The following is a 55,455-nucleotide window of genomic DNA, read 5'->3' as shown; positions in this document are numbered from 1 at the left end:
GCGGCAGCGAGATCACCCGCGGCAGCCATTCGCAGAGGAAGGCCAGCCCGGACATGGATACGCTGCCGGTGGCGCGATAGACGATCAGCGGCACCGCGAACATCAGCATCTGGTCGCCCAGGGTGGAGGCGGCGCGCGAGGCCAGGAACAACGCGATGCGGGCGCGGTTCATGGCAGCGCCGCGGCGGGCTGGGGCGCGGTGGTGGCGTGCGGCGCCACCCGCAGCCGGGCCTCGATGGCGTCGGCCAGCATGTCCAGCCGGGCGCGCAGGGTGGCGTAGTCGTCGGCGCGCAGCACGATATGGCCGACGAAGGCCGCGTTGTCGCGCGCCGTGGCGCTGACGGCGTCGCCCGGCCGCTTGCCGTAGCCGGCCTGCTCCAGCGGGATGCCCAGCGCGTGCGCCAGCATGGGGATGTCCGGCGCGGCCAGCAATACGCCGTCAGCGGGGGCGCGCAGCATGCGGATGCCGGCGTGGCCGGCCTGGCGTGGCGGCGCGGCGCGGTGTGCGCCGTCCAGCGCCCAGCTCACCCATTCCTCCCACGGCTCGAAGCCGGGGAAGGCCAGCCGGGCCAGGTCCCAGATATGCATGCCGGCCGGCCGCATATTGGTCTCGACCGCCCAGGTGGTGCCGTCGCGGTGGAAGATCTCGTTGTGGTAGACGCCGTGGTCCTCGGACACCAGCGCGCGCATGTGGCGGCCGGCGGCGTCGATGCGCGCGGCGTCCGCCTCGCTCAGCGGCGCGGGCACGATCTGCTGGAACTCGGCGCGGAATTCGTCCTGCGTGGTGTGCTTCTCGGTGATCCAGCTTTGCCCGGCGACGTAATCCCAACTGTATTCGCGCGCGTGCTCGATCAGCGTCTCGACGATGACGCCGCCGTGGCGGTACGGCGCCAGCGCCTGCCATACCGCGCCGCAGGCGCCGCTGTGCTGCACTGCCTGGCAGCCGCGGCTGTTGCCTTCGCTGGCCGGTTTGACGAACGCCTTGCCGCCGAGTGCGGCCACGGCGGCCTGCAAGGCGTCCAGGCTGTCCACCTGGGTGCTGGACACCGGCCGGTAGCCGGCGGGCCGTTCCGGATGGCTGTGGTCCAGCGCGCGGAACACGCGCTTGTCCAGCCCCGCGCGAGCGGCGTCGGCGGCGGGGCCGGGCAGGCCGTGCTCGCCGGCCAGCGCGGCGCCGAGCAGGATGCCGCGATCGGAGAACGGCAGGATGCCCAGCGGGCGCAGCCCGCGTTGCGTCAGTTCGATGCGCACCACGGCGCGCGCGCTGTCCAGCGCGGCGGCGTCCAGCGATACCGCCAGCACCCCGTCGGCGGCGTCGTAGTCCTGCGGTTGGGGGTGCTCAGTCAGCAGCAGCAGGTGCAGGCCGCGGCGGTGGGCGATGGCGCGCAGCTTGGCGATGTCGTAGATGCGGACATTGTTGTAGCCGACGACGATCAGGCAGTGTTTCATGGGGGTCCTTGGTGTCCGGGGCGAGCGCAGGAAGCCTTTGAACAGGCGCTCAGGCGGTCTGGCTGACCCGGGTTTCCTCGAAGATGCGCAGCAGCGCGTGGCGTACCGCGTCCGCGCTGCCTTGCACCACGCCGGACAGCGGCGAGGCGCCGGGGGTGTAGCTGATGCCGTGCGCGTCGCGCGGGCGGGTGTTGCGCTGGTAGGAGCGCAGCGTGCCCTGCCAGCGCGCGGCGTCGAAATCCACCTGCAACGGCCCGTGGTAGCGATGGCCGGGATAGACGAACCAGCCGAAGTAATGGTCGTGCTCGCGCGGTTGCAGCGCCGGCGCGTTGCCGTGCAACTGGTAGTGCAGGTCGGCCTGGTAGAGGTTGATGCCGGTCTTCAGCTCGAAGGTTTCGGCCACGCCGGCGCCGCCGACGCGGGCGGCGGTCTCCAGGAACCAGTCGTGGCCGTCGGCATCGCGGATGCCTTCGAAATGGAAGCTGCCGTCGCGCTGTCCCAGCGCGGCCAGCGTGCGTTGGGCCAGCGCCAGCGCGGCGCTGTCGGTCGGGCATTGGGCGGAACCCAGCGGTGCGCCGTGGGCGTAGTTGAGGCAGTCGCCGACGTAGACGCTGGTCACGGCGCTGACGATGTCGCCGTCGGCCAGGAAGCCATCGACGTGGAAGATGGCGCCGGGCACGAACGCCTCGACGAACAGCTCGTCGCCGCTCTCGACCAGCCGGGCCAGGATCTCGTCGCGCGTGCCGGCGACGATGCCGGTGCTGGAAGCCTCCAGCCGGGGCTTGGCCAGGTAGCGGCGCGCATCGGGCGGCAGGGCGCGGAACGCGGCGGCGTCCCAGTGTTCGGGCTGGCGGATGCCGGTGGCGCGGCAGCATTCGCGCATCAGCCATTTGTCGCGCAGGGGCAGGATGGCGTCGGGGCGCTCGCCGGGAATGTCGAAGCGTTCGCGCAGGCGGGCGGCGGCCAGCAGGTCGTATTCCGAGCGGGCGATCAGCCGGTCGGTGCGCGCCCACAGCGGCGCCAGCGTGGTCGCCAGCGCGTCGGCGTCGAAGCGCTCGGCCTCCAGCAGGTGGAAGTCGGCGTCGCCGGGCAGTTCTGCGGCGGCGGTGGCGTCCAGGCACAGATAGGTGACGTGGTGCGCCGCGTGGTCGATCGCGAGGTCGTAGCGCACCTTGGCGTAGGGAATGCGGTGCAGGATGACGATGTTCATGCGTGATACTCGATGGCGAAGTGGTCCTGGCTGGCGACCACGAAGTGCGCGCGCTCGGCGCTGGACAGCGCGGTGATGTCCCACAGCGCCTGGCCGACGAAGATCTCCCGCTCCACCTGCGGCAGCCGTTCGCCCTCGGCGACGAACAACTTGTCGCGCAGCGCGGGCTGGCCGGTGTCGCGGCGGCTCAGCCGGCGCACGGTGCGGCCGCCTTCGCCGAAGAACACGCGGAAGAAGGTGTGGCGCCGCTCGTTGGGCGCCGGGGTGGCGATGCGGCCGGTGAGGAGGTCGATCCAGCGCGCCAGCAGATCGACGCCGCAATGCAGTTGCGTGCTGTCGACGATGTAGGCGCCGCCGATGCGCGGGTTGATCTCGATGATTTCCCAGCCGTCCTCGGGGTGGTGGCGCGCCTCGATGTGGTAGACGCCGCTGTCGATGCCGAAGGCGCCCAGGCAGCGGGCGACGAATTCTGGGCCGCTCGCCAGCGCCTCGGGCGGCAGCGACAGTGGCGGGCAGGTGCAGGCGTTCTCCAGCGTGGTGCGGCCGTGCGATTGCAGATCCACCTTTTCGTGCACGGCGTGCACGGTGATGCAGCCGCGTTCCACGCTGACCTCGAAACTGCATTCGGGGCCGCGGATCAGGTCCTCGACGATAAAGGCCGGCTCGCCGCCGAAGATGCCGCAGTAGGCCGCGTCGTCGCAGGCGCGGCGCCACAGCGCGGCCAGTTCGTCGTAGTGCGCCAGGCGGTCGGCGCGGAAGGTGCCGAAGCTGGCGAGGCCGGTGCGCGGCTTGATGAAGTGGCGCGAGCGGTCGGCCAGCGCGGCGAAGCGCTCGGCGGTGAGCACCTGCGCGGTCTTGCGGGTCAGGCCGTGGCGGCGCAGCGTATCGCGCATCGTCAGTTTGTCGCGCAGCGACTCGATGGCTTCCGGCGCCACATCGCAGGCGCCCAGGCGGCGGTTGGCGCGCGCCATCAGGTCGCGATAGCCGTCCCATACCGAGATGCAGCCGACCAGCCGGAACCGGCCGGACAACGCATCCAGGTGCGCCGACACCTGCGCCCAGTCCAGCGCGTGGCCGTCGGCGAAGGCGGCATGCGTCACCTGCGCGCCCCAGTCGGGCACCAGACCGCGCGCGGAGGTGGACGACAGCACGCAGACCGCATAGCCGCGGCGGGCCAGCTCGGCGGCGAGCGGCGGCACCATGGACAGGCCCTGGTGCGACAGAATCAAGAATCCCTGTTTCATCGTGTTCACCCTCGATGCCCGCCGGGCGACGGCGGGCTGCTTGCTCACAACAGGCGCGCGGCCCCACCGCGGCCGGCGGGGCATGGCTTGGCGGATGCTCAGGCGGCCTGTGCTTCGTCGGCGCCGTGCAGGCGGTACATGTCTTCGAAGAACATCTTCAGCAGATCCTGGATCTCGGCCAGGTAGCGCTTCACGTCGGCGAGATCCTGCTCGTTGTCGATCAGCAGGCTGAGGATGTCCCACATGTCCTGGGTGTGGTCTTCGACCAGGTCGGTGTTCAGGTGGGCAGCCTGACCGCGGATGTGGTCCTTGCCCAGCGATTCGCCCATCGCCTTGATCTGCTTGGGGGTGATCTTCTGGGTGGTGTACTCGACCAGGTAGCTGTAGCAGATCACGCCCAGCGGCTTTTCGTGTTCGGCGACGAAGTACAGGTAGCCGGCGAGCAGGCGGGTGTAGAAGCTGGGCTCGGTGGCGTAGATCTCCTCGCGCGCCACGCCGATGCGCTCGGCATCCTGCATGAACAGCATGTCGTGCAGCATTTCCTCGTCCTGGTAGGCGGCGTACAGCTTGGCCGCCTCGGCGTGCAGCTTGGTGATGCGGTGCAACGCGTTGGCCTGGGCGCTGCGCATCAGACGGATGCGCCAGCAGTGCTCGATCAGCGACTGGCGGTAGTAAGGCATGTGCACCTGCTTGCCCTCGAAGTGGCGGGCGTACGGTACGGTGCGGTTCCATTCGTCGATCTTGCCGTCGAGAAACGTGTCGATCTCGCGCTTGGCGTGGGCGCTGGCTTCCTTGTCCAGGAAGGGCTTGCTGCGGATCAGCGAACGGTCGGTGATGCGATTGCGGTGTTCCATGAAGGCTCCTAGTTGATTTCAAACAGCACGGCGTCGCCGAAGGCTCTGCATTGGCAGGCGAGGCGCAGCGCGGGGTCGGTTTCTCCGGTCAGTTCGAACAGGCGGTGTTCCCGGTCGGTCCTGGCGGACAGGTTTTCGGCGCCACTGACGATGCGCACCGCACAGGTGCCGCAATTGCCGGATTTGCAGCCGAACATGATGTGGTCTTCCATTTCGATCAGCGCCACGCTGTCGCTGAATTCGACCTCGGTGCCGGTGTTGACGAACCTGAGGATGGGCATGGGCTGGGGTCTCCAAACGTGCGAATGCCCGGCGGGATGCGGCGTCGGCGCGAAGGGGGACGGCCCGCAACAGGCGAGCGCAAGGGTAGGGGGCTGGGCGTCTGGCGGGCAGATAAATGGCTCAGCAAAATTGCCTGACTTTACCGGTACGATTACCAGTAAAGTTGGAGGCAGAATTTGCACGTATCCGAGATAGCTTTCGAGACCGGCATCCCCAAGGTTCAACAGATCGCCGACCGGCTGGCCAAGGCCATCGCCGACGGCACCTTGCCCCCGGGCACCAAGCTGCCGTCGCTGCGCGAGTTGACGCAGACGCTGGGGGTAAGCAAGTTCACCGTGATCGACGCGCTGGACCGCCTGCGCGGCCGCAACCTGATCGTGTCGCGCCAGGGGCGCGGCTATTTCGTCGCCGCGCGCGGGCCCAGCGGCCCGGCCGGCGCGCTCAACGACCTGCTGCCGCAGGACTTTCTCAGCGTGCTGCGGCGCATGCTGATCTCGCCGGGCGACGAGTTGCGTCCCGGCTGCGGCTTCCTGCCCGAGTCGTGGCTCGATTCGGACGCGCTGCGGCAGGCGATGCGGCAGACGGTGCGCGCGCCACTGCTGCGGCTGGCCGAATACGGCGTCGCCAGCGGCTACCTGCCGCTGCGCCAGGCGTTGCAGGAGAAGCTGGCCTGCCAGGGGCTGGTGGTGCCGGCCGAGCAGATCGTCACCACCGCCAACACCATGCAGGCGGTGGACATGCTGCTGCGGCTGCTGCTCAGCCCGGGCGACACCGTATTGCTGGACGACCCCTGTTATTTCAATTTCCACAGCAATCTCACGCTGCACGGAGCGCGGGTGGTGACCGTGGCGCGCGGGCCGGAGGGACCGGATCTGGCCGCGTTGGAGCAGATGCTCCACACGCACCGGCCCTGCGTGTACCTGACCTCGGGGCTGCTGCACAACCCGACCGGGCGCTCGTTCCTGCCGGCGCAGGCGTTCCGTCTGCTGCAACTGGCGCGGCAATACGGCTGCCACGTGATCGAGGACGATCTCTACGGCGACCTGCACGACAAGCCGCCGCCACGCCTGGCGGCGCTGGCCGGGGTGGAACAGGTGAGCTACGTCTCGGGGTTCTCCAAGATACTCACCGCCAACGCGCGGGTGAGCTATGTCGCGGCGTCGCCGCGCCTGGCCGCCGCGCTGACCCACCTGAAGCTGATGAGCGGCGGCGTGACCTGCGAGCTGTTGGAACAGATCGTCTACCGCATGCTGGTGGACGGCAGCTACGGTCGGCACTGCAAACGCATCGTGCACCGTCTGCTGGAGTCGGGCGGGCGCGTGGCGCAATGGCTGCTGGCGGCCGGCTGTACCCTGCCGTTCGCTGGCGAAGGCGGTATGTTCCACTGGGCGCGCCTGCCCGACGGCATCGACAGCGAAGCGCTGGCGCGCGCGGGCCTGCGACACGGCCTGGTGCTGGCGCCCGGCAGCCTGCTCAGCCGCGCGCCCGATGCGCGTCGCTTCATGCGCTTCAACGTGGCCTACAGCGACGACGACACGGTGCGGCAGCACCTGCTGCGCGCGCTGGACGACATGGCGTAGCGGGATTCGGCAATCGAGCGGGGTTACGCAGGACCGAGGGTTGTTTTGTCGCCGCCGACCGGCGGATTCATGATGATGGCATCATGTCGGACGAGCTAAACCAACATTGACAGGGGTGGATGCCAACGGGAAACCGGGGCGCCATCCGAGTTCGATCCGGGCGCGCGGCGCAAAGGCAGACTACCCATGAGCAAAACCATCACCTTCGACCAGGCCTTCGACCGGCTGATCGGCCATGAAGGCGGCTATGTGAACAACCCCAAGGACCCGGGCGGCGAAACCAACTGGGGCGTGACCAAGCGGGTGGCCGTGGAGAACGGCTATACCGGCCCGATGAAGGCGCTGAGCCGCGAACAGGCCAAGCGCATCTACAAGACGGCCTACTGGGACAAGGCCAAGTGCGAACGACTGCCGGGCGCCATCGCCTTCCAATTGTTCGACGCCGCGGTCAACCATGGCATCTCGAATGGCACGCGCTTTCTGCAACGCGCGGTGGGCGTGGCCGACGACGGCATCATCGGCAGTAAGACCATGGACGCGATCCGCGCGCTGAGCCCTTCGGACGTGGTGCTGCGCTTCAACACCGAACGGCTGACGTTCTACACCCAGCTATCCACCTTCCAGACCTTCGGCAAGGGCTGGGTCAACCGGGTTGCCGCCAACCTGAAATACGGCGCCGACGACGCCTGAGTGGGTCGAGCCGCGGGAAGGGCGGGGTGCGTGTCCGGCGGCTGGATTGCGCCCGTTTGGGGGCGATTCGCATAGCACGGGCGGAAGCCCGTGGCTGTGCCCGCGCCCGGCGCACCTGCATTGCAAGCCCAAGGCATTCCGGTGATGTGTTTTTCTGATCGGGCGCAAACCATTGGCGTTCAGTTCGCGAACGCACTGCGCATGCAGACTTTTCCAATATTCACGTTTTTCGCCGGCCGGAACACTGGCCTGGCGAGTTGACGGCCCCCTCGCATCCACTCGATCGCGTTGGCGCGATCGCGGTGTTTTTGTCTTCGCGGGCCTGGAAAGGAATGCACATGGTCTGGTTAATCGGTCCCAAACTGCGGCTGGCGATCGGCATGGCCACCACGGCCCTGGCGGCCGGCCTGCTCAGCGCCGCGCCCATCCTGTTTCCCGCCAGCGGCGGTCGGGGCGTGATCTGGGAGTCTTTCGTCTTCGCCGTCCTGGTGGTGGTGGCTTTCGCCGCGCTGTGCTCGGTGCTGTTCGACCTGGCCGTGCCGGTGTATGCCAAGGTGCCGGTGCGCGACGACGATCTGCCATACAGCCATCGCGACCCCGACAGGCCGTAACCGGCCTGGCGCTACGCCACGATGCAACCCCCGCGGCCTGACGGTTGTGGGGGTTTTTGTGTTGGAGGCGCCTTGGAAGGAGGCGGGGAGCCAGAACGCAGACCGGACAAGTCGAGCCGCCTCCTGGCAATCGCCGGAGGCGGAGCAAGCCATGAAAAAGCCCCGGAAACCTGGGTTTCTCGGGGCTTGTGAGACAGGATGGGACATCCTGTGACTGCTTGTCTGGTGGAGCCGGCGGGAGTCGAACCCGCGTCCGAAAGTCCTCCACGAAGAGTTCTACATGCTTAGCCTGGTCAACTGGGTTTTAACCTGGTGCACGCCGACCGGCAGGCTTGCAACAGGCGAGTGACCTTGGATTTAACCCCCAGCCAAGTCACCCGGCCGGGAGCGATCTGATGTGAAATGACGCTGCTGCGGGTTTTACCCCGCCCGACCCATCAGAAGATCGGTGCAGCGTCCGGCTGGTTAAGCAGCCAGAGCGTAAGTTTCGTCGTTTGCGACTATTACGATTCAGCGTTTTACGGGGTGACTGAGATCCCGGCATGCCCTCATCCGCTTTGCAACCCCCGTCGAAACCATGGCGGCCCCAGATGAAGCTTCATTGTACCCCCGAATGGCCTCGCGTGGCGACAGCAGGCCGGGATCAGTTCAGGCCGTAGCGGGCGCGCAGGCGCTTCAGCGTGCCGTTGGCTTCCAGGCGGCGGATCGCCGCGTCGACGGTGCGCAGGTCGGCTTCGCTCACGCTGGCCTTGCTCAGCATCAGGTGCACCGGCGCCTGGTTGGGAACGAAGCCCAACTGCTTCACCGGCGTGCGCACCACGCGCTGCGCCTCGTAGACGATGGCGCCGACGTCGCCGAGGATCAGGTCGGCCCGGTTGGCCTTGAGCATGCGGATGCCCTGGTCGAAGGTCTCGAAGTGCTGGACCAGGCCGCTGGCCTTCATGTCGGCCAGATAGCGCCCGTAGTCGTCGCCGTACCAGCCGCTATTGGGCGCGAGCAGGCCGATGCGCCGGGACAGCACGTCGCTGAAGGAGCGGATGCCGGCGAAGCGGGCCGCGTCGTCGGCGCGGGCGAACAGGCCGATGGTCTCGGGGCGATAGGCGACGGTGAACCAGCTGTAGCGCTGGCGTTCCGGCGTGGGCGACGCGGCGAACAGCACGTCGAGCTGGCCTTCCTTGTGCATCAGGTGCCGTCGTTGGCGCGGGATGTCCTGGTGAAAGACCAGGGTGCAGCCGGCCTCGCGGAAGATCGCCTGCAGCAGCTCGATGTCGAGTCCGGCTGGCCTGCCCTGGGCATCGATCTGCGAGTAGGGTGGCCAATCCTCGACGGCGACGCTCATCGGTTTGCTGCAGGCGGACCAGGCGAGGGTGGGCAGGGCGCAGGCGAGGAGGAATGCGGCAATTGTTTTCATGATGAGGCCACTTGTTTTATGCCAAGGGTATCTTGAACTTTTCCCAATTTGTCGTCGATGGTGGCGAGTGTCGTGTTGCGGGGGCGTACCAGCAACAGAGTTGCAGATGGAGGGGAAGTTCTCGTCGTGTCCCGGAAGCGATGGTTCTTGGTGGTGGTGGTGTCGTGGGCGGACGGTGGCTGGCGGGCGCTCGTATCCGCCAAGCGCTTGTGTCTTCAGGCGAGCCTTCCGGCCTGGGGGCCGGGTGTCAGTCCTGCTGGGCGTCGGCCCACCGCACCACCCAGTCGGGCAGCGGTGGCGATGGCGTGGTGTGCCCGGCCAGCGCCAGCAGTTCCGCCGAGGATACCGAGCCGCCGCTGCGTCGCAGGAAGCGCACCCGGATGACGGCCGAGGCGGCGGTTTCGCCGTTGGCGACGAAGCGTTGCGCCAGGAACGCCGATTTGTCGTCCCAGCCGATCACCTCGGTGTGGATGTCGAACGGCTGGAACAAGGTCAGCGCGCGGCGAAAGCGCATGCTGGCCAGCGTCACCACCGGAAACCAGCCGGCGGCCTTGACGCGTTGGGCCAGCCCGCTGCGCAGCATCAGGTCGGTGCGCGCCAGATCCAGCAGAGTGAAATAGCGGCCGTTGTTCACGTGGCGGTACAGGTCCAGGTCGTTGGGCCAGACGCGCAGGCGGGTGACGCATGGGCCGAGCAGCGAGCAGGGTGGGCGGCGGCGGGCGGTGAGCAATAGCCAGATCAGGCGCAAGTACAGGTTCAAGGCAATCGCCAGCGTCGGGGGATGAGGATTATCGTTATCCTGTTTGCTTGCCGATGCGTCAAATTCTCATTTTGGAGGCCCCATGTTCCGAACGATTCTGCTGCGCCGGGAAGACGGCTGTTTCGACGCGCGCGTGACCGAGCTGGACGAGGTGGCGTTGCCCGAAGGCGACGTGCTGCTGGGGGTGCATTACTCCACGCTCAACTACAAGGACGCGCTGGCCATCGCCGACCGTGGCCCGGTGGTGCGCGCCTGGCCGATGGTGCCGGGGGTGGACGGCGCCGGCGAGGTGCTCGAATCGAACCATCCCGAGTTTCGCCCCGGCGACCTGGTGGTGCTCAACGGCTGGGGCGTCGGCGAACTGCACTGGGGCTGCCTGGCGCAGAAGGCGCGGCTGAAGGGCGACTGGCTGGTGAAGCTGCCGCAGGGCTTCACCACCCGACAGGCGATGGCGGTGGGCACCGCCGGCTATACCGCGATGCTGTGCGTGCAGGCGCTGGAACAACACGGCGTGACGCCGGTGGACGGCCCCGTGCTGGTCACCGGCGCCACCGGCGGCGTCGGCTCGGTCGCGGTCATGCTGCTGGCGGGCCTGGGCTACGAAGTGGTGGCGCTTACCGGCAAGGCCGATGCCGGCGCCTACCTGCAGATCCTGGGCGCGCGCGAGGTACTGGAGCGCGCCGAATTCGGCGTACCCGGCAAGCCGTTGCAGAAGGAGCGCTGGGCGGCGGTGATCGACACCGCCGGCAGCCATACGCTGGCCAATGCCTGCGCCCAGGTGCGTTACGGCGGAGCGGTGGCGGCGTGCGGTCTGGCACAGGGCATGGATTTTCCGGCCACGGTGGCGCCATTCATCCTGCGCGGCGTGACGTTGTACGGTATCGACAGCGTCTACGCGCCGCTGGCGCGCCGCCGTCAGGCGTGGCAACGGCTGGGGCGGGATCTGGATGTGGCCGGGTTGGAGCAGATCGTGACCGAGATCGGCCTGGCTCAGGCGCTGGCGGCGGCGCAGGACATCATGGCCGGGCGCCACCGCGGGCGTTTCGTGGTCGATGTGAACCGCTAGCGCGATTCGGTTTTCCCCACGAACTGGGGCGTGAGCCGGTCGCGCCCGGACCGGATTACTTGGGCAGGTGCAGCAGCAGGTCCAGCGGGTGGTCGATGCCGACGTCGGCGCCCCAGGAGAGCGGCAGGTCGGTGCTGGCGATGTAGCCCCAGTTGGCCAGCACGGTCTTCATGCCGACCGCGCGGCCGGCGGCGATGTCGCGCTCGGCGTCCCCCACGTACCAGCAGCGCTCCGGCGCCACGCCCAGGGTTTCGGCGGCGTAACGCATCGGGCGCGGGTCGGGCTTGGCGACGCCGACGGTATCGGCCGATACCACCACGCCGGGCGCGGTGGGCCAGGTCAGGCGCAGCACCAGTGGATCGGTGAAGCGCATCGGCTTGTTGGTGACGATGCCCCATGGCAGGCCGCGCTGGGCCAATGCCTCGATCAGCGGGGCGATGCCGTCGAACAGCCGGGTCTCGTCGCACAGGTGGGTTTCGTAGTGGGCGAGGAAGCGCTCGCGCAACCGCTCGAAGTCCGGGTGCTCCGGCGTGATGCCGTAACCCAGCCCGAGCAGGCCGCGCACGCCGTGACTGGCCAGCGGGCGGATGGCGGCGTAAGGCTGCGGCGGCAGGCCCTCTTCCAGCAACATGCGGTTGAGCGCGCCGCCCAGGTCGGCGGCGGTATCGGCCAGCGTGCCGTCCAGATCGAAGAGAACTGCTTGAACCATGACTGCTTGATCCCGTGGAAAACGAAGGCGGCGGCCGCGCGGCGGCCTTGGGGCGGTCAATCCGGCTTGCGGCAGGCCACCAGGTAGTTCACGTCGGTATCGCCGCCCAGGGTGTAGGCGCGGCTCACCGGGTTGTAGTGCAGGCCGCTCAGGCCCTGGGTGTCGAGCCCGGCGGTGCGCGTCATGCGCGACAGTTCGGACGGCTTGAGGAAGCGCGCGTAGTCGTGGGTGCCGCGCGGCAGCATGCCCAGCACGTATTCGGCGCCCAGCACCGCCAGCAGGTAGCTCTTGGCGTTGCGGTTCAGGGTGGAGAAGAACACCCAGCCGCCGGGCCGGGCCAGCCGGGCGCAGGCGGCGACCACGCTGGCGGGCGAGGGCACGTGTTCCAGCATCTCCAGGCAGGTGACCACGTCGAAGCTTTCAGGTGCTTCCTCGGCCAGCGCCTCGACGGCCACGTGGCGGTACTGCACGTTGCCCTGACCGGTTTCGATCAGATGCAGCCTGGCGATCTTCAGCGACTTCTCGGCCAGGTCGATGCCGGTGACCTGGGCGCCGCGCTGCGCCATGCCTTCGGAGAGGATGCCGCCGCCGCAGCCCACGTCCAGCGCCTGGACGCCGGTCAGCGGTGCGTATTGTTCGATGAAATCCAGCCGTAGCGGGTTGATGTCGTGCAGCGGCTTGAATTCGCTTTCCTTGTCCCACCATTTGTGGGCGAGCGCGGAAAACTTGGCGATTTCCGCCGCGTCGGCGTTGAGCACGGGTTCGGTCATATCAATGGGCTCTCAGGCGGAGATGCGGCTTTGCCAGCGGCGGGCGCGCGCTTGCGCGTCGGCCAGATCCAGGCTCAGGTGGCGGTGTGCGGCGTAGACATTGCGGCCGGCGATCCACACATGGCTGACCTGGTTGCGGTCGGCCGCGTAGACGAGATGCGAGACGGGATCGTAGCACGGCTGCGTGCCGGCGGCGGACAGGTCGACCGCGATCACGTCGGCCTGCTTGCCGGGCCGCAGGCTGCCGATGCGGTCGTCCCAGCCCAGGGCGCGCGCGCCGTTGAGCGTGGCCATTTCCAGCGCCTGCCAGGCCGGCAGCGCCTCCGGGTTGCCGCTGGCGCCCTTGGCCAGCAGCGCGGCCAGCCGCAGTTCTGCGAAAAGGTCGAGCTTGTTGTTGCTGGCGGCGCCGTCGGTGCCGATGCCGACATTGATGCCGGCGGCCAGTTGATCGGCGATGCGGGCGAAGCCGGATGATAACTTCAGGTTGGAGGCCGGATTGTGCGACACGTGCACGCCGTGGCGCGCCAGCAGAGCGATCTCCTCGTCGGTGGTGTGCACCATGTGCGCCGCGATCAGGTGATTGCCCAGCAGGCCCAGGCCGGCCAGCCGCGCCAATGGGCGTACGCCGTGCTGCTTGAGGCTGCCGGCGATTTCGTCCTGGGTTTCGTGGATATGGCAATGGATGCCGATCTGCAATTCGTCCGCCAGCGTGATCACGCGGCGGAAGGTGTCGTCGCTCACGGTATATGGCGCGTGCGGCGCTAGGGTGAAGCCGACCAGGTTCTCGCCGCGGAATTCGTCGATGCATTCCAGCGCGCGGCGGATATAGCCATCGGCATTGGCGGCGTAGGCATTGGGGAATTCCAGGATCGAGCAGCCGACCATCATGCGGAATTCGCTGGACAACGCCGCACGCGCCACCGCGCCGTGATGGAAATACATGTCGTTGGCGCAGGTGGTGCCGCCGGCGATCATTTCGGCGATGGCCAGCAGCGTGCCGTCGAAGACGAATTCGTCCGAGACGTGCTTGCCTTCGGCGGGCCAGATGTGGTCGTTCAGCCAGGTCATCAGCGCCAGGTCGTCGCCGTAGCCGCGCAGCAGCGTCATCGCCGAATGCGCGTGCAGGTTGATCAGGCCGGGCAGCAGGGCGTGCTCGGGCAGGCGGGTGACTTCGGCTTCGGGATAACGGGCGAGGGCGGCGGGGGCGGGGAGCAGATCGACGATGCGTTCGCCGTCGATGACCAGGGCGTGGTCGGTCAGGACGCCGCGGGGTTCGATGGCGATCAGCCAACGAGGCAGGAGAAGATGCATGGGCTGGCCCGCAATGGGAAAGCCACGATTATACAAAAACAAAAAGCCGACCTTTCGGTCGGCTTTTTGGATTCGCGATGCCTGGAATTACTTGGCAGCGGAAGCGGCGGAAGCAGCCGGGGCCGAAGCCGGGGCGGAAGCAACCGGAGCCGAAGCGGCCGGAGCGGAGGCTTCAACCGGAGCCGAAGCTTCAACCGGAGCGGAAGCAGCCGGAGCTTCTTCCTTCTTGCCGCAAGCGGACAGGGCAACGGCCAGCAGGGCAGCGACGAGCAGAGATTGTTTCATTTTGAAAATACCTTTTTGAGCTGATGGGTAGTAAACCAATTCGGCCGACGATTCGCTCTGCTGCCTTGCGGCTTATTAGCTGTCATCGACAACACGGGGCGAATTCTAGCGACAATTGCGAAGCAAACCAAAGGTTGGAAGGCTACGCCGTGTAACGGTCTGCAACCTGTGCCCAGACTGGTGTTGACGGTGATCGGCGATACGGTGCGTTACATGGCATGTGATTGATGAAGCACGCTTTTTCCGTGCGTATTCCTTTGGGTTTCCGGTGGCCCTTTTCAGGCCAGGTCAATTGCGCCGATGGCAAATTTGCCCAAATGGCGGATAGGGTCGGTCCCCGATGCCGCCGCCGGGCACTTGGCCGTAACATTCCCGGCATTCATACAGGGAGTCGACATGGAAAAAGTAGTGCGCCTCGGTCTGATCGGCTGCGGAGTCGCCGCGCGCGAACTGCACTGGCCGGCGCTGTGCCAGGTGGGCGACGCGCTGCAACTGGTGGCCGTGTGCAATCGCTCCGCCGACAAGGCCCAGGCGATGGCGGCGCTGGCCGGCGGCATCGATTGGTATAACGACTGGCAATCACTGCTGGCGCGCGAGGATATCGACGCCGTCGACATCGTGCTGCCGGCCACGCTCAATCTCGAAGCCACCCGCGCCGCGCTCGCCGCCGGCAAGCACGTGCTGGTGGAAAAGCCGCTCGCCACCGACGCCGACGAAGCGCGGGCGATGCTGGCGCTGGCCGCCGCCCACCCCGAGCGGGTGACCTTCGTCGCCGAGAATTTCCGCCACGCCTGGTTCGTGCGCCGGCTGCGCCAGTGGCTGGCGGAAGAGGACACCGGCCGCCCCTACGCGCTGCACTGGCACGCGATGGACACCATGACGCACGACAACCGCTACATCGTCAGCGGCTGGCGCGGCAGCCAGGCGTTTCCCGGCGGCCTGCTGCTGGATGCCGGCGTGCACTACGTGGCGGTGGTGCGCGCCTTGCTGGGCGAGGTGGTCGAGGCGTCGATCGACGTGTCGAGCGTCGATCCGTTCCTGGGCCGCTACGATGGCGGCAGCCTCGCGCTGCTGACCGAGCACGGCGCCCACGCGTCGCTGAACCTGTACTTCTCGACCGCCGGCCATCAGGAGTGGCGGATGGTGCTGCTGGCCGAGCGCGGCAGCGCCGAGTTCGACGGCGCCACGCTGACCTTGCGCCACGGCGATGGGCGGGTGCTGCGCGAAACCAGGCCGGACGACCAGGGTTATGCCGCGGAATTCCGCGCTTTCGCCGCGGCGATCCGCGCCGGCAAGGGCGGGTCGGATTTCGCCGAGGGCTGGCGCGACATGCGGGTGATCTGCCAGACGCTGGCGCAACCGGGCACGCGGGTGCGCCTGGGCGACTGAGTCGCAAACCGGCATCCAAAGAAAAACGGCCCATGTGGGCCGTTTTTCTTTGCCGTGGCAGGTGCCCCAGGGTGAATCGTCCTTTGCACCCGCGTTTGAAGGTCGATTCACCCTAAACGCGATAACGGCTGATGGTCTGTTCCATCTCGCGCGCCAACTGCTGCAAGTGCTCGGCCGCGCGCGAGGTATCGCTGGCGGCGGCGCTGTTTTCCTCGGACATGCGGGCGATGGTTTCCACCACCTGCGCGATACTGTTGCTGGCCACGCTCTGCTCGCGGATCGCCTCGGTGATGTCGGCCACGCGCCCCACCACGTCGCCGGCGCTGCCGCGGATGCGGCGGATCGCTTCGCCGGCGGCGCGCGCCTCGCCGACGCCTTCCTCCACCTGCGCCACCGCGTTCTGCATCCGGCCGACCGCCATGTCGGCGCCTTCCTGGATCGAGGTGATGGTGGCGGAGATCTCCTGCGTGGACGACGAGGTGCGCTCCGCCAGCTTGCGTACTTCGTCGGCCACCACGGCGAAGCCGCGACCCTGCTCGCCGGCGCGGGCCGCCTCGATGGCGGCGTTCAGCGCCAGCAGGTTGGTCTGGTCGGCGATCTCCTTGATCACGTTGACCACGGCCGACACATTGGCGCTCTTGTTCTGCAATTGCACGATCTCGTCGGCCGCGCCGCGCACGGTGTCGGCGATGCCGTCGATCTTGGCCACGGTCGATTCGATCACCTGGCCGCCGTCCTGCGCCAGCTGGCCGGATTGGCGCGACAGCTCGTCGGCCTCGCCGGAACGGTCGGCCACATGGTTGATGCTGACGGTGACTTCCTCCACCGTCGCCGCCATGTTGGACGACGCCTCGCTGGCCTGGTGCGCGGTGCGGGTCAGGCCGGTGGCGGTGTGCGACAGCTGGCTGGCCGAGGCGGAGACATCGGCGATGCGATGGCCCATCTCGCGCAGGCTGTCCTGCATGCGGTCGATCAGCGTGTTGAAGGCGGTGACGGTCTGGCCGATCTCGTCCTGGCTGGTGACCGGGGCGCGGCGGGTGAAATCCAGCGTGCTGCCGATCTCGGTCACGGTGCGCTGCATTTCGGCGAGCGGACGGCGGATGGCGCGGATCAGCAGCGTGCCGATCACCGCCAGCAGCAGCACCGCCACCACCAGCATGGTTGCGAACTGGGCCATGGCGCTGCGTTGTTCGGCGTCCACTTCGGCGCGGTAGGTATTGGCGAGATTCAGCTTGTAGTTCACCAGCGCCTGCAGGGCCTGCTCGGTGGCGATGGCCGTGTCGCGGGTGGCGGTCAACGCGGCGGCGACGTCGCCGAAGTCCTCGGCGGTCTGCAGCACCTCGGCGGACGACTTGTCGAAAGCGGCCAGGTGCGGTTGCAGCTTCTGGTACAGCTCGCGGTCGGCGGGGTCGACGATCGACGTTTCGTACTCCGATACCTGCTTGGCCAGTTCCTTTTCCTGGTCCTTCAGGCGCGCGATCAGCTTGGTGCGCAGATCGCCGTCGAACGACGAGCCGATCTGGTACAGCACCAGTTGCTGCACCTTGAAGGCGTTGTTGATGCGGTAGACGGTTTCCAGCCCGGCCACCGCTTCGTTGCCCAGCCGGGTGACCTGATGTTCCATCCGGCTGAACTTGATGAAGGCAACGGCACCGACCACCACCAGGGACAGGATGGCAATACCGATCAATAGGAGAAGTCTCTGGCTTATCTTCATGGCGCGTTTTCCTTGATTCAAATCACGCACACTGCGCTCCATGGCACTTTACCTTACATTCGCATCCGCTAATACTCAATGATTTCCCTGAGGTTGCCGAACGGTAGGTTTTGAAAATTTCCCTGTGCTTTCTTGATTATTTCTTTGTGGAAATTATTCGAGGCCCACCCAGCGAATGGCCCTCCTGTGGTCAATCGGGGCTGGCGCGCCGGTCGCTGTGGCGCCAGCACTCGGGGTGGTGATCGTCCACCATGCCGGCCGCCTGCATCAGCGCGTAGCAGATGGTGGGGCCGACGAACTTGAAGCCGCGCTGGCTCAGCGCCTTGGACATCGCCTGCGATTCGGCGGTCTGTGCCGGGGTTTCGCCGGGGCCCCAGCGATTGACGCGGGGGACGTCGCCGACGAACGACCACAGCAGCGCGGCCAGATCCTCGCCGCGCTCCCGCATCGCCAGGTAGGCGCGGGCGTTGGCGATGAAGGCCGCCACCTTGGCGCGGTTACGGACGATGCCGGGGTCGGCCAGCAGTTCGGCCACCTTGGCGTCGTCGTATTGGGCCATGCGCGCCGCATCGAAGCGGTCGAAGGCGCGGCGGTAGTGCTCGCGCTTGCGCAGCACGGTGATCCACGACAGCCCCGCCTGCGCGCCTTCCAGGCACAGCAGTTCGAACAGCCGGTCGGCGTCGCGGCAGGGCACGCCCCATTCCTCGTCGTGATAGGCGACGTACAGCGGATCGTCGCCGCACCAGGCGCAGCGCTTCATACCTGATACCTCGCCACGTCGTGCTGCATGGTGCCTGCCAACTGGTTGAGCCGCTGGGCCGAGGCGGCGCTGGCGCCGGCGGTGCCGCTGGTCTGCTCCGACATCTGCGCGATGCGTTCCACCTGCTGCGCGATGGCGGTGCTGGCGGTGCCTTGTTCGCGGATGGCGTTGCTGATCTCGGTCACGTACGCCACCACCTCCGATGAGGCGGCGCGGATCTGGCGGATCGCGTCGCCGGCCTGGCGTGCTTGATCGACGCCGTGTCCCACCTGGGCCACCACCTGTTCCATCGCGCCGACCGCGCGCTCGGCGCCGTCCTGGATGGTGCCGACGGTCTGGGTGATCTCCTGGGTGGATTGCGCGGTGCGCTCGGCCAGTTTGCGTACCTCGTCGGCCACCACGGCGAAGCCGCGCCCCTGCTCGCCGGCGCGCGCCGCCTCGATGGCGGCGTTCAGGGCCAGCAGGTTGGTCTGGTCGGCGATCTCCTTGATCACCACCAGCACCGCCTTGATGTCCGCACTGCGGGTACGCAGTTCGGCCAGTTCGTCGGCGGCGGTGCGTACGGTGCCGGCGATGCCGTCGATCTCGCGGATGGTGGCTTCGATGATCTCGCCGCCCTGGCTGGCCAGCTGGCCCGACTGCTTGGAGCGCTGGTCGGCCTCCTGAGCGCGCTCGGCCACGTGGTTGATGCTGACGGTCATCTGCTCGACGCTGGCCGCCATGTTGGAGGCGGAATCGCTGGCCACGTCGGCGGCGGAGGCCAGTTCGCGCGCGCTGCCGGCCATCTCGGTGGACGAGCCCGCCAGCTCGCCGCTGCTGTCGCGCACCCGGCGCAGGGTCTGGTGCATGGCCTCGATCAGACGGTTGAAGCTGCCGACCATGCGTCCGATCTCGTCCTGCGCCCGGGCGGGCACGCGCCGGGTGAAATCCAGCCGGCTTTCGATTTCGCCGATCGCGGTCATCGCTTCCAGCAGCGGCAGGCGGATGGCGCGCACGATCAGCCAGCCCAGCGCCGACAGCAGCACGATGAAGCCCAGCACGATCACCAGGAAGGTGATCTCGGCGTTCACCGCGGTGCGCGTGGCCTGCTCCCTGGCCTGCTGCGCCAGGCGGGTGTTCTCGGTCACCAGCTTGTCCAAGGTCTGGTCGGCCGCGCGGTAGGCCATGTAGCTCTCGTCCAGCGCCACGCGTGCGCCGTCGGCATCGCCCTGGTTGGCCAGTTGCCGCACCGCGTTGAACTTCGGCTGGTAGGCGCCGATCTGTGTCTTCAGCTGATCGTAGAGCTGCTGGTCCTCGGGGCTGTTGATCTCTTGGGCGTACCGGGCCAGCGCGCTGTCGAAGTTGCGTTGTTCCTCGGTGATCTCGTTGTCCAGCTCGCGGTTGCGCTCGGGCGTGGTGGCCTGCAACTGCACCATGATCTTGGAGCGCAACTCCTTGTAGCTCTTGTCGATGCTGCTGATGATCAGCACGCTTTCCAGCGATTCGTCGTTGATGCGTTCGACCACGCCTTCGATCTGCTTGATCTGGTAGATGCCGATACCGCCGGCCAGCAACAGGGCGACGATGGATAGCGCGATCAACAGCCACAGGCGTTGCACGATGCTCATGGGAAGAAGCTCCGCAGGTTGCGAGGGGGTGGGCAATGTAACCCATCGCCCACCGTTTCGGGTGGGGTAGGGTGGGGTCATTCAGCGTAAGTGGTATTTATGTTATTGGCATTTTCGGCCAATGAATCGGCCATTCCCACTATATGAAATTTTGATTTGGTATTGAGCTATATCAAGTATCGTTCTATAGTTTCAGAAATTTTTGAAACTTCATGAACGACAAGATGGAACTCACGCCGCTGACCGAACGTTTCGTGCTGCATTTCGGGGAAATGGGCAGCCGCTGGGGCGTCAACCGCACCGTGGGCCAGATCTACGCGCTGCTGTTCATCGCCCCCGAACCGCTGAATGCCGACGAGATTGCCGAGACGCTGGGTTTTTCGCGTTCCAACGTCAGCATGGGCATGAAGGAACTGATGTCCTGGCGCCTGGCCCGGCTGCTGCATCGGCCGGGCGACCGCCGCGAATACTTCGAGGCGCCCAAGGACATCTGGGAGATCTTCCGCACCCTGGCCGAGGAAAAGCGCAAACGCGAAATCGAGCCCACGCTGTCGATGCTGCGCGATGCGCTGCTGGAAATCCCCCAGACCGACAACGAGCGCCATGCCCAGGCCCGCATGCGCGAGATGCACGAGCTGATCGAGATGGCCACCGTCTGGTTCGACGAGGTGCAGCGCCTGTCGCCCGAGACGCTGGAGGGCCTGATGCGGCTCGGCGCCAAGGTGCAGAAGGTGCTGGGCTTTACCGACAAGCTGCGCGGCAAGGATTGATCGCATGCGCCCCGGCATCCTGAAGACCGGCCTGCCCCTCTGGGCCGAGATCACCCTGATCCTGGCGCTCAAGGCGCTGCTGCTGTGGGGCGCCAAGCAGTTGTGGTTCTCGCAGCCGCTGACGCGCACCTACCAGATGACCGTGCCGCAGGACGCCATCGACCAGCGCCTGATCGGCCCTGGCGACCCGATAACCCCCGAGACGAAGCGACCATCGGACGCCCCCCGCGTCTGAGTCGTTTCGCCCCAACAACCGCCTTTCACCCCCGGCGTCGCCGATCCGGCGCCGGGCGAAGGCACCCATGGAGACCAGCCATGTTACCCGTCGCCGACGTGGTGGAGCTGTCACGCCTGCAATTCGGCCTGACCGCGATGTTCCACTTTCTTTTCGTGCCTCTCACCCTGGGGCTGTCCTGGATCCTGGTGATCTGCGAATCGGTCTACGTGATGACCGGGCAGCAGGTCTACAAGGACATGACCCGCTTCTGGGGCAAGCTCTTCGGCATCAACTTCGCGATGGGCGTCACCACCGGCATGACGCTGGAGTTCCAGTTCGGCACCAACTGGGCCTATTACGCGCACTACGTCGGCGACATCTTCGGCACGCCGCTGGCCATCGAAGGGATGATGGCATTCTTCCTCGAATCCACTTTCGTCGGCCTGTTCTTCTTCGGCTGGAACCGCCTGTCCAAGGTGCAGCACCTGGTGGTCACCTTCCTGGTGGCGCTCGGTTCCAACCTGTCGGCGCTGTGGATCCTGATCGCCAACGGCTGGATGCAGAACCCGGTGGGCGCCGAGTTCAACTACCAGACCATGCGCATGGAGCTGACCAGCATCACCGACGTGATCTTCAACCCGGTGGCGCAGGTGAAGTTCGTCCACACCCTGGCCGCCGGTTACGTGGCCGCCGCCATGTTCGTGCTCGGCGTGTCGGCGTGGTACCTGCTGCGGGCCCGCGATACCGGCTTCGCCATCCGCTCGTTCGCGGTGGCGGCGGGCTTTGGCCTGGCGTCGGTCTGTTCGGTGATCGTGCTCGGTGACGAATCGGGCTACGCCACCGGCGAAGTGCAGAAGGTGAAGCTAGCCGCCATCGAGGCCGAGTGGGACACCCATCCCGCCCCGGCGGCGATCACCGTGTTCGGCCTGCCCAACCAGGCGGAGCAGCGCACCGACTACGCCGTGCGCATTCCCTACGCACTGGGCCTGATCGCCACCCGCTCCACCGACAAGCAGATCACCGGCATCAAGGACCTGGTGCGCGAGCACGAGGCACGCATCCGCAACGGCATGCTGGCCTACGAGGCACTGGTCAAGCTGCGCGCCGGCGACGGCAGCGAGGACGTGAAGCGCCAGTTCGAGCGCCACCAGGCCGACCTCGGCTTCGGCCTGCTGTTGAAGAAGTACACCCCCAACGTGGTCGACGCCACGCCGGCGCAGATCGCCGCCGCCGCGCAGGACACCATCCCGCGCGTGGCGCCGCTGTTCTGGAGCTTCCGCGTGATGGTGGGCCTGGGGCTGTTGTTCCTGTTCATCTTCGGCGCCTCGTTCTGGTTCCTGGCGCGTCGCAACCTGGCGCCGCAGCGCTGGCTGCTGCGGCTGGCGGTGATCTCCATCCCGCTGCCGTGGGTGGCGATCATGACCGGCTGGTTCGTCGCCGAGTACGGCCGGCAGCCGTGGAGCATCTCCGGCGTGCTGCCCACCTTCCTGTCGGCGTCGTCGATCGAGCCGGGACAGGTGTGGTTCAGCCTGATCGGCCTGATGACCATCTACGTGCTGCTGTTCGCCATCGAGATGTACCTGATGCTCAAGTACATCCGGCTGGGCCCGTCCAGCCTGCATACCGGACGGTATTTCCGCGAGACCGGCACGCCGGCCCATTCCGCCAACGCATCCTGATCGGGCAAGGGGAACGCAATGATCGACTACGAAACACTCAAACTGATCTGGTGGGGCCTGATGGTGCTGCTGATGCTGGGCTTCGCGCTCACCGGCGGCTGGGACCTGGGCGTGGCCACACTGCTGCCCTGGGTGGGGCACAACGACGAGGAGCGGCGCGTGGCGATCAACGCCATCGGCCCCACCTGGGAGGGCAACCAGACCTGGCTGATCACCTTCGGCGCCGCGCTGTTCGCCGCCTGGCCGCTGGTCTACGCGGCGGCGTTCTCGGTGCTGTACGTGGCGCTGATCTTCACCCTGTTCGCGCTGTTCCTGCGCCCGGTGGGCTTCGACTACCGCAGCAAGCTGGACGACCCGCGCTGGCGTAACGGCTGGGACTGGGGCCTGTTCGTCGGCGGCGTGTTCCCCGCGCTGGTGTTCGGCGTGGCCATCGGCAACCTGTTCCTGGGCCTGCCTTTCGCCTACGACGACACCCTGCGCGTGACCTACCACGGCGGCTTCCTCGACCTGTTCAGCGGCTTCACCATCGGCACCGGCCTGCTGGCGGTGGCGATGCTCACCTTGCACGGCGGCGCCTACCTGTACCTGCGCACCGACGCCGCGGTGGCCGAGCGCGCGCGCCGCGCCACCCTGGTCGCCGGGCTGGTCACCGCCGCGCTGTTCGCGGTGCTGGGCTTCTGGCTGGCCCGGCTGCCGGGCTACCAGGTGGTCGCCATCGGCGACGTGAACGGGGTGCTGACCCCCACGCAGAAGCAGGTGGCGCGCGACGTCGGCCTGTGGTTCGCCAACTACCACGCGTGGCCGCGACTGTGGCTGCTGCCGGCGGTGGGCCTGGGGGGCGCGGTGCTGACCAGCGTGGCCGCCGCATTGCGCTGGCGCTGGCTGGGGCTGGCCGGCTCGTCGCTGGCGGTGATCGGCATCATCGTCAGCGCCGGGGCCGCGCTGTTCCCCTTCGTGCTGCCGTCGAGCATCGACGCCGTGGCCAGCCTGACCGCCTGGGATGCCGTCTCCAGCCATCGCACCCTCGGCCTGATGCTGGGCGTGGTGGCGATCTTCATCCCGGTGATCGCGCTCTACACCAGCTGGGTCTACCGCGTGATGCGCGGCACCGTGACGGTGGAGCAGATCCGCCGCGAGACGCATACCAGCTATTGAGCGCGCCGGCCGCCCGCGCGGCCGCGACACCTGAATGCGACGCCGCCCAGGTGGGCGGCAATAGGAGATTCGACGATGTGGTACTTCACCTGGATCCTGGGCATCGGCCTGGCGCTGGCCTTCGGCATCATCAACGTGCTGTGGCTGGAGAGCCATTACGCCTTCGGCGTGCGCACCGCCGACGAAACCCAGGAGCGTTTCGAGCGCTACCGCGCCAAGCGACGGAGCAAGCGCCGCGCCGGACAATAGCCGTTACTCACGCTTGTACCGCTGGTTGTCAGTGCAAGCGTACGGCCACCCCTCGGGCCTTTCGAGCGAAGCCGCGCCGATTGTTGCGCCGCAGCAGATTTGCGCGGCAAAGCAAGGCGCGGCTTCGCGTTATGTCGTTGGGTTGGGTGGCCGGACAGCCGGGTGGGATGCGCCGATGGTCCATCCAATGCCATTTGCCTAGGCCCTGCCGGGGGGCTGAGTTACATTAAATAACAAATCAATTATTTCTTTTCAGAGGAGCCCATCATGCAGCCGTATGCCCCTGTCCCCCTGAGCAAAGCAACCACCTTGCTCAATCATGGTCCGGTGACATTGGTCAGCAGCGCGCATGGCGGCGCCCGCAATGTCATGGCCGCCTCGTGGGCCATGCCGCTGGATTTCACCCCGCCCAAGGTGGCGGTGGTGATCGACTCGCGCACCCTGACCCGCAAGCTGGTGGAAGGCTCCGGCGAATTCGTGCTGAACATCCCGGCGCGCGGCCTGGCCGAAGCCACCCTGGCGGTCGGTTCGCGGTCCGGCGAGGAAGGCGACAAGTTCAGCGAACTGGGCCTGCGCACTTTCCAGGGCGAGCAGGTGGCGGCGCCGCTGCTCGAAGGCTGCGTGGCGTGGCTGGAGTGCCGCGTATTGCCCGAGCCGCACAACCAGCAGCGCTACGATCTGTTCCTGGCCGAGGTGATCGCCGCCTGGGCCGATCCGCGCGTGTTCGCCAACGGCCGCTGGCGTTTCGAGGACGGTGCGCTGCGCACGATGCACTACGTGGCGGGTGGCGACTTCTTCGCCACCGGCGAATCGTTCAAGGTGAGCGACGCCATCGATTGAGCGGCGTGGCGCATGCCAAGGCGGGCTTCGGCCCGCCTTTTTGTCGGGCGCGAGCGCGCCGCGCAACGACCCTGGCAAGAAGCGCGAAACGTCCTGAAAGGCGGCAAATCAGACTTCCTCCGGTCGCACACAGTAGGACGGCAAATTCTGCTCGGCGTCCGCGCGCGACGCAGCCAGGCGGGTTTTGTTCACCGCTCTCAGTGCACCGGCTCGGTATGGGCATGAGCGCGCTGGAAGGCGTGGATCGCCAGCATCACCCCGGCCACGAACAGGGCGATGGCCGCCAGTTCGGCGCCGCTGGGCGCACGCCGCGCCAGCACGAAGCCATACAGCAGCGCGAACACCGTTTCCGACACGATCAACTGCCCCACCAAGCCGACCGGCAACCGCTGGCTCGCCACGTTCCACAGCCAGGTCGCCACCCACGAGGCGCCCACGCCCAACAGCAGCGACCAGCCGATCAGCGCGCCGTCCAGCGTGAACCGCGCGCCACCGGCCAATCCGGCCAGCGGCAGCAGCGGCACGAAACCCAGCGCCGTGCCCAGCCCGAGCAGGCTGGTCCAGGTGCCGTTGTCCACGCCGCTGCGACGCAGCACTCGCGCGTTGAGCACCGCGAAAGCGGTCCAGCAGGCGGTGGCGATGACCGCCAGCGCCACGCCCACGCCGAAGCGGCGCGCATCGGCACCGCCCAGACTGGCGAGGCCGGCGTGGTTGATCAGCACCAGCCCGGCCAGCACGCACGCCAGCGGCAACGCCAGGGCGAACGCCAGCCGACGGCGCGCCGCGGCACTGCGGCGGGTGTGGGTGAGATCGATGGCGGCCAGCCACAGCGGGATGGTGCCGATGATCAGGCTGACCACCGCGCTGTTGGCGTGGCGCACCGCCAGCGTCAGGATGGAATAGTAGAAAGCGTTGCCCAGCAGCCCCAGGCCGAAGGCCGCGTACAGCAGCCGCGGCGGCAGCGCCCGCACGCGGCGATGCTGGTGCATCAGCAATACCGCGCACAGCACCGCGTAGACCAGGTAGCGTCCCATGGCCACCGCCAGCGGCGACTGGTGCGTCAGGGCGGCCGGCGCCACGAAGGCGAAACCCCACAAGGCCCCGGCGGCCAGCCCGGCCGCGATGCCACTCCACATGGTGATGCGTCTCCTGTTGTGGCGGCCTGCGCCGATGGTCGGCGCCGGTGGTCGGCCATGGCGCGCGGCACGATGCCGCCCAAGCCCGTTATTGTCGCGTGCCCGGCGCCTGTGCCACGGTAGGGGATTTCCCGGCTGACGAGCGCTGGCGGAAACCTCGGCGGGGGCGGCCGGTCCATCGCCGTGCCGCCGGCCTGCCGCGGGGCTGGCCGCTGACGCCACACCATATCAAACCCTGGGAGGGTGAATGTCGTTCTGGATTGTCGTGTCCTGGCTGGGTCATACCTGGCTGGTATTGCCGCTGGCCTTGTTGCTGGCGTTGATGTTCATGGTCGCGGGCGACGCGCGCGGCGCGCTGCGCTGGTTGGCGGCGCTGGCGGTGGCCATCGGCCTGACCACGCTGTCCAAGCTGTTGTTCCTCGGCTGGGGGATCGGCATCCGCGCGCTCGATTTCACCGGGATCAGCGGCCATGCCATGTACGCCGCGGCGGTGTGGCCGGTGGCCGGCGCGCTGCTGGCATCACCGGCCCGGCGCCGGCTCGGCATGACCCTGGGGGGAGTGGCGGCGCTGCTGATCGGCGTATCGCGCCTGGGGCTGGCGGTGCACTCGCCGTCCGAGGTGGCGGCGGGCTGGCTGGTGGGCGGCGCGGTCGCCGCGTGGGTGCTGCGGCAGCCGCTGCCGCAGTCGTCCGTGGGCTGGCGCTGGGCGGCGATCCTGGCCGTGGCGCTGGCTTCGCGCTGGGTTGCGGTGCCGCCGGCCACGCTGGCGCAGCCGCACCGGATGCTGGTCAAGCTGGCTCTGGTCCTGTCCGGACGGACGGCCCCCTACGACCGCCATACGATTTGGCGCGCGCCCCACCCGAGACCAACCCCTGGGCAGCACTGAAGGCGAATATCATGAAACCTGAAGGTGGCGTCGCCTTGGGGGATGGGCCAGGCGCCATGCACGGCTTCGGGGGAAGCAATGAAAATCGTGCGCTATTGCTTGCTGTGTTGCCTGTTGTGGTGGGCATGGCCCGCGCTCGCCCAGCAAAAGGTGTTCATCTGCGGGTTGAGCGATAGTTTCCCGCCTTATCAGTACCGCGGCGCGGATGGTCAGGTGGCGGGACTGGACGCGGACGTCGCACGCCTGGTGTTCGCCCGGATGGGGCAGCCGCTGGTGCTGCGCATGGGCAATTTCGAGGACCTGTACAGCGCGCTGTATTTCGGCCTGGGCGTCACCAACGGCCTGTGCGGCGGCGAGCTGACCCCCAGCCGGCTGCGGCGCGTGCTGGGTACCCAGGCCTATTTCTGGCGGCGCAGCATGATCTTCGTGCGCGCCGATGGCCCGATCCGCCGCGAGCGCGATCTCTACGGCCGCATCCTGGTCGGCGACGCCGATTCCTTTGTCGAGCGCGCGCTGGGCGAGCAGCTGGCGCGCATCCGCCTGCGGCGGGGCCTGGGGCAGGACGAAGGCTTCGACCTGCTGAAACAGCGCAAGGTGGATGCGGTGATCGCGCCGGACTACGTGGGGCGGTTTCTCGCCAGGCGCTACGGCATCGCCGTCCGCAAGCTGGACCTGGGCGACCCCGGCACGCCGGTGGGCTTCCTGCTACCCCGGGGTGAAACCGAGCAGCGCGATGCCATCAACCGCGCGCTACGCGCGTTGCAGGCCGAAGGGCGGATCGCCGAGGTGATCCGCGATTACTTCCCAGACGATCCGCCGTCGCCCGACGCCAGCGCGCCGCCGGCCCGATAGGGCGAACCGACCTTCGCACCCGCATGAAGGACGAATGCCGGGCGCATGGCTGCGTTGCGCCTCGTTCGTGGGGATCGCCCCACTTCACTCGGCACGCCTTGCCCTGCCTCCCGGCCTTCGTCCTTCGCCCCCACGTTTGAAGGTCGATTTGGATCAACGCCGGCTGCGTCCGCCGGAGATCGACCCCAGCACGCCGCGCAGGATCTGCCGACCCAGCTCGTTGCCCACCTGGCGCGCCATGCTCTTGGCGGCCGATTGCACCAGGCCGTCGGTCTTGCCGCCGCGCGGGCCGGTGCGGCCGAACAACATGTCGCCCAACGCGCCGAACAAGCCACCGCCGCTGTCGGCCTCGGCCGGCGCCGCTTTTCCGCCCGCGGCCGGCGCGGCGGGTTTGCCGCCGCTGTCGCCGCCGCCGCGCAGCATCTCGTAGGCCGATTCGCGGTCGATCGCGGCTTCGTAGTGGCCATACAGCACCGATGCCTTGATCACCGCTTCGCGCTCGGCCGGGCTCAGCGGGCCGATGCGGCAGCCGGGCGCGGTGACGAAGGCGCGCTCGACCACGCCGGGCGTGCCCTTGGCGTCCAGCAGCGACACCAGCGCCTCGCCCACGCCCAGCTCGGTGATCGCGGCCTCGGTATTGAGCTTGGGATTGGCGCGCAGCGTCTCGGCGGCCACCTTCACCGCCTTCTGGTCGCGCGGAGTGAACGCACGCAGCGCGTGCTGCACGCGGTTGCCCAGCTGGCCGAGCACGCTGTCGGGCACGTCGAGCGGGTTCTGGGTGACGAAGTACACCCCCACGCCCTTGGAGCGGATCAGCCGCACCACCTGTTCCACCTTGTCCACCAGCGCCTTGGGCGCGTCGGCGAACAACAGGTGCGCCTCGTCGAAGAAGAACACCAGCTTGGGCTGGTCCAGGTCGCCCACTTCGGGCAACTGCTCGAACAGTTCGGACAGCAGCCACAGCAGGAAGGTGGCGTAGAGCTTGGGGCGCTGGTAGAGCTTATCGGCGGCCAACACGTTGATCACGCCCTGGCCGTTGGCGGTCTGCATCAGGTCGGCGATGTCCAGCATCGGCTCGCCGAAGAAGCGGTCGGCGCCGTCCGATTCCAGCGCCAGCAGCGCGCGCTGGATGGCGCCGATCGACGCCGCCGACACGTTGCCGTACTCGGTGGTGAATTCCTTGGCGTGCTCGCCCACGTGCTGGACCATCGCCCGCAGGTCCTTCAGGTCGAGCAGCAGCAGGCCGCGGTCGTCGGCGATCCTGAACACCAGGTTGAGCACGCCCTCCTGGGTGTCGTTCAGCCCCAGCAGGCGCGCGATCAACAACGGTCCCATGTCGGACACGGTGGCGCGCACCGGGTGGCCGGCTTCGCCGAACACGTCCCAGAACACGGTGGGGCAGGCGGCGTAGTTCAGGGTGATGCCCAGCGCGTCCAGCCGCGCCTTGAGCTTGGGCGTCTCCAGCCCGGCGGCGGCGACGCCGGACAGGTCGCCCTTCACATCGGCCAGGAACACCGGCACGCCGATCTGCGAGAACGCCTCGGCCATGCGTTGCAGGGTCACCGTCTTGCCGGTGCCGGTGGCGCCGGCGATCAGGCCGTGCCGATTGGCCAGCGCGGGCAGCAGGACGAGTTCGTGTTCTTGATTGCGGGCGATCGGCAACGGGTCGGACATGATGGGCTCCAAGGGCGGGAATGTCGTCGATTGTGGTGGGGAAGCGGCGATCGGGGAAGAGGGCGTGCCCACGGCTGGCGCCCCGGGGCCGGCGCTCGCGTGCCGCGCACGTCGGGAACACCCCTCATGGTGCGCGCGCCGCCTTACGTGATACGTAGAACATTTGCCTGGATCAAGCCGGTATCGCGGCGGCGGGACGGGCGACGCCGGGGTTGGGCATCATCGGCGTAGCAGGGATGGAATAAGCCATGGTCGCACGCAGGAAGGACATCATCCACCAGGAGCTGGAGCGGCTGACGCGGCAGCTCGGGGCGCCGGCGCTGCTGGCCGGCGAGGGCATCGACGCCGGGACGGTCGGCTACAACCTGGGCGTGGCGCGCAACTCGGTCAGCCAGGATCTCACCGCGCTGTGTCTCGAAGGGCGCGTCATCAAGATCAAGCGCCGGCCGGTGCTGTTCCTGGATCGCGGCGCGGTGGCCGAGCTGCTGGGTGTCGAACTGACATCCGGCCTCAACGAGGTGCGCGAGCTGGCCGAGCTGCTGCCCGCCACCGCCGACGTGCCGGTAGGCGACGATCCGTTCACCGCGCTGATCGGCCACGACCGCAGCCTCAAGCCGGCGGTGGAGAAGGGGCGGGCGGCGGTGTTGTACCCGCCCAACGGGTTGAACGTGATGCTCACCGGGCCGTCCGGCGTCGGCAAGACCTACTTCGCCGAGCTGATGCACCGCTTCGGCGAGCATGCCCGCGGCAGTCACACGCCCTTCGTCTATTTCAACTGCGCCGAGTACTTCAACAACCCCGAGCTGCTGACTTCGCACCTGTTCGGTCACCAGCAGGGCGCGTTCACCGGCGCCGCCGCGGCCAAGGAGGGCCTGGTGGCCCAGGCCGAGGGCGGCTATCTGTTCCTGGACGAAGTGCACCGGCTGCCGTTCGAAGGCCAGGAAAAGCTGTTCTCCATCCTGGACAAAGGGGTGTACCGCCGGCTCGGCGCCAGCGACAAGGAGATCCGCAGCAACATCCGTCTGATCTGCGCCACCACCGAGAACATCAAGTCGACGCTGCTGCGCACCTTCCTGCGGCGCATCCAGGTGGTGATCGAGCTGCCGGCGCTGGCCGCGCGCTCGTTCGACGAGCGGCTGGAGATGATCGTGCATTTCTTCCACGCCGAAAGCCGTCGCACCGGGCTGGCGCTGCGCCTGGCCAAGCCGCTGCTGGGGCAACTGCTGTGCCGCGAGTACGAGGCCAACATCGGCGAGCTGAAGAGCGACATCCAGTTCATCTGCGCGCGCGCCTATGCCGGGCAGTTCGGCAGGCGCGGCGCGACGCTGACGGTGGACGAGGCGCACCTGGACGGCCGCGCCGCGCCCTACGACATCCGCACCAAGCTGATCCTCGACGAACTGGTCGGCGGCGACTACCTGTCGGTGTCGCCGGGCGACGTGCAGAAGCTGGAGCGCATCGCGCTGCTGCCGCTGGAGCGTCCCGACGCCGACCTGTTCTATGCCTATCTGGCGGAGGAATACACCCGGCTGCAACGCAGCAACATTCCCGCCAACGAGATCAGCCTGATCCTGCGCAAAAAGCTGCAAACCATCTTCGACCACAAGATCCATCACGCGCCGGTGGCGCCGCTGCCGACGCTCGATGGCGTGCACGGCTTGCAGATCGAGCAGAAGATCAAGCTGCTGACCGGTTTCATCGAGGGTCTGGCCGGCTACAAGATGAGCGATACCGTCGCCGGCCACCTGCGCAACCACCTGATCACGCTGCTGGTGTACGTGCGGAAGGGGCGCATCCCGGCGCTGTATTCGGCCAACCTGATCCCGGACGCCGCCAAGGTCGAATACGACAACGCGCGGCTGGTGTGCCGCAAGATCGAGGAGACCTTCCTCATCGCCTGCCCGCCGGCCGAGTCGATCTTCATGTGCCTGCTGCTGGCCGAGCTGAAGTCGCAGCGCCACGCCTTCCGTTTGCAGCAGGATTGCGGGGTGATCCTGATCTCGCACGGCGACACCACCGCCAGCAGCATGGCCGACTACGTGAACCGGCTGATCGGGCGCGAGCTGGTGCTCGGCATCAATATGCCGTTCGAGCAGTCGGTGCACGACACCCTGGCGCTGTTCCTCAAGGAAGTGACGCGCTACCAGTACAAGAAGCTGATCCTGGCGGTGGATCTCGGTTCGCTGGTGCACTTCGGCGCGGTGGTGCGCAAGATGTTCAAGATCGAAACGCTACTGATCCGCCAGGTGACGATGATGGGCCTGCTCGAGGCGACCATGGATCTTTCCTACGAGACCACCGACCTCAAGGCGCTGGGCGAGCTGCTGGCGACGCACGGCGTCGAGTACGAGCTGTACGACGCGGCGGGCGGCGACGAGGTGCGGGTGATCGTGCTGTCGTGCGTCACCGGCCTGGGCACCTCGGTCAAGATCCGCAAGATGATCGAGGACGTGTTCGACGACCTGCTCACCGACCGGGTGCGACTGCTGACGCTGGACTACGCCGAGATCGAGCAGCTGGAGCGCCTGAGCGGGCATATCGGCGAGAACGAGCGGCTGGCCGGCATCGTCGGCTCGTTCCTGCCCAAGCTGCCGGACGTGCCGTTCGTATCGCTGGAGGAACTGTTCTCCGAGCACGGCGCCGAGCTGGTGATGGACATGCTGGCGGTGGGCATGGCCGCGGACGAGCGCGAACTGATGCTGGAAAAGGTGTCGATGAAGTTCATCTCCACCGTGACCATCGAAAGCATCATCAACCAAATTTCGGTGCTGAACCCGCATCGCGTGCTGCAAGGCATCGAGGGCGTGTTCCACCGCATCTGCGACGAGCTGGACCTCAAACCGTCGCGCAACGTGACACTGCGCTTCATGATCCACTGCTGCTGCATGGTCGAGCGCATCGTCATCGACCGCAAACCGCTACAGATGACGCTGCCGCCGCAGGCCATCGTCAACGAGACGGCATTCGCCGCCATCAAGGCCGCCTTCGCGCCGATCGAGGCCGCCTACAACATCCGCCTTTCGGCCACCGAGCACTTCTACATCTACGAGCTGCTGTTCAAGTAGCGTCGCGTGACACAAGCCGCGCGGGCCCCGCCGCCAGCGCGGGCGATCTGTCACGCCGCCCGGCGCGGGCGGCGCGCGCTGGCCGCGATGCGCCGCGATTGGTTTTGCAACCCCATGATTCTTCGTTGATTTGTTTGCCTGATGCCGGGCGTGACACTGCCTGGCATGCAACTTGCCCTGGATGAGGCAACGGCCGGCCATGCCGCGCCACGCACCAACAGGAGACAAACAATGAGCGAACCCGCATCCCAGATCCTCACGCTCACCCACGGCGGGTGGGGCGCCCAACTGATCGACAGCCTGAAGATGGTCGCGGGCGAACTGCCCGGCGTCTCCGACCTGGCGCTGATGCCGGTCGACACCATGAGCGAGTTCCAGGACAAGGTGCGCTCGCGCGTCGCCGCGATGCCGCCGGGCTCGCTGATCGTCGCCGACTTCACCGGCGGCTCCACCTCCAACGTCGCCGCGCGCCTGTCCGCCGATTTCGACATCGGCGTGATCACCGGCCTCAACGCCACCCTGCTGCTGGCCGCGCTCGACCTGCGCGACGCCGGCCGCTTGGCCGACCAGGTCGACGAGCTGGTCGAGATCGGCCGCAACAGCTTCCGCAACGTGGTCAAGAGCCTGCAACAGCGCTGAGCCGCACTTCAACAGGGAGAAAACCAGATGGCCAACATCGTCCTCTGCCGCATCGACAGCCGCCTGATCCACGGGCAGGTCGTCACCAAGTGGGTCGGCCAGTCGCAGGCCAACCGCATCGCCGTGGTCAGCGACGACCTCGACGCCGATCCCTTCATGAAGAACATCTTCATGATGGCCGCGCCGCCCAACATCAAGGTCGATTGCTACGGCGTCGCCGGCTTCTGCGCGGCCTGGCGCGACAACCGCCTGGGCGACGGCAACGTGCTGGTGCTGTTTCCCAACCTGGCGTCGGTGCGCCAGGCGGTGATCGACGGCTTCGACGTGGCGCAGATCCAGGTCGGCGGTCTGGGCGGCGGCCCGGGGCGCAAGGTGGTGTTCCAGAACATCACCCTCGACGACGCCGACGAGGCCGTGCTGCGCGACCTCCAGGCACGCCAGGTGGCGGTCTGCTTCCAGACCATCCCGGAGGACAAGCCGCAAAAACTCGAAGACATCCTCAAACGCCTGTAACCCGCTCTTCAAGGAACTGCCATGAGTACCCTGACGATTGCGACCCTGATGGGTCTGTATTACTGGTTCGCCCGGCTGCGGCTGGGTTACACCTTCTCCGGCATGTTGTTGCAGCCGGTGGTGATCGCCGTGTTCGTCGGCCTGATCACCGGCCAGATGGAGGCGGCGATGATCGTCGGCGCCGGCATCCAGCTGGTGTACCTGGGCGTGACCTCCACCCCCGGCGGCAACGTGCCGTCCGACCCGGCGCTGGCGGCCTGCATCGCGCTGCCGATCGCGGTGAAGACCGGCATGGACGCCAACCTGGCGATCGCGCTGGCGATTCCGTTCGGTGTGATCGGCGTGTTCGTCGACCAGTTGCGCCGCACCATCAACGCTGCCTGGGTGCATATGGCGGACAAGCACGCCGAACGCTGCGACACCGCCGGCATCCTGCGCTGCGCCTTCCTGTGGCCGGCGCTGATGGGCTTCGTGATCCGCTTTCCGGTGGTGTTCGCGGCCAACTACTTCGGGCAGTCGGTGGTCGAGCAGTTCCTGGCCTTCATGCCGCGCTGGCTGACCCACTCGTTCGAGATCATGGGCGGCATCCTGCCGGCGCTGGGCTTCGCCATCACCATCATGGTGATCGGCAAGAAGACGCTGATCCCTTACTTCGTCGCCGGCTTCTTCGCCGTGCTCTACCTGAAGGTCGACATCATGGCGGTGGCCATCTTCGGCACCTGCATCGCCTTCCTGATCCGTGGCTTTGGCAAATCCGAGGAGGCATGACCATGAACACCACCGTTACCCCCGCTCAAGCCGTGCCCGAGGCGCAACACGGTCCGCTGCTGGCGAAGTCGGACATCACCCGCGCCTGGATGATCTACTACCTGGGCGCCGAGGTGTCCAACTCCTACGAGCGCCTGCAAAGCCTGGTGTTCTGCGCCTCGATGACGCCGGTGCTGAAAAAGCTCTACCCCAACAAGGCAGAGCAGGCCGAAGCGCTCAAGCGCCACCTCAACTTCTTCAATACCGAAGGCGTGATGGGCGGCGTCATCCAGGGCGTGGCCATCGCCATGGAGGAACAGAAGACGCGCGGCGAGCCGATCTCCGAATCGTCGATCATCGGCATCAAGACCGGGCTGATGGGCGCGCTGGCCGGCGTCGGCGATTCGATCATCTGGGCGGCGCTGATGCCGCTCCTGATCGCGCTGTTCATCCCGTTCGCCGCCAAGGGCAGCGCCCTGGGCGGGATCGCGCCGCTGGTGCTGTACACCGGCATCACCATCGCCATCAGCTACGCGCTGTGTCACAAGGGCTACCAGCTGGGCAAGGAATCGATCATCACCTTGCTGCAAGGCGGCCGGATCAAAGAGCTGATCTACGGCGCCAACGTGCTCGGCCTGATCATGATGGGCGCGCTCGCCGCCAGCTACGTCAAGCTGACCACGCCGCTGAAGTTCAGCTTCCTGCACGGCTCAGAAGTGGTGGTGCAGCAGGTGCTCGATTCCATCGTGCCGGGATTGCTGCCGCTGGCCGCGGTGTTCGCCATCTACCTGTACATGCTGAAGAAGGGCCCGCGCTACACGGTGATCCTGCTGTCGGTGGTGGCGTTCAGCGTGATCTGCTCGATCACCGGCATCCTGTGAGGCGCGCGATGAACATCTACCAACGCATCGGCCTGAAGCGGGTGATCAACGCCTGCGGCAAGATGACCATCCTCGGGGTGTCGGCGGTGGACCGCGCGGTGATGGAACAGGCCGCCGAGGCCGCGGCCAACTACGTCGAGATCGACGCGCTGATCGACCGGGTGGGCGTGCTGGTCTCGGCCCACACCGGCGCCGAGGACAGCTGCGTCACCAGCAGCGCGTCGGCCGGCATCGCCATCTCGGTGGCCGCCGTCATCTCGCGCGGCGCGCCGGGGCTGGTCGAGCGCCTGCCCGACAGCAGCGGCCTGGCCAACGAAGTGGTGCTGCTCAAGGGCCACAGCGTCAACTACGGCGCGCCGGTGACCACCATGATCCGCCTCGGCGGCGGCGTGCCGGTCGAGGCCGGCCAGGCCAACGAAGCGGAGCCGTTCCAGGTCGAGGCGGCCATCGGCGAGCGCACCGCCGCGCTGCTGTACGTGAAATCGCACCACGCCGTGCAGAAGGGCATGGTGCCGCTGGCCGAGATGATCCGCATCGCCCGCGAGCACCAGTTGCCGCTGATCGTCGACGCCGCCGCCGAGGAGGACCTGCGCAAGTACGTCGCCGCCGGCGCCGACCTGGTGATCTACAGCGGCGCCAAGGCGATCGACGCGCCGACCTCGGGCTTCATCACCGGCCGCGCGCCGTTGATCGCCGCGTGCAAGGCGCAGTACCACGGCATCGGCCGGGCGATGAAGATCGGCAAGGAGAACATGCTCGGCCTGTTGGCCGCGCTCGATCGCTACGCCGTGCAACGCCACGACGGCCGCGCCGACATCCCCCGGCTGCAGGCCGCGATCGACCGCATCAACACCCTGCGCGGCCTGTCGGCCGAACTGGAGCACGACGAGGCCGGCCGCGAGATCTACCGCGCCAGGGTGCGGGTCCACCCCGAGGTGCTGGGCCTGGACGCCGTGGCCGTCGAGGCGCAGCTGCGCGGCGGCAGCCCGGCCATCTACACCCGCAAGTACTACCTCAACGCCGGCGTGTTCAGCATCGACCCGCGCGCGTTGCAGGGCGACGATCTCGACCTGATCGTCGAGCGGCTGCGGCAACTCGCGGAACAGGGCGTCAGGGAGGGCGAATGATGTTGCAGACCATCTCGTTCCATCGCGACCGCGTGGCGCTCAACGTGCTGGCGCACGACCTGGACAACGCCGTCGAGGTCCACGCCGCCGCGCAGGGGCATGTCGCGGTCGGGCTGCTGTCGAACCGCTTCGACAGCGTGGAGGAAGGCATCGCCGAGGCCCATCGCTGGCAGGCCGAAGTGTGCGTCTCGGTGGGGCTGGGCGCGGGCGATCCGGCGCAGTACTACAAGGCGGCGATGATCGCCGCCGCCACCGCGCCGGGCCACGTCAACCAGACCTTCACCGGCGCCGGCTTCGCCGCCGGCGCGCTGGCGGCGCGCGGCGTGGTCAACACCCGCGTCAACGCGCTGATCCGCCCCAGCGGCACACCGGGCAAGGTGATCGTCTCCACCGGCGTCGCCGGCAGCACGGCGCCGGCCCCGGCGCTGGTCGACAGCGACACCGCGGTGCTGATGATCCGCGACCTGGGCGCGCACGCCGCCAAGTTCTTCCCCATGGGCGGCCTGCGCTCGCTGGCCGAACTGGAGGCGCTGGCCCGCAGCTGCGCCCGTCACGGGCTGGAGATGATCGAGCCTACCGGCGGCATCGACCTCGCCAACTTCGGCGACATCCTCCAGGTATGCCTCGACGCCGGCGTGCCCAGGGTGATGCCGCACGTGTACAGCTCGATCATCGACAAGGAAACCGGCCGCACCCGGCCGGAGGACGTGGCGGCACTGCTGCATATGATTGCGCAGCGGGTGTAGGAAATTTGAACCCCGCATCTTGAACCACAGAGAACACAGAGAGCACGGAGTTCCACGGAGAAAACCTCAAGACAGCGCAAACCTTGAGGTGTTGTCTTTCTCCCGTTTTTCTCTGTGTTCTCTGTGCTCTCTGTGTTTCAAGATTTGGGGTTTGGTTGTCTACCCGCCCAGCGCGCCGCTGGCCAGGCCGACCGCCAGCGCGCCCATCACCAGCGCGGTGATCAGGTCGATGGCGCGCCAGAACGCCGGCCGGGCGAACCACGGCGCCAGGGCGTGCGCCGCGCCGGCCAGGCTGAAGAACCACAGGAAGGACGCGGTCACGGCGCCCAGGCCGAAGGCGCCGCGATCCGGCCACGGGTGCTGTGCGCCGACGCTGCCCAGCAGCAGCACGGTATCCAGGTAGACATGCGGGTTCAGCAGGCTGAAGCCCAGCGCGGTGGCCAGCGCCTGGCGCCAGCCCATGCCCGCGTCGGCGCCGGCCGCCAGCGCGCCGGGGGCGAACGCCGCGCGCAGCGCGCGCCAGGCGAACCACGCCAGGTAGGCCGCGCCGCCCCAGCGCGCCAGCGCCAGCCATCCCGGCGATCCGGCCAGCAGCGCGCCCATGCCGGCCAGCCCGGCGGCGATCAGCGCCGCATCGCACAGCGCGCATACCGCGGCGGTCAGCAAGGCGTGCCGTCGCGACAGGCCCATGCGCAGCACGTGCGCGTTCTGCGCACCGATGGCGACGATCAGGCCGCCGCCCAGGCTCAGGCCCTGTAGATAAACCAGGCTCATCGCGGTTTCCTCGATTGCAATGGCGCGAGCTTAGGGCGGGTGGCGCGCCGATTCCATTTTTATTAATCTTTTTCAGGATTCATTAATTTGGCTGATGAACATGTTCGATGCACGGGCGACGGCGGCGTTGGCGGCGGTGGTGAAGGAAGGCAGTTTCGAGCGCGCGGCCCATGCGCTGCGGCTGACGCAATCGGCCGTGTCGCAGCGGGTGCGGGCGCTGGAGACCAGCCTGGGGCAGACGCTGCTGACCCGTGGCCGGCCGTGCGTGCCGACCGCCGCTGGACAGACGCTGCTGCGCTACCTCGACCGCATCCGCCTGCTGGAGGAAGAAGCGCGGCGCGCGCTGGCCGGCGACGAGGCCGGGCCGTCGCGGCTGCCGCTGGCGGTGAACGCCGACAGCCTGCACGGCTGGGTGCCGGCGGTGCTGGCCCGGGCGCTGGCCGGCTCGCCGTTCCTGGTCGACCTGCTGGTGGAAAACGAGGACTACACCCACGAACTGCTGGCGCGGGGCGAGGTGCTGGCCTGCGTGTCGGCGCGCGCCGAGGCGATGCGCGGCTGCGTGGCCCAGCCGCTGGGCGCGCTGCGCTATGTGTGTGCCGCCACCCCGCGCTTCGCCGCGCGCCATTTCCCCGACGGCGTGACGCGCGCGGCGCTGACCCAGGCGCCGGCGCTGATGTACAACCGCAAGGACGCGATGCACAGCGACTACCTGGCGCGGCATTTCGGCATCGGCGACGGGCATTTCCCGTATCACCTGACCCCGTCGTCGCAGGCGTTCGTCGATTTCGCGCTGCTCGACTTCGGCTACGTGCTGGTGCCGGAACTGGCGGTGCGCGAGCGCCTCGCGCGCGGCGAGCTGATCGACCTGCTGCCGCTGCAACCGCACGACCTGCCGCTGTACTGGCACGGCTGGCGTATCCAGCCGCCGGCGGTGGAGGCGGTGTTCCGCCGCATCGTCACCGCCGCGCGCGCCGTGCTGCGGCAGTGAGGGGGGAAAGGGCTTGCGCCCTTTGGGAAGGGGGAAGGGGGAAGAGGGAAGGGGGCAACCCCTGAACCCCACATCTTGAACCACAGAGAGCACAGAGAACACGGCGTTTCACAGAGAAAACCTCAAGGCAGAGCAAACCTTAAGGTTTTGTCTTTCTCCCGTGTTTCTCTGTGCGCTCCGTGTTCTCTGTGTTTCAAGATTTGGGGTTGCCCTTCTCCCTTCCCGTTCCGGGTGGCGGGGTGCCGATCAGCTCGTCGACGGTGACCAGCTCGTAGCCCGCGTTGCGCAGCCAGGGAATCAGCCGGTCCACCGCGGTCACGGTGCGGTTGCGGTGGCCGCCGCCGTCGTGCAGCAGCACGATGGCCTCGGGGTGGACGTAATCCTGCACCGCGCGCTCGATCAACTGGCTGCCCAGGCCGGTCTGCGCATGGAGCCAGTCCTGCGTGTCCACCGACCAGTCGATCACCTTCAAGCCACGGCGCTTCAGCAGCGCCATCTGGCTGTCGGCGAGACGGCCGTAAGGCGGGCGCAGCAGGTGCGGGGCATGGCCCAGCAACTTCTGGAACACCTGCTGGGTGGCGCCGATCTGCTCGTTCCACAACGCGGCGTCGTTCAGGTCGCTGAGGTCGGCGTGGTTCCAGCCGTGATTGCCCAGCAGATGGCCTTCGCGGTCGGCGCGGATCACCATCTCGGGGTAGCTTTCCATTTCGCGGCCCAGCCAGAAGAAGGTGGCCTTGGCCTTGTGCTTGGCCAGCACGTCCAGCAATTGCCCGGTGTAGAGGCTGGGACCGTCGTCGAAGGTCAGCGCCACCTTGCGACGGTGGGTCGGGCCTTCCAGGAACACCAGCCCGGGGAACCTGCGTGCCTGGCGTTCGAGTTCGGCCAGCGGCACCTGACCCCAGTCCTCCAGGAATGGCGTGCGTACGTATTGGCGGGTCTTGGGTTTGGTTTCCGGCACCTTGCCCAGCGATGGAGCGGGCACCCATTGGTTACGGCTGGCCTCGGCCGGCGTGCTGGCGGCGGGCGCGGGCCTGGTGCCCAGCAGTTCGTCGACGGTGACGAATTCGTAGCCGGCGGCGCGCAGCCACGGGATGGCGCGGTCCACGGCTTCCACCGTCTTGTAGCGCTTGCCGCCGCCGTCATGCATCAGCACGATGCCCTCGGGGTGGCTGTAGTCCTGGAGGAAACGTTCGATCATGTGGCTGCCGAACGCCTGGCGCGCGCGGTTCCAGTCCTGGGTATCCACCGACCACTGGATCACCTTCAGCCCGTGCTTGGCCAGGAACGGCACCTGGGCGTCGGCGACGCGGCCGTAGGGCGGGCGCATCAGGTGCGGGGCATAGCCCAGCAGATCCATGAATACCTGCTGGGTGGCGCCGATCTGCTCATCCCACAGCGTGGTTTCGTCCAGGCCGCTGATGTCGGGGTGATCCCAGGTGTGGTTGCCCAGCAGGTGGCCTTCGCGGTCGGCGCGGCGCACCACGTCCGGATAAAGCTCCATTTCGCGGCCGAGCCAGAAGAAGGTGGCCTTCACCTTGTGCTTGGCCAGCACGTCCAGCAGCTTGGAGGTATTCCAGCTGGGGCCGTCGTCGAAGGTGAGCGCGATCAGCTTGCGGTGGGTCGGCCCCTCGACGAACAACTCGCCGGGAAACTTGCGCGCTTGGCGCTCGAATTCGGCCAGCGGCACCTGATCCCAGTTCTCCACGTAGGGGGTGCGCACGTAGACGCGCGACTTCGGCGTGTTCTCGGCGATGGTCGGCGGCGGTGGCGGGGAGGGCACCCAGATATAGCGCTGCCAGCCCAGCGCGGCCAGCACCGCGATCAGCAGCAGTAATGGCGCCAGCCACAGCGCCCGGCGACGAAGTCGGTTCATGTTGGTCTCCTTACGTGCGCCGGCCGGCGGGGCCGCCAGGCGGCGCCATCGGCGCGGCCACGGCCGCGTGATGTCTCTTGCAAGGATGCAACAGGCAACCGCACCGACGCTGCGCTTCAAGTGTCATTTGCATAGCCTCGACAATTTGAGCAAAAGCCTCGGCGACGCTAAACGTTATCGTAAGCCGGTGTGGCCGCCTCGCCGGCGTTTGGCAGGGCGCCTTGCGACGCCAGCGCGCTTGAACTGTGTGTCACCAACCGGGGGAGCATCGGAATGCGAATCGAAGGTCGTTGGGAGCTGTTGTCGGCCGATCTCACCATCGGCGACAAGACCTATCCGTGCGGCGCGGGCCGGTACATGGTGAAAGAGATCCGCGCCGGCCGTTTCAACTTCTTCTCCGCCGCGCCGCAACGCGCGCCGTTCCCGCCCACCGGCCCGACGCCGGAAGCCCGGCTGGCGGCGGCTGAATCCTTCGACGCCGGCGCCGGCACCTATACCCTGGACGGCGAGCGCTACGTGGAGTCGGTGGAGTTCTGCAGCTATCCCAACTACGTCGGCGCCGACCTCGCCTTCACCGTGCGCGTGGACGGCGACACCCTGGTGCAGGAGGGCGAGTACCCGCTGACCCGGCTGGGCCTGGGGCCGGTGGACGGCTACCTGATCGAAACCTACAGGCGTATCGAGGACTGACATGGCCAAGCCCGGCGTCCATCCCGCCACCGCCTACCTGTTCGTCGCGCCCTGCGCGCTGGTGTTCGCCGTGTTCACGGTCTGGCCGATGCTGTTCAATGGCTGGCTCGCGTTCCAGGACTACTTCATCGCCAGCCGCAACACCGCCTGGAACGACTTCGCCAATTTCCTGGTGCTGGCCGATTCGCAGGCGTTCCAGATCGCGCTGCGCAATTCCATGCTGCTGCTGCTGACGGTGCCGCTGATCCAGGGCGGCGCGCTGGGCCTCGCGCTGCTGGTGCACCGGCCGCTGCCGGGCATCACCTTCTTCCGCGCCACCTACTACCTGCCGGTGGTGATCACGGTGTCGATCGCCGGCATCGTCTGGCAGTACGTGTTCCACCATGAAGGCATCCTCAACTGGCTGCTGGGGCTGGTCGGGCTGATGGAGCCCGGCGAGGGCGTGCCCTGGCTGGAGCGCGGCGGCTGGTCGCTGGTGGCGGTGATGGCGTTCTGCTTCTGGAAGTATGTCGGCTACTACATGGTGCTGTACCTGGTGGGACTGGCCTCGGTGCCGCGCGAGTTGCAGGAGGCCGCGATGCTGGATGGCGCCGGTACCTGGGCGCGCTTCCGCCACGTGACCTGGCCGCTCCTGGCGCCGGTGGCGGTGCTGTGCACGCTGCTGTCCACCATCGGCGCCCTCAAGACCTTCCAGGAGGTGCTGGTGCTGACCGGCGGCGAGGGCGACACCATGACGCCGTTGTTGTTCGTCTACCGCACCGCGTTCTCCGGCTTCAATTTCGGCGTGGCCGGCGCGGCCAGCCTGATGTTCACCCTGGTGTGCCTGCTGGTGGCCGCGTTGCAGATGCGGCTGATGGGCCGGCACAACCCGTTCACCCGGAGCGAATGATGCGCGCCTCCCGCTGGCCTCTGATCGGCACGCGCTATCTCGGCATGAGCGTGTTCGCCCTGTTCACCGTGTTCCCGTTCCTGTGGGCGCTGTCGGTGGGCCTGTCCGCCGATCCGTCGGGTATCTGGCACTTCCCCGGCGCCTTCATCCCCACCGATCCGGGCCTGGGCTGGTTCAACCGCGTGTTCGCCGAGATGCCGTTCTTCACCTACGTGGGCAACTCGCTGATCCTGTCGGCGCTCACGGTGGCCGGCGTGCTGGCGCTGACCATCCCGTGCGGCTACGCGCTGGCGCAGATGGAGTTCCCCGGCCGCAGGCTGCTGTTCGGCGCCATCCTGCTGACGCTGACCCTGCCGTCCGAAGTGGCGATCCTGCCCAACTTCGTCACCATCTCGCGGCTGGGGCTGGTCGACAGCTACGTCGGCGCGGTGCTGCCCAACCTGGCCAGCGCCTTCGGTGTGTTCCTGATGAAGCAGAGCTTCGAGCAACTGCCCGCCGAGGTGATCGACGCCGCGCGCGTCGACGGCGCCGGCGAATGGCGCGTGCTGTGGCGGGTGGCGGTGCCGCTCAATCTGCCGGCCGTGGGCACGCTGGCGATCTTCACCCTGGTCACCGCGTGGAACGACTACCTGTGGCCGGCGGTAGTGTTCTACACCCGCACCAAGCTGCCGATCTCGGTCGGTGTGTTCAACGACCTGACCGGCCCATTCGCAGTATCGACCAGCCTGGTGATGGCGGCGGTGGTGATGGCGGTGGTGCCGGTGATCATCGGCTTCGCCTTCACCCAGCGGCTGTTCCTGGCGCCGCAGGCGCTGCCGGCGCGCGCCTGAGCCGGCGGCCTCACCCGTAAACGCCCTGCCTTGCGCGGGGCGTTTTTTTTTGATGGCCGGCGGTCGGCTAGCGGGAACGCGCGCCGGGCATCGCGCTCATACGTGGGTCTCTTGCGCGTATCGCCCGGGTGCGACCCGGGCCGATCCGGAGGTCTGCGATGAGCCTTTCCGCCGCACTGCATCACCGCGAATCGCTGCACAGTGTGTTCCCGCAGCACGCGGACCTGAGGCCGCGCCGGACCCGCCGCGCCGTGGTGCTCGATGCACCGTCCGCGCTGCCGGGTGTTCACCGGGTGGATGTGTCCCTGCAAAAGCCCTTCGATCATGAAACCGGCGCCCTGTATGACCCCGACCTGAGCCGTCGGGCCGATTGAGCGACTTGCCGGCCCTGCCGCGCCAGCCCATGCGGCGCGGGGGACCGGCGTTTTTTCGTCCGCGCGCCTTAGGGCGAATCGACCTTCAAACCTGGGTGCGAAGGACGAAGGCCGGGATGCAGGGCAAGGCGTGCCGAGTGCCGCGAGGTCATCCCCGCAAGCGAGGCACAACGCCGCCATGCGCCCGGCCTTCGTCCTTCCCTTCGGGTTGATCCGTGGGCCGGCGTCTGCTTTGTCGCACGGCTTGCAGAGAGGAGGGCTATCTGCCGCGCCGCGCTTCGCGCAGCCATCCGGCCCACGGACCAACGCATCCCAGGTTTGAATGTCGATTCGCCCTGGCAAATAAATCGTCGGCATATGAAACTCTCATCCGTGTCCGGTGTCGCACGCGGGCGCATCGACACGCGCATTCTCATAAACAGGAGTCTGGATTGATGAAACGACTATTGGTCGCCGTGTTTGCCGTCTTTATCGGCCTGGGCGCCTTTGCCGACCATGCCGAGGCCAAGCGCTTCGGTGGCGGCAAATCCTCCGGCATGCAGCGGTCCTACAGCCGTGACGCCGCGCCGCAACGCAGCGTGGATCAAACCCCCGCCCGGCAGCAGCCGGCCCCGGGCGCCGCGCCGCGCAAGAACTCGTGGATGGGGCCGCTGGCCGGTCTGGCCGCGGGTCTGGGCCTGGCCGCGCTGTTCTCGCACCTGGGCATGGGCGAAGGCATGGCCAATTTCGTGATGCTGGCCTTGCTGGCGCTGGTGGCCGTGGTGGTGGTGCGCTGGCTGATGAACCGCGCCAAGCCGCGCGCGCCGGCCAACCCGATGCAGACCGCGTATGCCAACGCCGGCCAGTCGCAGCAACCGGCTTCGTTCGAACCGGCGCCCCGCGCCGGCGAGCCGGTGATGCGCGGCGCGGCGTCCGATCCGGTGTGGCAACCCGCCGCGCAGCCGGCGTCGGCCCAGTTCGGCGCGCCCGCCAGCCTGCCGCCGGGCTTCGACGCCGAGGGTTTCGCCCGCGAGGCCAAGCGCAATTTCATCCGCCTGCAAGCCGCCTATGACGCGGCCGACCTGGACGATCTGCGCGAGTTCACCTCGCCGGAGATGTTCGCCGAGGTGAAGCTGCAACTGGCCGAGCGCGGCAGCGCGCCGCAGACCACCGACGTGGTCGAGGTCAACGCCAACGTGCTGGCGTGCGTGCAGGAAGGCAACCGCTACATTGCCAGCGTGCGCTTCACCGGCCTGATCCGCGAGGAGAAGGACGCCCCGGCCACGTCGTTCGACGAGACCTGGCACCTGAGCAAGCCGACCGACGACCGTCACGGCTGGGTGGTGGCGGGTATCCAGCAGAACGATTGATCGTTCCAGGCATGAAAAAAGGAGGCGCTTCGGCGCCTCCTTTTTTTGATCGAGCCACGCTCAAGCGCGGCGAACAAAACCCGGCGTAGCGGTTCTGGCAAGACGCGCGAAACGCAGACCGTACACGGGGTACGGCAAGCGAGGCTCGGCGCCCCCGCGCGGCGCAGCCAGAAGGGTTGCCGCGCTAGGCCGGCATTTCGCCGCCCAGCGCCTCGATCAGCGCCGGCACCAGTTTGCGCAGTTCGCCCACGGTCAGCGCCAGGCCGCCGTCGAAGATCGCCGCCTGGTCGGCCGCGTCGGCGTCCTTCAGTTCGTCGTGCAGCACGTCGAGCATGGTCACGCGCTTGAGTTCCAGCTTGTCGGTGAGCTGGAAGGCGATGCGGTCCTCCCACGACAGCGCCAGGCGGGTCGGCAGCTTGCCGACGCCCAGATGCTGCTTCACCTCGTCGCTGTCCAGCGGCTGGCGCACGAAGCGCGCGATGGCGCCGTCGTCGCCGGGCGCGCGCAGCTCGGTATCCTGTCCCAGGTCGAAGGCGCCGGCGTCGGCGGTCTCCAGCCACAGCGTCATCGCCGTCTGCGGCGTGGTCTGGGTATCGATCAGGCGGGCGGGCAGGCTGCCCAGCGCCTCGCGCAGCACCGACAGCAACTGCTCGGCCTTGCCGGCCGCCGCGGCGTCGACGATCACCAGCCCGGCCTGCAGGTCGACGATGGCCCGTTGTACCCGGCTGCGGGTGAACGCCTTGGGCAGCAGTTCCTCGGCCACGCGGTCGCGCAGATCCTTCGCTTCCTTGCGCCCCACCTTGCGACCTTCCTCGGCCTCGATCTGGGCGATGCGGTATTCCGCCTCCTGGCGCACCACGATGGCGGGCAGGATCTTCTCCTCGGTCTTGAGCGCCACCAGCACGGCGTCCTGCTGGGCGTAGGCGTACAGCTCGGCCGCGTGCGGCGCCGGCGGCACCCAGCCCTGCGACGACAGATCCATCGTGCCGCACGGCACCCACGGGCGCTTGGCCAGGCAGTCGGCGATGCTGTCGGCGGTCAGCGCGTGGTCGGGGGCCAGGCGATAGAGCTGGAGATTGCGGAACCAGAGCATGACGAATCCTTCTTGAAACGGCCGGCGATTGTAGCGCCGCGGCCAGCGGCCGCCAAACCGCATCGACCCGTCATAAGCACCGCCGACAAAACCTTCCCGGCCGCGTCGCGCCGCCTTGCGCTGTCCGCGTCGGGTGCGCCTTGCCGGTGCCGCTGCGCCGGGCTCCACAGGCCGCTCCAGGCACTGCCGCTAAGCGGTGGCTGGCCCGCCAAGTACTTGATTCCGCAGCGCAACGACGCCAATTAAAAAGTGAGAGGCGGCGCGATGCAGCCGATTGCGCCTGCCTGGATTCGCCCCTTTGTTTTTTTCTCATAGGAGGACCAACTCATGAGCTATCCGGTGAGACGCAATCTGGAAAACTGGCTGGACGATCCGCGCCGGTCGATGGACGAGTTCGTGCGCAGCTTCTTCGACCGCCCGCTGGGCTTCGAGGGCGCCGGGCAGGTGAAGGTGGACGTCACCGAGGACGACGCCGCCTACACCGTCCACGCCGAACTGCCGGGCGTGACCAAGGAAGACATCGAAGTGCAGATCGAGGGCAACCTGGTCGCGCTGAGCGCCGAGGTCAAACGCAGCAGCGAGAAGAAGGAGGGCGACAAGCTGCTGCACAGCGAGCGCTACTACGGGCGCATCTCGCGCAGCTTCCGGCTGGCGCATGAAATCGACGACGCCGGCGCCCAGGCCAGTTTCGACAACGGGGTGCTGTCGCTGGTGTTGCCGAAGAAGGCCGCGGGACTGGGCCGGCGCAAGGTGGAGATCAAGTGACGTCGCCACGGAACGGGTGACGGAAGCGGGCCGCATGGCCCGCTTTTTCGTTGGCTGACGCTGGGTCATGCCGCTGTCGTGCGTGGACCTGCATCTAGTTGTTGAGAACGATTGTCAAAAGCGATACAGTGCGGGACTGCCTTTCAGCTGATCCCGGAGAACCCGCCGTGCCTCGTTTCCTCGTCCTGCCGTTGCTCGCCGCGCTGGCCGCCGGCTTTGCCCAAGCCGAATCGGTGACCGTCTATTCCGCGCGTAACGAACAACTGATCAAGCCGCTGTTCGACGCGTTCACCAAGGACACGGGCATCGACGTCAAGCTGTTGACCGACAAGGAAGGTCCGTTGATGGAGCGCATGAAGGCCGAGGGCAGGAATTCGCCGGCCGACGTGCTGATCACCGTGGATGCCGGCAACCTGTGGCAGGCCGCCAACCTGGGCCTGCTGCAACCCACGCGCTCGTCCGTGCTGGAAGCCAACGTGCCGGCGCACCTGCGTGATCCGCAAGGCCAGTGGTTCGGCCTGTCGCAGCGCGTGCGCACCATGTTCTACAACCCGACCATGGTGAAGCCGGGCGAGCTGTCCACCTACGAGGACCTCGCCAACCCGAAGTGGAAGGGCAAGCTGTGCCTGCGTACCTCGAAGAAGGTCTACAACCAGTCGCTGGTGGCGGTGCTGATCGCCCAGCACGGCGAGGCCAGGACCGAGCAGATCGTGCGCGGCTGGGTGGCCAACCTGGCCACCGACGTGTTCGCCGACGACACCAAGATGCTGGAAGCCATCGCCGCCGGCCAGTGCGCGGTGGGTATCGCCAACAGTTACTACTACGGCCGCATCGTCGACAAGAAGCCCGATTTCCCGGTGAAGATCTTCTGGGCCAACCAGCAGGCGGGCGGCGTGCATGTGAACGTTTCCGGCGCCGGCGTGGCCAAGTTCGCCAAGAACCAGAAGGGAGCGGTGAAGCTGATCGAGTGGCTGTCGTCGGACAAGGCGCAGAACCTGTACGCCACCAAGGATTTCGAATACCCGGTCAACCCGCACATCAAGCCGGATGGGCTGGTCGCCGCGTGGGGCAGCTTCAAGCCCAACCTGATCAATGTCTCCAAGGCGGGTGAACTGCAAGCCAAGGCCACCCAGCTGATGGACCGCGCCGGCTACAAGTGACCGGCCGCGGGGCCGCACGCCCCGCGTTGCGCGACGGCCCCTTCCTACTGGCCTTGCCAGAACTCCAGCCCGGACCTTGCGCCGGGCTTTTTGTTTGTCCCGCACTCGGTTAAGGTGCGCTTTCGACCACGGGAGCAGGGATGGATCCTCGAACTCGGCTGGAAACCTGGCACGACCACGGCGCGTTGAGCCGCGCCGGCTTGCGTCAGGCACTGGATGGATTGGGCCTGCGCCCCGACGCGGCGCGCTGGCGCACGTCCGCCGAGCGCCTGCTACTGGGCTGCGGCGTGCTGGCGCTGTTGTCCGGCATCGTGATGATGTTCGCCGCCAACTGGCTGGCGTGGCCACGGCTGGCGCGGGTCGGACTGGCGGCGGCCATCGTGCTGGCCGCGCTCGCCGCGTCCTGGCTCACCCGGCGCGACGTGCCGGCGCATCGCTGGGCGGTGTTCGCGCTGGCCACGCTGGCCGGCGTGCTGCTGGCGGTGATCGGCCAGGCCTACCAGACCGGCGCCGACGCCTGGCAACTGTTCGCGCTGTGGGCGTTGCTGGCGTTGCCGTGGGCGGCCTACCTGCGCTGGCTGCCGCTCTGGTCGCTGTGGCTGGGCATCGTCTCGCTGGCGCTGGTGGCCTGGCAGGGCGTGCACCGACTGGAACCGCTGCTGCTGGTGTTCAGCAACGACCTCAACCTGCCGTTGCTGCTGGGATGGGCCGCCGCCTGGGCGGCGTGCGAGCGCTGGGCCGATCCGGCCGGCTGGGGGCGGCGCGCGCTGCCGGCCGCGCTGGCGCTGGGCATCGCGGCGCTCGCCACCGCGCCCGCCTGCGTGGCGATGGCCGGCGAGGATGCCACGCTGCTGCTGCCGGACGTCGCGGTGGCCGGCAATGGCGCGGTGATCGCGCTGTGGGCGTTGTGGCTGGCGGCGCAGGCCGCGCTGGCGTGGCGCCGCCGCGATGTCTACCAGCTGGCGCTGGCCGCGTTCAGTGCCTGGAGCGTGGCGCTGGCGTGGTTGCTCCGGCTGGGACGCTTCGACGACGTGGTGTGGGCGCTGGCGGGGCTGGCCGTGATCGGTCTGGCGCTGATCGCCTGGCTGCTGCTGCATCGCCATCGCGCCTGGCGCGCGGAGGAGGGCGCATGAAACCCTGGCCACAAGTGATCGACGAACTGCGCGCCAGCGGCGCGCTGAGCGGCGAGCCGGCCGACGCCGTCGCCACCGAACTGCCGTGGTCGGTACAGGCCATACAGACCGTGGCCGCCTGGGTGGCCGCGATCCTGGTGCTGGCCGCCGGCATGACGCTGTGGTCCGCTTCGGATGGCGCGCGCATGTTGCTGGGCGCCATGATCCTGGCCGCCGCCACCGCCGCGATGCGGCTGGGACGAGTGTATTTCCTGGCGCAGGCCGGGGTGCCGCTGGCGCTCGGCGGCGCCTTCATGATGGTGCTGTCCAGCCCGCTGGAGCGGCACGTGGCCTGGAGCTGCTTCGTCGTCGGCGCGGTGCTGTTCTGCCTGGCCGGGCCAAGACTGCTGCGGCTGATCGCCGCCATGCTGATGCTGGGCGCCTGCTGGGATTGGCTCAACCCGCGCTGGAGCGGCGAATTCTTCACCGAGCGCCCGCTGGCGGACAGCCTGCTGACCACGGTGCGACAACTGCTGTTCGGCTGCGCCACGTGGTGGCTGTGGACGCGCCCGCCGCGGCGGATGGCGATCTGGCTGCCCTGGCGCGACGCCGTGACGGTGTTCTGGCTGGGCGCGCTCGCCTTCGTCGCCGGAGGGCGCCACGGCGGCTGGGGATCGATGGCGCCGGACCTCGATCGCCTGCTGCTGGAGCTGCTGCTCGCCGCGCTGGCCCAGCTGCCGCTGTTGCTGGCGGTGCGCGAAACGCTGCGACGCCAGCCGGATGTCGCCCCCGCGGTACGACCATTGCTGGCGCTGCTGCCGCTGGCGCTGCTCTCCCCGCTGCTGTCCGCATCGCTGCTGGTGCTGTGGCTGGGCCTGGCGGAAGGGCGTCGTCTGCTGGTGTGGCTGGGCTGCGCCGCCGGGCTGGCGGGCTTCCATCTCTACTACTACAGCCTGCACTGGCCGCTGCTGCTCAAGGGGCTGGCGCTGGCCGGCGTCGGCGTGCTGCTGCTGGCGGTATGGGCATGGACCAGGAGACGCGCATGAACGCCAACCGGATCTGGGTCGCGCTGGGCGTGGCGCTGACGCTGGCGGTGCCCGCCGCGCTGGTGACGCGGCACGAGCGCCTGCTGGCGAGCGGCAAGCCGGTGTTGCTGGCGTTGCGGCCGGTCGACCCGCGCTCGCTGATGCAGGGCGACTACATGGCGCTCGACTACGACGTCACCCAGGCGGTGACGCGCACCGTCAATGCCGAACCGGCGCCGCTGGGCCTGTTGCGACAGGGCGAGACGCTGTACGCCTTCCTGGCGGTGGACGCGCAAGGGGTGGGCCGCGTGGTGCGGATCGGCACCGCGCCGTCGATGGCGCGTCCCGGCGAGCTGGCATTGCGGCTGCGCTGGCAGCAATCCAGCCCGATCTGGTTCATGCGCTGGGCCGGCGGGAACGCGGTGCTGCCCAGCCATAGCTATTTCTTCGCCGAAGGCGAGGGCGGCTACTACGCCAAGGCGCGCTATGCGATCTGGCGCGTGGGCGACGATGGCGACGCGCTGCTGGAGGCATTGGCCGACGAGCACGGGCGGCGCATGGACGGTGTTGCGGCCCCGGCCGGCAGCGGCTGAGCGCCACGCACCACGCACCACGCACGCACGCACGCACCACGCACCACGCACCACGCACCACGCACCACGCGGCCGGAAGGCTTGGGCCGTCGTTCCAATTGAGAATGACTCTTGTAAGCGGTTGTCCCGCAAGGCGATAATGCCGGGGCTGCATCGCCGCGCACGCGCTTTCCCTTCCTCCGCATGGCCGAACTCGCCCTGAACCCCGCCGTTTCCGACCCTTCTCCGCACGCCGCGCATCATCGCCGCCACGCCTGGCGCGGGGTGGCGATCAGCCTGCCGATCGCGCTGCTCACGCTGATCCCGCTGCTGGTGGTGCTGGCGTCGTTCCTGTCGCCGCAGCCCGAAATCTGGGCTCACCTGGCGCAATACGTGCTGCCCGGCGTGCTGCGCAACACGCTGCTGTTGATCATCGGCGTCGGCCTGGGCGTGCTGGGGCTGGGCGTGTCGCTGGCCTGGCTCACCGCGATGTGCGAATTCCCCGGCCGGCGCTTCTTCGCCTGGGCGCTGATGCTGCCGCTGGCGATGCCGGCCTACGTGCTGGCCTTCGTCATGGTCGGCCTGCTCGACTTCACGGGCCCGGTGCAGACCTGGCTGCGCGCCGCCTTCGGCGGCAGCGCGTGGTTCCCGCCGATCCGCAGCAGCGGCGGCGTGGTGCTGGTGCTGTCGCTGGCGTTCTACCCGTATGTCTACCTGTTGGCGCGCAACGCCTTCGCCACCCAGGGGCGGCGCGCGCTGGAGGCGGCGCAGATGCTGGGCGTCTCGCGCCGCGCCGCGTTCTGGCGCGTCGCCATCCCGATGGCGCGACCGTGGATCGTCGGCGGCCTGACGCTGGCGCTGATGGAAACGCTGGCCGACTTCGGCGCGGTGTCGGTGTTCAACTTCGACACCTTCACCACCGCCATCTACAAGGCGTGGTTCGCCTTGTTCAACCTGCCGGCGGCGTCGCAACTGGCCTCGCTGCTGGTGCTGTTCGTACTGGCGCTGGCGGTGGTCGAGCAACGGGTACGCGGCGAGCGGCTGTACCACGCCCGCGCCGGCGGCGGCGAGCGCATCGCGCTGCGCGGCACGGCCCGCTGGGGCGCGGTCGCGTGGTGCGCGCTGGTGCTGCTGGTGGCGTTCGTGGTGCCGCTGATCCAGCTGGGGCATTGGGTGACCCAGGTGTGGGCCGACGATTTCGACGAGCGCTATCCCGCCTTCATCGGCCGCTCGGTGTTGCTGGCCGCGCTGGCGGCGTTGCTGGTGGCCGCGCTGGCGCTGGCGCTGGCCTACGCCCGTCGCCGCTACCGCGACGGCGGCACCCGCTGGCTGGTGCGGCTGGCCACGCTGGGCTACGCGGTGCCGGGCACGGTGCTGGCGGTCGGCGTGTTCATTCCCATCGCCTGGCTGGACAACCTGCTGCTGGCCATCTTCCAGCCGCTGGGCTTCGAAGGCTTCCAGGTGTTCAAGGGCACGGTGGCGGTGATGTTGCTGGCGCTGGCGGCGCGTTTTCTCGCGGTCGGCTTCCAGCCGGTGGACAGCGGCATGCAGCGCATCACCCGCAACCAGGAGGAGGCCGCGCGCTCGCTCGGCCTGCGCTCGCGCCAGGTGTTGCTGCGGCTGCACCTGCCGCTGCTGCGCGGCGGCCTGTTCACCGCCTTGCTGATGGTGTTCGTCGACGTGATGAAGGAAATGCCGATCACGCTGATGACCCGCGCCTTCGGCTGGGACACCCTGGCTGTCCGCGTATTCGAAATGACTTCCGAAGGCATGTGGGACCGCGCCGCGCTGCCGGCGCTGTTCATCGTGCTGGCCGGGCTGCTGCCGGTATTGCTGCTGACGCGGCACGGCGCCGAGGATTGACCGCATGCTGCACCTGAACGACATCGCCCTGCGCTACGGCGCCAAGACCGTGGTCGAGCACCTGTCGCTGTCGCTGGCCGCGGGCCAGATCGGCTGCCTGCTCGGCGCCTCCGGCTGCGGCAAGACCACCGTGCTGCGCGCCATCGCCGGCTTCGAGACCGTACGCGAAGGCAGCATCGTGCTCGGCGGCGAAACCGTTGCCGACGCGCGGCGCAGCGTGCCGCCCGAGTTGCGCCAGATCGGCATGGTGTTCCAGGACTACGCACTGTTCCCGCACCTGGACGTGGCCGGCAACATCGCCTTCGGCCTGGGCCGGCTTGACCGCGCCGCGCGCCGCGCCCGCGTCGACGAGTTGCTGGAACTGGTCGGGCTGACCGGGCAGGGCGGGCGCTATCCGCACCAGCTCTCCGGCGGGCAGCAGCAGCGCGTCGCCCTGGCGCGCGCGCTGGCACCCAGCCCGCGCCTGCTGCTGCTGGACGAGCCGTTCTCCAACCTGGACGTGGAACTGCGCGAGCGCCTGGCGCAGGAGGTGCGTGCCATACTCAAGGCCGCCGGCACCACCGCCATCCTGGTCACCCACGACCAGCATGAAGCCTTCGCCGTCGCCGACGTGGTCGGCGTGATGGCCGACGGCCACATCCGCCAATGGGCCACGCCGTACCGGCTCTATCACGAGCCGGCGGACCGCTTCGTCGCCGACTTCATCGGCGAGGGCACCTTCCTGCCGGGACGCATCGTCGGCGCGCAATGCATCGAGATCGAACTGGGCGAGATCTGCCGCACCGTGCCCTTCGGCGGCCGGCCCGGCGACGTGGCCGACGTGCTGATCCGCCCCGACGACATCCAGCACGACGACGCCAGCCCCACCCGCGCCCGCGTGCTGGCCAAGGCGTTTCGCGGCGCCGAATTCCTCTACACCCTGGAACTGCCCTCCGGCGCCCGCGTGCTGTCGCTGGTGCCCAGCCACCACGACCACGCCATCGGCGAAGCCATCGGCATCCGCGCCGAGATCGATCACCTGATCGCGTTTGCCCGGGGCGAATAGAGACACCGCACATTCGCCGTTCATTACTGATAAACGGCTGTCAATGAGGTTTGCCGGGTTGACGATGTAATATCGCGCGTAGCTGACAACATGCTTGTGCGAGCGTATGGACACACATCAGATGCTGGCTTCCTTCGCCAGCGCCTTCACCCAGGCGCAGCGGCTGCTGACCCTGCACCTGGGCGATGGCGCCGCCTACGGCGAGCAACTGCTGCCGCAATCGGTCGCCGGCGAGGAAGCGCTGTCCCGGCCGTATCGCTACGTGGTGGAATGCCTGTCGCCCGACGTCGGCGTGCCGCTCAAATCGCTGCTCGGCCTGCCGGCGCAGCTCGGCATCCTGACAGCCGACGGCGACGAAGTGGTGCGCTGCGGTGTGGTCACCGCCGCCCGGGCACTGCCGTCCGATGGCGGCTTTGCCCGCTACGCGCTGACGGTCGAACCGCCGCTGGCGCTGCTGGCGCATCGGCGATCCAGCCGGGTATTCCAGGACTTGAGCGTGGTCGAGATCGTGCAGCAGCTGCTGGACGAACACCTCGCCACCAACCCGGTGTTCGGCGCCACCTTCGCGGTGCGTTTCGATCTGGCCGAGACCTATTCCCCCCGTTCCTACTGTTTGCAGTACCGCGAGAGCGATCTGGCCTTCGTCTCGCGCCTGCTGGCGGAAGAGGGCCTGGCCTACCGCTTCGAACATCAGGCCGGCGATACGCCGCGCGTCACCCTGGTGGCGTTCGACGACCCTTACTCGTTGCCGCAGGCGCGCCACGGCCGCATCCGCTTCCATCGCGCCGACGCCACCGAAGCCGAAGACAGCCTCACCGACTGGACCAGCAGCCGCCAGCTCGGCCCCGGCCAGGCATCGCTGGCCAGCTTCGACTATCGACCGGTGCTGACCCAGCAGGCCGGGGAAGACAGCGCCATCGACCAAGGCGCGGGTGGCAGCCAGGCCGAAAGCAGCCTGGAGCACTACGATCCACAGTCGCTGTACTACGCCGCCGACGGCGAACAATTGGGCCGCTACGCCCAATTGCGGCAACAGGCGTTCGACCTGCAAAAAAAGGCTTTCCACGGCCAGGGCACGGTGCGCGGGGTGCAGGTCGGCGAATGGTTCCAACTAGCCGACCACCCGCTGCATGACAGCGACGCCCCGGAACAGCGCGAGTTCGTCGCCAGCCAACTGAGCTTCACCGCCCACAACAACCTGCCGGGCGACCTGCTCAAGTTCCTGAAGCAGGGGCAAGACGTCCCGCAGCCGTTCACGGTCCAGCTTGCAGCGCAACGGCGCGGCATCCCGCTCACGCCCGACTACGCCGAGAGCACCCACGCCAAACCCACCGCCCTCGGCGTGCAGACCGCCACCGTGGTGGGGCCCGAGGGTGAGGAAATCCACACCGACCAGTACGGCCGGATCAAGGTGCAGTTCCACTGGCAACGGCCGCAGGAGCATCCCGAATTCGGCGCCAACCTGGATGACCGCTCCTCGTGCTGGCTGCGCGTCGCCTATCCCAGCGCTGGCGCAGCCTGGGGCCACCAGTTCATCCCGCGCATCGGCCAGGAAGTGCTGGTGGACTTCATCGAAGGCGACATCGACCGGCCGCTGGTCAAGGGCGTGTTGTACAACGGCAGCCACCCGACCCCGGCGTTCTCCGGCGCGGGATCGCTGCCGGCGAATAAAACCCTGTCCGGCATCCAGAGCAAGGAATACCAGGGCAGTCAGTACGGCGAACTGCTGTTCGACGATACCCAGGGCGAAGTGCGCACCAAGCTCTCGTCCGAACACGGCAAGACCCAACTGAACCAGGGCTATCTGACCCACCCGCGCAGCGACGGCAAGGCCGAACCACGCGGCGAAGGCTTCGAACTCAGAACCGACCGCCAAGGCGCGCTGCGCGCCGCGCAGGGCTTGTTGCTCAGCACCGAAGCCAAGCCCGGCGCCAGCGGCCAGCAACTGGACCGGGAACAGGCCCAGGCCCAACTGGAATCCGCGCAGCAACTGGCGCAGACGCTGGGCGACACCGCGCAGCAGCAACTGGCCGACCCCACCGAAATCGGCCCCGATACCCTCGACCTCGAAGGGCAGAAACAGGCCAGGTCGCAGCAAGGCCACCTCGATCACCTGAACCAGGCGCTCAAGGCGTGGCAGGCGGGCAGCAACACCGATCCCGACGGCAAGAC

At 67.9% G+C, this 55,455-nt stretch carries 54 protein-coding genes and 1 other RNA gene (1 of these 55 only partly in view); 35 read left to right on the top strand and 20 right to left on the bottom strand.

Features of this window, described 5'->3' with window-relative positions:
- The 6 genes from C556_RS0116515 to C556_RS0116490 form a co-directional block, all read right to left on the bottom strand.
- On the bottom strand, positions 1-172 hold the 5' portion of the coding sequence (locus C556_RS0116515) for an MFS transporter (protein ID WP_018749359.1). Its footprint begins 1,052 nt before the window's first position; 172 of the gene's 1,224 nt are visible here — the first part of the coding sequence; its start codon is at positions 170-172; the stop codon falls past the left edge of the window.
- A complete protein-coding gene (locus C556_RS20845) occupies positions 169-1,449 on the bottom strand; it encodes an ATP-grasp domain-containing protein (RefSeq protein ID WP_018749358.1) in 1,281 nt (426 codons plus the stop codon). Before C556_RS20845 ends, C556_RS0116515 begins: the two co-directional genes overlap by 4 nt.
- Positions 1,450-1,498: 49 nt before the next feature.
- A complete protein-coding gene (locus C556_RS20840) occupies positions 1,499-2,659 on the bottom strand; it encodes an ATP-grasp domain-containing protein (RefSeq protein WP_018749357.1) in 1,161 nt (386 codons plus the stop codon).
- Entirely contained in the window at positions 2,656-3,903 is a 1,248-nt protein-coding gene (locus C556_RS0116500; RefSeq protein ID WP_018749356.1) for an ATP-grasp domain-containing protein, read from the bottom strand. Before C556_RS0116500 ends, C556_RS20840 begins: the two co-directional genes overlap by 4 nt.
- A 98-nt stretch (positions 3,904-4,001) precedes the next feature.
- Positions 4,002-4,757: an iron-containing redox enzyme family protein gene (locus C556_RS0116495; protein WP_018749355.1), complete on the bottom strand. Its 756-nt coding sequence runs from the start codon at positions 4,755-4,757 to the stop codon at positions 4,002-4,004.
- Positions 4,758-4,765: 8 nt separating this feature from the next.
- Positions 4,766-5,038, bottom strand: a complete 273-nt coding sequence (locus C556_RS0116490; RefSeq protein WP_018749354.1) for a 2Fe-2S iron-sulfur cluster-binding protein — start codon at positions 5,036-5,038, stop codon at positions 4,766-4,768.
- Positions 5,039-5,215: 177 nt separating this feature from the next.
- Between C556_RS0116490 and C556_RS0116485 the strand changes: the two genes are divergently transcribed.
- The 3 genes from C556_RS0116485 to C556_RS0116475 all read left to right on the top strand — a co-directional run bounded on the left by C556_RS0116485 (position 5,216) and on the right by C556_RS0116475 (position 7,920).
- Positions 5,216-6,619 (top strand): aminotransferase-like domain-containing protein, encoded by a 1,404-nt coding sequence (locus C556_RS0116485; protein ID WP_018749353.1) that lies wholly within the window; start codon positions 5,216-5,218, stop codon positions 6,617-6,619.
- 186 nt (positions 6,620-6,805) lie between these two features.
- On the top strand, positions 6,806-7,309 hold the full coding sequence (locus C556_RS0116480) for a glycoside hydrolase family 108 protein (RefSeq protein WP_018749352.1): 504 nt from the start codon (positions 6,806-6,808) through the stop codon (positions 7,307-7,309).
- Positions 7,310-7,647: 338 nt separating this feature from the next.
- Positions 7,648-7,920, top strand: coding sequence for a hypothetical protein (locus C556_RS0116475; protein WP_018749351.1), 273 nt, complete (start codon positions 7,648-7,650; stop codon positions 7,918-7,920).
- 223 nt (positions 7,921-8,143) lie between these two features.
- Here C556_RS0116475 and ssrA read toward each other — a convergent pair.
- From ssrA to C556_RS0116465, 3 genes are all read right to left on the bottom strand, one after another.
- Positions 8,144-8,508: a transfer-messenger RNA gene (gene ssrA / locus C556_RS22485) on the bottom strand.
- Positions 8,509-8,563: 55 nt separating this feature from the next.
- Positions 8,564-9,331, bottom strand: a complete 768-nt coding sequence (locus C556_RS0116470) for a substrate-binding periplasmic protein (protein WP_040431372.1) — start codon at positions 9,329-9,331, stop codon at positions 8,564-8,566.
- A 247-nt stretch (positions 9,332-9,578) separates the two neighbouring features.
- On the bottom strand, positions 9,579-10,091 hold the full coding sequence (locus tag C556_RS0116465; protein WP_018749349.1) for an acyl-CoA thioesterase: 513 nt from the start codon (positions 10,089-10,091) through the stop codon (positions 9,579-9,581).
- Positions 10,092-10,173: 82 nt separating this feature from the next.
- On the opposite strand from C556_RS0116465, the gene acuI reads away from it, so the two are divergent.
- On the top strand, positions 10,174-11,157 hold the full coding sequence (acuI, locus tag C556_RS0116460) for an acrylyl-CoA reductase (NADPH) (protein WP_018749348.1): 984 nt from the start codon (positions 10,174-10,176) through the stop codon (positions 11,155-11,157).
- Between the two features lie 55 nt (positions 11,158-11,212).
- Here the strand turns inward: acuI and C556_RS0116455 are convergent, their stop codons facing one another.
- The 3 genes from C556_RS0116455 to C556_RS0116445 are packed head-to-tail and all read right to left on the bottom strand — an operon-like array spanning position 11,213 to position 13,947.
- Positions 11,213-11,866 (bottom strand): HAD family hydrolase, encoded by a 654-nt coding sequence (locus C556_RS0116455; protein WP_018749347.1) that lies wholly within the window; start codon positions 11,864-11,866, stop codon positions 11,213-11,215.
- A 56-nt stretch (positions 11,867-11,922) separates the two neighbouring features.
- A complete protein-coding gene (ubiG, locus tag C556_RS0116450) occupies positions 11,923-12,636 on the bottom strand; it encodes a bifunctional 2-polyprenyl-6-hydroxyphenol methylase/3-demethylubiquinol 3-O-methyltransferase UbiG (protein ID WP_018749346.1) in 714 nt (237 codons plus the stop codon).
- Between the two features lie 12 nt (positions 12,637-12,648).
- The gene (locus C556_RS0116445; protein WP_018749345.1) at positions 12,649-13,947 is read right to left on the bottom strand and encodes a TRZ/ATZ family hydrolase; all 1,299 of its coding nucleotides are present in this window, start codon (positions 13,945-13,947) and stop codon (positions 12,649-12,651) included.
- Here C556_RS0116445 and C556_RS23205 point away from each other — a divergent pair.
- The gene (locus C556_RS23205; RefSeq protein WP_157236230.1) at positions 13,946-14,251 is read left to right on the top strand and encodes a hypothetical protein; all 306 of its coding nucleotides are present in this window, start codon (positions 13,946-13,948) and stop codon (positions 14,249-14,251) included. The two genes, C556_RS0116445 and C556_RS23205, sit on opposite strands and share 2 nt — an antisense overlap.
- Before the next feature lie 377 nt (positions 14,252-14,628).
- On the top strand, positions 14,629-15,621 hold the full coding sequence (locus tag C556_RS0116440; RefSeq protein ID WP_169338635.1) for a Gfo/Idh/MocA family protein: 993 nt from the start codon (positions 14,629-14,631) through the stop codon (positions 15,619-15,621).
- 112 nt (positions 15,622-15,733) lie between these two features.
- Here C556_RS0116440 and C556_RS0116435 read toward each other — a convergent pair whose 3' ends face one another.
- The 3 genes from C556_RS0116435 to C556_RS20835 all read right to left on the bottom strand — a co-directional run bounded on the left by C556_RS0116435 (position 15,734) and on the right by C556_RS20835 (position 19,705).
- Entirely contained in the window at positions 15,734-17,338 is a 1,605-nt protein-coding gene (locus tag C556_RS0116435; RefSeq protein WP_026263159.1) for a methyl-accepting chemotaxis protein, read from the bottom strand.
- A 190-nt stretch (positions 17,339-17,528) separates the two neighbouring features.
- Complete coding sequence (locus C556_RS0116430; RefSeq protein ID WP_018749342.1) at positions 17,529-18,098, bottom strand: DNA-3-methyladenine glycosylase I; 570 nt, start codon at positions 18,096-18,098, stop codon at positions 17,529-17,531.
- Positions 18,095-19,705, bottom strand: a complete 1,611-nt coding sequence (locus C556_RS20835; protein ID WP_018749341.1) for a methyl-accepting chemotaxis protein — start codon at positions 19,703-19,705, stop codon at positions 18,095-18,097. Before C556_RS20835 ends, C556_RS0116430 begins: the two co-directional genes overlap by 4 nt.
- A gap of 212 nt (positions 19,706-19,917) precedes the next feature.
- Between C556_RS20835 and C556_RS0116420 the strand changes: the two genes are divergently transcribed.
- The 6 genes from C556_RS0116420 to C556_RS0116395 all read left to right on the top strand — a co-directional run bounded on the left by C556_RS0116420 (position 19,918) and on the right by C556_RS0116395 (position 24,615).
- Positions 19,918-20,475: a GbsR/MarR family transcriptional regulator gene (locus C556_RS0116420; RefSeq protein WP_018749340.1), complete on the top strand. Its 558-nt coding sequence runs from the start codon at positions 19,918-19,920 to the stop codon at positions 20,473-20,475.
- A gap of 4 nt (positions 20,476-20,479) precedes the next feature.
- Complete coding sequence (locus tag C556_RS0116415) at positions 20,480-20,710, top strand: hypothetical protein (protein WP_018749339.1); 231 nt, start codon at positions 20,480-20,482, stop codon at positions 20,708-20,710.
- Positions 20,711-20,790: 80 nt separating this feature from the next.
- Complete coding sequence (locus C556_RS0116410; RefSeq protein ID WP_018749338.1) at positions 20,791-22,371, top strand: cytochrome ubiquinol oxidase subunit I; 1,581 nt, start codon at positions 20,791-20,793, stop codon at positions 22,369-22,371.
- 18 nt (positions 22,372-22,389) lie between these two features.
- On the top strand, positions 22,390-23,526 hold the full coding sequence (gene cydB / locus C556_RS0116405) for a cytochrome d ubiquinol oxidase subunit II (protein WP_018749337.1): 1,137 nt from the start codon (positions 22,390-22,392) through the stop codon (positions 23,524-23,526).
- A 75-nt stretch (positions 23,527-23,601) separates the two neighbouring features.
- Entirely contained in the window at positions 23,602-23,775 is a 174-nt protein-coding gene (cydX, locus tag C556_RS24295; protein ID WP_018749336.1) for a cytochrome bd-I oxidase subunit CydX, read from the top strand.
- Positions 23,776-24,042: 267 nt separating this feature from the next.
- A complete protein-coding gene (locus tag C556_RS0116395; protein ID WP_040431369.1) occupies positions 24,043-24,615 on the top strand; it encodes a flavin reductase family protein in 573 nt (190 codons plus the stop codon).
- 197 nt (positions 24,616-24,812) lie between these two features.
- Here C556_RS0116395 and C556_RS20830 read toward each other — a convergent pair whose 3' ends face one another.
- Positions 24,813-25,751 (bottom strand): DMT family transporter, encoded by a 939-nt coding sequence (locus C556_RS20830; protein ID WP_018749334.1) that lies wholly within the window; start codon positions 25,749-25,751, stop codon positions 24,813-24,815.
- A gap of 247 nt (positions 25,752-25,998) precedes the next feature.
- Here C556_RS20830 and C556_RS20825 point away from each other — a divergent pair, with 247 nt between their 5' ends.
- Together C556_RS20825 and C556_RS0116380 are read left to right on the top strand one after the other, a co-directional pair.
- Positions 25,999-26,637: a phosphatase PAP2 family protein gene (locus tag C556_RS20825; RefSeq protein WP_018749333.1), complete on the top strand. Its 639-nt coding sequence runs from the start codon at positions 25,999-26,001 to the stop codon at positions 26,635-26,637.
- Positions 26,638-26,802: 165 nt separating this feature from the next.
- Positions 26,803-27,489: a substrate-binding periplasmic protein gene (locus C556_RS0116380; RefSeq protein ID WP_157236229.1), complete on the top strand. Its 687-nt coding sequence runs from the start codon at positions 26,803-26,805 to the stop codon at positions 27,487-27,489.
- Between the two features lie 153 nt (positions 27,490-27,642).
- Here the strand turns inward: C556_RS0116380 and C556_RS0116375 are convergent, their stop codons facing one another.
- Complete coding sequence (locus C556_RS0116375; RefSeq protein WP_018749331.1) at positions 27,643-29,163, bottom strand: helicase HerA-like domain-containing protein; 1,521 nt, start codon at positions 29,161-29,163, stop codon at positions 27,643-27,645.
- Positions 29,164-29,411: 248 nt separating this feature from the next.
- Here C556_RS0116375 and dagR point away from each other — a divergent pair, with 248 nt between their 5' ends.
- The 7 genes from dagR to dagF all read left to right on the top strand — a co-directional run bounded on the left by dagR (position 29,412) and on the right by dagF (position 36,881).
- Positions 29,412-32,228, top strand: a complete 2,817-nt coding sequence (gene dagR / locus C556_RS0116370) for a transcriptional regulator DagR (protein ID WP_018749330.1) — start codon at positions 29,412-29,414, stop codon at positions 32,226-32,228.
- Between the two features lie 231 nt (positions 32,229-32,459).
- Entirely contained in the window at positions 32,460-32,867 is a 408-nt protein-coding gene (locus C556_RS0116365) for a PTS sugar transporter subunit IIA (RefSeq protein ID WP_018749329.1), read from the top strand.
- Positions 32,868-32,894: 27 nt separating this feature from the next.
- On the top strand, positions 32,895-33,380 hold the full coding sequence (locus tag C556_RS0116360) for a PTS sugar transporter subunit IIB (protein WP_018749328.1): 486 nt from the start codon (positions 32,895-32,897) through the stop codon (positions 33,378-33,380).
- A 21-nt stretch (positions 33,381-33,401) separates the two neighbouring features.
- Positions 33,402-34,148: a PTS mannose/fructose/sorbose/N-acetylgalactosamine transporter subunit IIC gene (locus C556_RS0116355; RefSeq protein WP_018749327.1), complete on the top strand. Its 747-nt coding sequence runs from the start codon at positions 33,402-33,404 to the stop codon at positions 34,146-34,148.
- A gap of 2 nt (positions 34,149-34,150) precedes the next feature.
- On the top strand, positions 34,151-35,008 hold the full coding sequence (locus tag C556_RS0116350; RefSeq protein WP_018749326.1) for a PTS system mannose/fructose/sorbose family transporter subunit IID: 858 nt from the start codon (positions 34,151-34,153) through the stop codon (positions 35,006-35,008).
- A gap of 8 nt (positions 35,009-35,016) precedes the next feature.
- On the top strand, positions 35,017-36,135 hold the full coding sequence (gene dgaE / locus C556_RS0116345; protein WP_018749325.1) for a D-glucosaminate-6-phosphate ammonia lyase: 1,119 nt from the start codon (positions 35,017-35,019) through the stop codon (positions 36,133-36,135).
- Entirely contained in the window at positions 36,132-36,881 is a 750-nt protein-coding gene (gene dagF, locus C556_RS0116340; RefSeq protein WP_018749324.1) for a 2-dehydro-3-deoxy-phosphogluconate aldolase, read from the top strand. The genes dgaE and dagF overlap by 4 nt, the downstream gene beginning before the upstream one ends.
- Before the next feature lie 159 nt (positions 36,882-37,040).
- Here dagF and C556_RS0116335 read toward each other — a convergent pair whose 3' ends face one another.
- Positions 37,041-37,655, bottom strand: coding sequence for a LysE/ArgO family amino acid transporter (locus tag C556_RS0116335; RefSeq protein WP_018749323.1), 615 nt, complete (start codon positions 37,653-37,655; stop codon positions 37,041-37,043).
- 94 nt (positions 37,656-37,749) lie between these two features.
- Between C556_RS0116335 and C556_RS0116330 the strand changes: the two genes are divergently transcribed.
- Positions 37,750-38,643, top strand: coding sequence for a LysR family transcriptional regulator ArgP (locus tag C556_RS0116330; protein ID WP_018749322.1), 894 nt, complete (start codon positions 37,750-37,752; stop codon positions 38,641-38,643).
- A 193-nt stretch (positions 38,644-38,836) separates the two neighbouring features.
- Here the strand turns inward: C556_RS0116330 and C556_RS21860 are convergent, their stop codons facing one another.
- On the bottom strand, positions 38,837-40,516 hold the full coding sequence (locus tag C556_RS21860; RefSeq protein ID WP_018749321.1) for a polysaccharide deacetylase family protein: 1,680 nt from the start codon (positions 40,514-40,516) through the stop codon (positions 38,837-38,839).
- Between the two features lie 273 nt (positions 40,517-40,789).
- On the opposite strand from C556_RS21860, the gene C556_RS21855 reads away from it, so the two are divergent.
- The 5 genes from C556_RS21855 (at position 40,790) to C556_RS0116295 (ending at position 44,648) form a co-directional block, all read left to right on the top strand.
- Entirely contained in the window at positions 40,790-41,206 is a 417-nt protein-coding gene (locus C556_RS21855) for a lipocalin-like domain-containing protein (protein ID WP_018749320.1), read from the top strand.
- A 1-nt stretch (position 41,207) separates the two neighbouring features.
- On the top strand, positions 41,208-42,095 hold the full coding sequence (locus C556_RS0116310) for a carbohydrate ABC transporter permease (RefSeq protein ID WP_018749319.1): 888 nt from the start codon (positions 41,208-41,210) through the stop codon (positions 42,093-42,095).
- Positions 42,095-42,925 (top strand): carbohydrate ABC transporter permease, encoded by an 831-nt coding sequence (locus tag C556_RS0116305; protein ID WP_018749318.1) that lies wholly within the window; start codon positions 42,095-42,097, stop codon positions 42,923-42,925. Before C556_RS0116310 ends, C556_RS0116305 begins: the two co-directional genes overlap by 1 nt.
- Positions 42,926-43,083: 158 nt before the next feature.
- The gene (locus C556_RS0116300; RefSeq protein WP_018749317.1) at positions 43,084-43,299 is read left to right on the top strand and encodes a hypothetical protein; all 216 of its coding nucleotides are present in this window, start codon (positions 43,084-43,086) and stop codon (positions 43,297-43,299) included.
- 434 nt (positions 43,300-43,733) lie between these two features.
- Entirely contained in the window at positions 43,734-44,648 is a 915-nt protein-coding gene (locus C556_RS0116295) for a Tim44 domain-containing protein (protein WP_026263154.1), read from the top strand.
- 184 nt (positions 44,649-44,832) lie between these two features.
- Here C556_RS0116295 and C556_RS0116290 read toward each other — a convergent pair whose 3' ends face one another.
- Complete coding sequence (locus C556_RS0116290) at positions 44,833-45,741, bottom strand: recombination-associated protein RdgC (RefSeq protein WP_018749315.1); 909 nt, start codon at positions 45,739-45,741, stop codon at positions 44,833-44,835.
- Between the two features lie 327 nt (positions 45,742-46,068).
- Between C556_RS0116290 and C556_RS0116285 the strand changes: the two genes are divergently transcribed.
- The 8 genes from C556_RS0116285 to C556_RS0116250 all read left to right on the top strand — a co-directional run.
- Positions 46,069-46,506: an Hsp20/alpha crystallin family protein gene (locus C556_RS0116285; RefSeq protein ID WP_018749314.1), complete on the top strand. Its 438-nt coding sequence runs from the start codon at positions 46,069-46,071 to the stop codon at positions 46,504-46,506.
- Between the two features lie 167 nt (positions 46,507-46,673).
- A complete protein-coding gene (locus C556_RS0116280; protein ID WP_026263153.1) occupies positions 46,674-47,666 on the top strand; it encodes a Fe(3+) ABC transporter substrate-binding protein in 993 nt (330 codons plus the stop codon).
- Positions 47,667-47,806: 140 nt separating this feature from the next.
- The gene (locus C556_RS0116275; protein ID WP_083930647.1) at positions 47,807-48,799 is read left to right on the top strand and encodes a DUF2157 domain-containing protein; all 993 of its coding nucleotides are present in this window, start codon (positions 47,807-47,809) and stop codon (positions 48,797-48,799) included.
- Positions 48,796-49,824 (top strand): DUF4401 domain-containing protein, encoded by a 1,029-nt coding sequence (locus tag C556_RS0116270; RefSeq protein WP_018749311.1) that lies wholly within the window; start codon positions 48,796-48,798, stop codon positions 49,822-49,824. The genes C556_RS0116275 and C556_RS0116270 overlap by 4 nt, the downstream gene beginning before the upstream one ends.
- Positions 49,821-50,396 (top strand): GDYXXLXY domain-containing protein, encoded by a 576-nt coding sequence (locus C556_RS0116265; RefSeq protein WP_018749310.1) that lies wholly within the window; start codon positions 49,821-49,823, stop codon positions 50,394-50,396. Before C556_RS0116270 ends, C556_RS0116265 begins: the two co-directional genes overlap by 4 nt.
- A 183-nt stretch (positions 50,397-50,579) precedes the next feature.
- Positions 50,580-52,238 carry an ABC transporter permease gene (locus C556_RS0116260; protein ID WP_018749309.1) on the top strand — a complete coding sequence of 553 codons (1,659 nt, stop codon included), beginning with the start codon at positions 50,580-50,582 and terminating at the stop codon, positions 52,236-52,238.
- 4 nt (positions 52,239-52,242) lie between these two features.
- Positions 52,243-53,283, top strand: a complete 1,041-nt coding sequence (locus tag C556_RS0116255) for an ABC transporter ATP-binding protein (protein WP_018749308.1) — start codon at positions 52,243-52,245, stop codon at positions 53,281-53,283.
- A 106-nt stretch (positions 53,284-53,389) separates the two neighbouring features.
- On the top strand, positions 53,390-55,455 hold a 2,066-nt coding region (locus C556_RS0116250), incomplete at its 3' end, for a type VI secretion system Vgr family protein (protein WP_040431374.1).

Origin of the sequence: Chitiniphilus shinanonensis DSM 23277 (genome assembly GCF_000374805.1) — a bacterium.
Taxonomy (GTDB): Bacteria; Pseudomonadota; Gammaproteobacteria; order Burkholderiales; family Chitinibacteraceae; genus Chitiniphilus; species Chitiniphilus shinanonensis.
This window is presented reverse-complemented; position numbering and strand designations above follow the sequence as displayed.

Coding starts and splice junctions, on each gene's coding strand:
- C556_RS0116455 (WP_018749347.1), bottom strand. CDS start 11,866: ATGGTTCAAGCAGTTCTCTTCGATCTGGACGGCACGCTGGCCGATACC.
- C556_RS0116350 (WP_018749326.1), top strand. CDS start 34,151: ATGAACACCACCGTTACCCCCGCTCAAGCCGTGCCCGAGGCGCAACAC.
- C556_RS20845 (WP_018749358.1), bottom strand. CDS start 1,449: ATGAAACACTGCCTGATCGTCGTCGGCTACAACAATGTCCGCATCTAC.
- C556_RS0116255 (WP_018749308.1), top strand. CDS start 52,243: ATGCTGCACCTGAACGACATCGCCCTGCGCTACGGCGCCAAGACCGTG.
- C556_RS0116270 (WP_018749311.1), top strand. CDS start 48,796: ATGAAACCCTGGCCACAAGTGATCGACGAACTGCGCGCCAGCGGCGCG.
- C556_RS0116335 (WP_018749323.1), bottom strand. CDS start 37,655: ATGAGCCTGGTTTATCTACAGGGCCTGAGCCTGGGCGGCGGCCTGATC.
- C556_RS0116355 (WP_018749327.1), top strand. CDS start 33,402: ATGAGTACCCTGACGATTGCGACCCTGATGGGTCTGTATTACTGGTTC.
- C556_RS0116470 (WP_040431372.1), bottom strand. CDS start 9,331: ATGAAAACAATTGCCGCATTCCTCCTCGCCTGCGCCCTGCCCACCCTC.
- C556_RS0116475 (WP_018749351.1), top strand. CDS start 7,648: ATGGTCTGGTTAATCGGTCCCAAACTGCGGCTGGCGATCGGCATGGCC.
- C556_RS0116445 (WP_018749345.1), bottom strand. CDS start 13,947: ATGCATCTTCTCCTGCCTCGTTGGCTGATCGCCATCGAACCCCGCGGC.
- C556_RS0116365 (WP_018749329.1), top strand. CDS start 32,460: ATGAGCGAACCCGCATCCCAGATCCTCACGCTCACCCACGGCGGGTGG.
- C556_RS20835 (WP_018749341.1), bottom strand. CDS start 19,705: ATGAGCATCGTGCAACGCCTGTGGCTGTTGATCGCGCTATCCATCGTC.
- C556_RS0116360 (WP_018749328.1), top strand. CDS start 32,895: ATGGCCAACATCGTCCTCTGCCGCATCGACAGCCGCCTGATCCACGGG.
- C556_RS21855 (WP_018749320.1), top strand. CDS start 40,790: ATGCGAATCGAAGGTCGTTGGGAGCTGTTGTCGGCCGATCTCACCATC.
- C556_RS0116500 (WP_018749356.1), bottom strand. CDS start 3,903: ATGAAACAGGGATTCTTGATTCTGTCGCACCAGGGCCTGTCCATGGTG.
- C556_RS0116490 (WP_018749354.1), bottom strand. CDS start 5,038: ATGCCCATCCTCAGGTTCGTCAACACCGGCACCGAGGTCGAATTCAGC.
- C556_RS0116395 (WP_040431369.1), top strand. CDS start 24,043: ATGCAGCCGTATGCCCCTGTCCCCCTGAGCAAAGCAACCACCTTGCTC.
- C556_RS20830 (WP_018749334.1), bottom strand. CDS start 25,751: ATGTGGAGTGGCATCGCGGCCGGGCTGGCCGCCGGGGCCTTGTGGGGT.
- C556_RS0116410 (WP_018749338.1), top strand. CDS start 20,791: ATGTTACCCGTCGCCGACGTGGTGGAGCTGTCACGCCTGCAATTCGGC.
- C556_RS0116435 (WP_026263159.1), bottom strand. CDS start 17,338: ATGAAGATAAGCCAGAGACTTCTCCTATTGATCGGTATTGCCATCCTG.
- C556_RS0116275 (WP_083930647.1), top strand. CDS start 47,807: ATGGATCCTCGAACTCGGCTGGAAACCTGGCACGACCACGGCGCGTTG.
- dgaE (WP_018749325.1), top strand. CDS start 35,017: ATGAACATCTACCAACGCATCGGCCTGAAGCGGGTGATCAACGCCTGC.
- C556_RS0116285 (WP_018749314.1), top strand. CDS start 46,069: ATGAGCTATCCGGTGAGACGCAATCTGGAAAACTGGCTGGACGATCCG.
- C556_RS0116495 (WP_018749355.1), bottom strand. CDS start 4,757: ATGGAACACCGCAATCGCATCACCGACCGTTCGCTGATCCGCAGCAAG.
- ubiG (WP_018749346.1), bottom strand. CDS start 12,636: ATGACCGAACCCGTGCTCAACGCCGACGCGGCGGAAATCGCCAAGTTT.
- cydX (WP_018749336.1), top strand. CDS start 23,602: ATGTGGTACTTCACCTGGATCCTGGGCATCGGCCTGGCGCTGGCCTTC.
- C556_RS0116290 (WP_018749315.1), bottom strand. CDS start 45,741: ATGCTCTGGTTCCGCAATCTCCAGCTCTATCGCCTGGCCCCCGACCAC.
- C556_RS0116330 (WP_018749322.1), top strand. CDS start 37,750: ATGAACATGTTCGATGCACGGGCGACGGCGGCGTTGGCGGCGGTGGTG.
- C556_RS0116440 (WP_169338635.1), top strand. CDS start 14,629: ATGGAAAAAGTAGTGCGCCTCGGTCTGATCGGCTGCGGAGTCGCCGCG.
- C556_RS0116260 (WP_018749309.1), top strand. CDS start 50,580: ATGGCCGAACTCGCCCTGAACCCCGCCGTTTCCGACCCTTCTCCGCAC.
- cydB (WP_018749337.1), top strand. CDS start 22,390: ATGATCGACTACGAAACACTCAAACTGATCTGGTGGGGCCTGATGGTG.
- C556_RS0116420 (WP_018749340.1), top strand. CDS start 19,918: ATGAACGACAAGATGGAACTCACGCCGCTGACCGAACGTTTCGTGCTG.
- C556_RS21860 (WP_018749321.1), bottom strand. CDS start 40,516: ATGAACCGACTTCGTCGCCGGGCGCTGTGGCTGGCGCCATTACTGCTG.
- dagF (WP_018749324.1), top strand. CDS start 36,132: ATGATGTTGCAGACCATCTCGTTCCATCGCGACCGCGTGGCGCTCAAC.
- C556_RS0116265 (WP_018749310.1), top strand. CDS start 49,821: ATGAACGCCAACCGGATCTGGGTCGCGCTGGGCGTGGCGCTGACGCTG.
- C556_RS0116415 (WP_018749339.1), top strand. CDS start 20,480: ATGCGCCCCGGCATCCTGAAGACCGGCCTGCCCCTCTGGGCCGAGATC.
- C556_RS0116305 (WP_018749318.1), top strand. CDS start 42,095: ATGCGCGCCTCCCGCTGGCCTCTGATCGGCACGCGCTATCTCGGCATG.
- C556_RS0116375 (WP_018749331.1), bottom strand. CDS start 29,163: ATGTCCGACCCGTTGCCGATCGCCCGCAATCAAGAACACGAACTCGTC.
- acuI (WP_018749348.1), top strand. CDS start 10,174: ATGTTCCGAACGATTCTGCTGCGCCGGGAAGACGGCTGTTTCGACGCG.
- C556_RS0116480 (WP_018749352.1), top strand. CDS start 6,806: ATGAGCAAAACCATCACCTTCGACCAGGCCTTCGACCGGCTGATCGGC.
- C556_RS0116310 (WP_018749319.1), top strand. CDS start 41,208: ATGGCCAAGCCCGGCGTCCATCCCGCCACCGCCTACCTGTTCGTCGCG.
- C556_RS0116300 (WP_018749317.1), top strand. CDS start 43,084: ATGAGCCTTTCCGCCGCACTGCATCACCGCGAATCGCTGCACAGTGTG.
- dagR (WP_018749330.1), top strand. CDS start 29,412: ATGGTCGCACGCAGGAAGGACATCATCCACCAGGAGCTGGAGCGGCTG.
- C556_RS23205 (WP_157236230.1), top strand. CDS start 13,946: ATGGGCTGGCCCGCAATGGGAAAGCCACGATTATACAAAAACAAAAAG.
- C556_RS0116430 (WP_018749342.1), bottom strand. CDS start 18,098: ATGAAGCGCTGCGCCTGGTGCGGCGACGATCCGCTGTACGTCGCCTAT.
- C556_RS20840 (WP_018749357.1), bottom strand. CDS start 2,659: ATGAACATCGTCATCCTGCACCGCATTCCCTACGCCAAGGTGCGCTAC.
- C556_RS20825 (WP_018749333.1), top strand. CDS start 25,999: ATGTCGTTCTGGATTGTCGTGTCCTGGCTGGGTCATACCTGGCTGGTA.
- C556_RS0116295 (WP_026263154.1), top strand. CDS start 43,734: ATGAAACGACTATTGGTCGCCGTGTTTGCCGTCTTTATCGGCCTGGGC.